The sequence below is a fragment of the Chryseolinea serpens genome, assembly GCF_900129725.1.
GTDB classification, from domain to species: domain Bacteria; phylum Bacteroidota; class Bacteroidia; order Cytophagales; family Cyclobacteriaceae; genus Chryseolinea; species Chryseolinea serpens.
Genome location: NZ_FQWQ01000004.1, coordinates 1 through 57,671, shown reverse-complemented (window position 1 = coordinate 57,671; position 57,671 = coordinate 1). Strand labels below are relative to the sequence as shown.

Below are 57,671 nucleotides of genomic sequence, written 5' to 3'. Positions count from 1 at the left end.
GGAATGGAGCTCAATGAAACCCGCGCGATTTGTATCGCACCACCATTGGCAAGCCCGTTTCCATCGTTGGTCAACGTCCCCCCAATCGTCAGGGTCTGATTTGTTGCGCCTGAAAAATTATCCAGGGCGCAGACAGAACACACGGTGACATTGCCATTCACAACCACATTTTGTGCAATATTTCCGTTACCATACCATCCGAAAGCTCCCCCTTGAATGTCCAGGTTACCGTTGATCGTAATGGTCTTGGCAACGGTGACTGCCGGAGCGAGGGGATAATTGCCCGACCAGGTCGGACACAACCACGAGTCAGCATTGGCACCGGTTTCCGTGCAATTACCATAGATCAACACGTCGTTGTTCGGGAAAATAATATTAGAACCGCCCAGGGGCGAGAACAGCAGGTTACCATAGGTCGTCACACCGTTGGCCATCCAATACGTCGTTCCGTAGCCGGGGTTTGTACTGTACAGTTCGGTCGTTCCTAAATTGGTATTGAAGCTGGTGAAGTCGCCGGCCGGATTGGCGAACGTACTCCCCGACGCCTGTGCGCAAGTAATTTTAATCCTACCGTTGCCCAACGAACTGTTCATGACGATACCCAGGTTACTGGACGGGTTATAACGAACATCAAGCACAGAACCCGCATCGATGTAGAGCGTGGCGCAACTGTGCGGATCGGTATTCGGATTGGTCAGGTAGTTTGCCGGTGTTCCAAAACTAATGGTGTGCCCGGCGCCGATGTGCACCACATCGGTTGCTCCCGGCGTGCCGATGTTCACAAAGGTGGCACGTGTCGGATCGCTCGTCCAGCTTGCCGCGGCACCCCACGCGCCTGTGGCATAACTATAAAATACTTTGGGGGTTCCGAACGGATTGGTCGGGGTATCGTCGCCGGCCGTGTAATCGCCGTCGATGAATGAAACATCTTTTAAAAATGTTCCCGTAGTAGGCTGGCCGATAATTTTGTTGGTAATGTCCAGGTCGCTGATTGTTCCCTTTGTCCAGGAGGTGGTGTTCACATCATAGCGCGCGGCAACATAGCCGTTTTCCGTAATGTTCGCGCCCGTAACAACATCATTCACTGAATAGGTGTAACCGTGAGTGACCTTCGCTGTGCCGAGGGTAAAGCCCGAAGACTTCACGCGCCAAAAATAGGTCAGGCTTCTTCCCGTAGTGGTTTCGTTGGGATGTGCATAGCCGACCGGAATAACTGTAATCGATCCATAGGCCGTGGGTGCTGCGTTAAGGCCGATCGAAGCAGGTGTATACTTCGGAACACCTACGTGGCCTGTCGATGCTGCGCCGATAGGGAAAACAAAAGCCGCGGGCGAAGCATATACCTTTGTAATGCCGCCGTCACCTGCATTTCCTGCCGATTGTGCGTAGCGCAAAGTACCTGCATTGGCAACGGTCGCCGAAGCATTGAATTTCAAATTGTACGTGCTGATGTTAAACAGGTTATCGCGCGAAAAGGTCAGCACGCCGTTGATCGTGATATTGTTTGCCAGCGAGATCGGAGCTGTCGCGGCATTGGTGCTGTTCAATTCGAGGTTTTGGAAGATCCCGTTACCGTCGATGGTTTGCGTGGAGGTCGATCCGTTCAAGGAGATCTTTCCTGCGCCTGCATGCACCCCGGAGTTATAAACATTACCGGCGACAGCGATGGTGTTACCGTTGTCGTTTAAGGTGCCCAGTGTAAGATTCAGGTTGCCTCCAATGTTGATGGCCGTCTGCGAACCCGCAAAATTTACGGCAACACCGGCGGTCTTCGTAAGCGTCAGGTTGTTCAAGGCGAGTGGCACGGCTGTATTTACGGCGATGGTTTGCGCGCCCGATCCGTTCAAAATGGTTGTGTTGGCCGATGTGCCCGTCGCAACATACGTTGCACCGTTGGCAATGGTGAAGTTCCCTCCGATCGTAAGATTTTGTGCGTTGGCATCGAAACTTCCCGACTGAATGTTCACCTTCGACAACACCGTAAGCGGATAGCTTGCAGCCAGTTGGACAATCGTGGAGCTACTAGGTCGCTTAATCACCAGATTACCCAATGCAGCCGTGGAAGATATTACATGGTTAGTTTCGTCGGCCAGGCCGGTTCCGGCGGTAGGAATAATAGTAAGGGTACCACCGGTCACACTAATGTTCGACGAAGATGATTTTACATCGAAAATATTCGGCGCTGTGGCCGGAGGTGTTGCATCGCAAACATCATAGATCCAGATGTCGCCCCCTGACATATTGAAAATGTTTGCCGGATTGTTGATGTTAAAAGTTCCAAAGCCGGTTGTCGTTCCACTGGTGGCCCTGACCGTATTGATGGTGGTGGCTACCGTGTCGACCAAATTGGCGACGGTCGCATACGACAATGGCACACGTTTCAATCGGCCTCGGAGGGCGAAAAAGCCACCGGACATTTGAAACGACGCCGTCGATGAAGCGGCGTTCAGGAATTGCTTGGCATCCACATCGCCACCATTGATCACGATCTGACCGGAGCCACCATTGGTGACAATACCCCCCGATTCGCGCGTGGACAAATAGCCATCCGAAATCTGGAGCTTGCCATAGACATAGAGGGCGCTATTGCCGCCTTGCAAAACACCGTTCACCAGACCGGTACCGCCGGCTACGCCATAGGCCGTATTCACCTCCCGGTAGTCGTCGGCAGTGCCCAGCACAACCACGTCGGGTCCGTTAATATACAGGCCGCCATTTGCTGGAATAAAATAATCAGAAGTTGTCGGCAGCGTTCCGGAGGTGTTTCCCTCCGTGAGCGAAGGAATGATCGTTGAACCCTGCAAAACCAGCGTTCCGTTGCGAATCCACAACGCCTTCTTGATGTTTGGATTGGTCGGCGTCGCACCCGCCGAGGCATCCGCCACAGCGTTGTTTGCACCGTACAACTTGAAGTTACCGTACGCCGATGAGTTGACGGTCAGTGAATAGGTCTGGTCGTTGCCTTTGTCAAGCACCAGGTTATAGAAGATCGTGCTGTTGTTACAGGTCAATACTTTGCTCGTCGAGCCTTGGAAGTAAACGGTGGCAAATCCTGATGTAGCGCCCGCTGCCGTAGGCGGAAAAGCGTCGTAAACCGGATAAGCGATGTTGGAGAACTTTACCGTTCCATTGTTTGTGAAATTTCCGTTGATGACAACGCGGTGTGACTGCGTGTCATAGTACTCAATAAACGGACCGGCCACCGAGGTGGTGATGGTCGTTGGGTTGGTCGTGGTGTTGGTCACACCGGTGCCCACGGTAATCGCCGCGCCGCTATTCACTGTAACGTCACCATTGATGGTCAATTGACGCCGGGTCGACGTGTTGTCGTTGATCTGGAAGGTGCCGCTCTTCACCAACAAGTTTCCGTTCAACGTCAAATTCATCAATTGCGTCGCCGTCCGGCCTGGGCAATTAATGGTCAAATTGTTATACGTCGTTTGACCAGCCGGTAAGGCAAAAGAAGCAGCATTATAATATTCGACCGTTCCTCCACCGGCATTGACAAGCGTATTCGACGCAACGGTCGGGAAATTGACCGAAGCCAGACGCAACGTGCCTTGTCCGCTAAGGGTGGACAGCCCACTGGCAAAACTGAACGTCGACATATCTACGGACCCGCCGCCATCGATCTGAAGGTTCATCAGTTGCACAGCAATGTTGCTGCTCAATGAAACCGTGCGGCCGGTCAATATCACAACATTGTCGCTGTACCCCGGCACGGTGCTTCCGGTCTGCAAGGTTCCGCTGGGATCGGATGTCCAGGTCGAAGGCGTGTTCCAATCACCGGTTTGGTACGAGTAAAAGGTCGATGTGTTACCCATCGTCCAATAACCGCCGTTGGTTGCCGTGGTATTGTTGGTAATGGTAAAGGAGTTTGCACCAAAAGAAGATGTTCCCGACAACGGAGGGCGTTGAAAAATGGTGTACGGCGCAGGCGCATAAGAAATGATCTGCGAGGCGCCGTTGAGTTGTGCGGGGTCATATTGAAAAGTAGCGGTAATAGTTTTGTTGCCTGCACTGGTAACAAAATCCCAGTAGGCATTGATATAGCCCGGGTTGAGCGCCGTAGGCACCACACGCACGCTATAGGTACCGCCCGCCGTGATGGAGCTTAGCGTCATCGGCGTATAATAGCCGGCGGAGCCGATGGGACTTAGCGTCTGGGTGGATGCCACGTTTCTTGTTAAATATCCCGTACCGTCGGTCGCGATCATGTTCGCGGTCGAAAATGGCGTTCCGCCAATGGCTGCATTGTTCGTCAGGGTCAGATTATAATTTCCAATTTCCAGTACACCGGACGTCAACGTCAGTAAGCCCGTCGCGGCCAGCGTCACGGAGCTCCCCAGGTTCACTGTATTATTTGTTCCGGTCTTGTTGATCGTTAAGCTCAAGAGGTTGCCACCGACAATGGGGGGCAGGCTCATCACAGGCGTGTTGCTTCCGTTGATGACGAGGGTTGATGTTGCGCTGCCGACGAATGTTCCCGATCCTGGCGTAAGCGTGCCGTTCAAGGTAAGCTGTCTTCCATTGAGCTGGAAGCTGTCGTTGACGTTGTTCCCGAAAACCAGGCTGTTGCTGATCGTGCAATCCGTATTCGCCAGCCTTACAAATCGGTTTGAGCCGGTAGACGTTCCGTTGTTCAATATCACATTGAACAAGGGATAACGGCCACCGCCGTCGATGGTAAAACCGATTCCAGCAATACCATTGCCGTTGCTGGACCCATCGCCAAAATTGATGGTGCTACCACTGAAATTGTATGCTAAACCCGCTGTAGGTGTAATAAATAGTGAAGTTCCACCTGCACCAATCGCGGGCGGATCGCCGATGGTGACCGTGCCGCCTGTAAAGGTCACCGCGTTTGTAGCACTGGTAGATGCAAAGCTCAACACGGTAGTGCCGGCCACCATACTGTCAAAACCTGTAGGGTCTACCCTGACACTGCCGGACGTCATGTTAAACTGCGACGTAGACGAAAAGGCAATGCCCCCATACATGTTCAGGCTACCGCCATCTATCCACAAGTTACTGGTCGCGGCGTTGACCAACATTACATCATTGCCGCTTCCATAAGTAAACGTGCCCGCCGTGATGTGCAGCGTTCCCGTAACCGTCGGCACGCCAGGGGCGGCCGATGCTCCCGCCTGTACGCAAGAAACGCTTGCCCCCGCATTGTTGAGCCACAGACCGCCTAACCCTGCGCAAATTGTAGCCGCACCATAATAAGGTGTCAGCGTTGAAGCGCTCGACAACTTAAACGTTCCGCTCGTCAACGTGAGGTAGGTTCCGGCTGCCGTCGGCGACGACATGGTGATGGGCGCTTGAACGTCAAGTACGTTGGCGAGGGCGCCTTTTGTCAAGGTAATCTGATTAAATCCAATGGCACCCGTTCCGCCGGGCGAAGTTATCGTGTTACTGGACGCACCCGAAAAGGTAACGTTACAAACATTGCCTGGGAATGTCTGCACCATGTTGAATATGCCGTCTGCCTGCAAATTACCCGAGATGGATAACACATGCACCGCCGCAAAAGCGCCAACATTGATCGTGCTACCTAAATCAACCTGGACATTCCCCGCAACGTTCAGGGTCTTCACCTGCCCATTCGTATTGCCAATGGTAAACGTCGAGTTGTTGGTAACCAGCAAGTTTCCGGTAAGCGTCAGCGTATTGCCATTGCCGCCCCACACCGTTGCGCCGGTTCCGCTGTTATTCAGATTCCCGCTCACGGTCAACGCGTTTGCATTCGAAACCACAACGCCCGAACCGGTAATGTTCAGGTCGTTATTGACCGTGGTCGTATTCGCGAAGGTTTTCGTCCCTCCTCCTGACAGTTTCAAGATCCGGTAGTTCGTCGAGTTGAAAACAGTTTGCGTAGTGGCATTATTATACTCCACAATACTTCCAGAACCCGCCGTCGTATTAAACGTACCCGGCGTGCCGTTGGCTGCGCCCCCCAGGATCAACTGGTGCGCCAGGCTGACACCTGTCATCGTAATGGTTGTAGGAGAAACCAGGTTTCCCACAATCGTTACGATGCGGGCGCTCCCCGATCCAAAATCAAACGTGGTCGTGTTGGCCATCGTGAATGTTCCGTTGGCGGTGATGCCGCCAATGCCACTGAGCAATACAATCGTATTATTTGTGGCAATGCTTACGTTGTTGAAAGTGGGGTTGGTCGTGCCGTTCAGGTTTTGTGTTGTGGCGCCGTTAAAAGTGATCGTACCGGCTGTGGAGGTGAACGTATTGTTGGAAGTGATATCGCCTTTTACAACGATGTTCGATGTGGAGTTGTTGGTTACGGCCCCTCCGATGGTAATGCTGTTTAATGTATACGCGCCGTTACCGGTGAGGGATGTACCGTTCAAAGTCAGGTTACAAACCTGGGAGGCATTGTTCCATAGCGTCATGGTACCCGCGTTGGTCAGGGTTCCGCCGATGGTCAGCGAGTGGATGGTATTTGAATTGGTCAGGGCGATGGTGGACCCGCCATTAACCGTAACATAGGTGGTCACGTTTATGGTCTGGGCCGTGGTGCTGTTGCCCAGCGTCAAGGTTCTGTTGTTGGTAACGGTCAGCGAATTGATCGTAAACGCGCCGGCAGGCATGTTCATCGCCATGTTCGTGTTGATGACCACGTCTTCGGCGGGAAGGGGTACGTGTCCTAGTGTCCAGTTGCCGGGTACGTTCCACAAATTACCCGTTGAGGTATTTGTCTGGGCAGCACTTTTTGAAATAAGAACGAGAGAGAAAAGTAAAAAAATGGAGGTTTTAAGAATCGTAAAACTTCTGGCCATAGACGAGGTATTTAGTCCGATACCCTTCAGCAGTATTACCTCCTGGCTATCAGAGATTTTTTTGAGTGTAAAGTCTAGAGAAACAAAACTGATGCCGTGGCCACAACCTGTTGCCACAACACCACTTTAAAACCGTTTGCAGAGCACACACTTTCCCAACCTCATAAGTATCCGCAGATAATGAGTTTAGGGTCGATGTCAAAAATTGGGAAGGGTGGGCTACAACAGACTTATATCAAAGGTATAATAAAAGACTACCATATTTATCTACCCCCGGCCGAAAATTTAAAATAAAAACCGACTGTGTATTTTTATACACACAACATATCATCACTACGCTCTCAAATTGGTAAAGGTCGAAGCCCTATTTTTCTCGTTCTGGAACAGCCGGTAAGGCACGCCTAAGAGACCATGAATTCTTCCGGCGCGCGCCGGTTACCTGGTCACAAAAAGCAGGAAGTCATTCCCGGGATGTAAACTCAAATCCTTGCAAGCGATTGCACGATGCAGGCTTAATGGCCAACGGGATGCCTATCGTGCGGCCTTTGTCCTAAAGTTCGGCTCGGATCCGTTGCAAGCCCGCTGGCACCGGCCGAAATTCACCGAAACCTCCCTACCCGTCTCGTTCATCAGGGCCTGCAATCATGGCTCAAAACCCCCTCGTCATAAATCCCAACACCTTGCGGCCCGACACTGAAAAAGTCTGATAATGATCATCTTTTCGGCTGAGAAAGCCCTTAAAATCTCCTCCTTACCTGACTTACATTTACTTCACTTTATGGAATTTACAAACACCTTAAAAAATCAAGCGCGCGGCAAAAATTCTTCTCAGCACGAGACGATGCGAAAAGCGCTGCTCATCTGTGGCATTCTTTCTTCGCTGCTCTACGCCGCGATAACCATGGCTGTGCCCCTGCAATGGGAAGACTATGATTCCGCTTCTCAAACCGTGAGCGAGCTCTCGGCCGTCGGCGCGCCAACGCGAATGCTTTGGATCTTGGTGTCGTCGCCCTATACGTTTCTCGTGATTGCCTTTTCCTGGGGCGTTTGGAAGTCGGCCGGCGAAAACCGGCGCCTGCGCATTGCGGGGGGCTTGATGATTGCCTATGGAGCGTTGGGCGTCATTTGGCCGTTTGCCCCGATGCACCTTCGCGAGACACTGGCCGCTGGCGGCTCCACGGTCTCCGATACGGTTCATATTGCCCTGGGGGCTGTGACCGAACTCCTCTATTTGCTTGCCCTGGGGTTTGCCGCGGTGGCTTTTGGACGGCCGTTCCGTGTTTACTCTGTTGTGACATTTGTTGTTCTGCTTATCTTCGGCACCCTTACTTTCCTGGATGCACCCCATATCGCAACAAATCAGCCTACGCCGTTCATTGGTGTCTGGGAGCGAATCAACATTGGTGTATTCCTGGTCTGGATGATCGTGCTGGCTTTGATCTTACTGCAAAAAGAAAAGCAACAAACCCGAGGCAAGCGAGTGAAATAAGCGTCCACGGAGACGACGGAGTTACTCTATCACTACTTCAAGTTCTTCCTCTGCCCGCTTCATAAGTTGAATGATCAGTGCGTCCCCGGTCTTATTGCGAGTCCAGGTGACCGGTGTTTTCGCCATAGGTTTTTTGCCCTCTTCGGGTATGGCCTTTCCCCGATAAAAAACTTTCGGCTGGTTTAGTATGCCGTTCCATGTGATGGAATAGATTCTCGCCGCACTACTACTACCGGCGTAGTGGCCTTCCACGGCGCCTATTCTCACGGCAGTCTTGCCGCTTGTCTTGTTTCGTTCGCACGTGACCACGGTCCTGGCTACTTCGCCTTGTTGATATTTTGTCGATACCCCGTCGTCTTCATACAGCGTAAACGACGACAGTGTGTCGGTCGGGAAAATTTCGAAGGTGATTTGATCGGGCACGGCGGGGTCGATCCATTCGGTTGCTTGTCGTGTCGGGATGATGGCACCGCTTCGGATGAAGAGGGGCAGCGTGTGGATGTCGTCGACGTTATAGGTGATGACGCCGCCGTTGCGGAAAACTTCGTGGGTGTTGTAGTCGATCCAGTCGTAGCCTTGTGGAAGATAGATCTCCATGGTCTTGAAGTCGCCGTAGACGGGCGCCACCAGTAATTCATTTCCCAACATGTATTGATAGGGCCACGCATCCGACGAACAAATGTAGTCGTTCGGGAAGGCCAGCAACATCGGGCGCACGATGGGCATGCCGGTTTGATAGGTTATGTGCGCGTACGAATAAATGTACGGCAGCAACCGGTAGCGCAGTTGCAGATATTTCCGGATGCTTGCTTCGGCCGTCTGGGTTTGCGTTTTCTCTATCTTCTTCACGGCTGTGATCGTGTCTCTCCCGGTGATGCGGATCTTGTTCGTGAAGTCGAACACGTCGATGTCGCCCGACCAGGGTTTTGGATTGTGCGAGCGCGCCACTGCGCTCAGCGCGGTGAACTGATTCCACCGTGCCTGGGCGCGCCAACTCGCGGCCACGCCATCCGAACTCAAGTAGGTGTAGCCACTCAGGGGACCAAACGTGTTGTTGGTAGCCTTCAGTTGAAATCGCAATTCATTCCAGGACGACGAGGCATCTTCCGTCCAGTGAAAGGGATAGCGACGGGCACCGATCATGTTTTCGGTGGGGGCCACGCTGTAGCGGAAGTCCCAGGGGTTCAGGGCCACGGTTTTGCGACACCCCAGGAACATCACGCGTTTGCCCGGCTGATGTTGCCCGGTGAGGTTCCAGATGTAGCTGTCGGTGATGTCGTTGATGCGCGTGTCCTGCCATGTGCCCACAATGCCCATGTCCAGCTTTTGTTTGTAGGCGCTGTTCCATATCGCTTCATCATACACCGTTTCGGTCCAGCCCTGATGCTTCCGGTTTTTGAAATCCGGTGCGCTGTGATGGATCAGCATCACAGCGATGTGAAGGTCTTTCAGCTTACGGATCATCTCTTCCGGCGTGAAGGGTGTTGTGTAGTTCGGGGCCCAGGCCAGCGATTTGCCCCAGGTGGTTTCCTTCCGGCCATCGCAGCCGTCGCCCCATTCAAAATCGATGATCAAATTGTCGAGGGGAATATTCTTTTCCCGGAACTGTCGCGCCACGTCCAGCAGCTGTTGTTGCGTTCCGTCGCAGGCAAGGTGCTGGGTTTGGAAAAACCCGTAGCCCTTGCGGGGCAGTAAGGGCTCGGGGCCAACAAGCGTGTTGTACTGTGCATAAATTTCTTCGTAGGATGGGCCGAAGATGAAATACAGATCTTCCAAGGCATCCTCTTCTAAATAAATATCGGTATAGCGTTGTGTGGCTGGATGGTAGAACCAATGCGCAAACCGACTGTTTTTATTGGCTTCGTTCAGTGCGCTGGCATTGTCAAAAAAAGTGTAGCCATCTTTGAACATACCGTAGGCGGGTCCGTCGGACGGATAAATTTTCCTTTTCCCATCAACGGACCACACGGTCCACGACAAGCCGCGTTTGGCAATCTGCAGGATGATCTTGCCGGTTTTGATGCGGAAGGTGTTGCCGTCTTCCGATGTTGTATATGGCACTGCATTCCATGGCGTCGTCTTCCCAATCGCAAACGGGATGTCATACTGCGTTGGGAACTTCGCTCCTTCCAGATGCGAAATGCGCACGCGGAACATCGTGGGTGAATACAGGGAGACTTCCAGGCTATCCTGAAACACTACTTTGGTAGAATAGAAATTCGCTTGCGATGTTGTTTGACCCAGTATGATGGTTACATGGACCCAGGCCCATATTGTTGCGAGCATTACCTTGTACGAACGGGTGGCTATTTTTTTACGATTCATGGTACTACGATAAGTCATTCGACAGAAACACCTTTCAAAACAAACGCATAGCGATATTCGGCTGGCTTTATTCTGTAAGCATCATGGACGGGAGCGCCCCACGAGTTGTCTCCACCCACGCCCATTTGCAACAGGTCGATGTTCCAGGTCACAAAGTTGCGCTGCACCACGTCATCGCTATGCTTCGACACGTTGGGCACAAGTCCCGAGGCCGACTGGCCCTTGCCTGCCTTGAAATCACGTTCATCCTGGCTGAAGGGCCACGCCGATGACGAAAGCAATTGATCGCCGGCCACCAACTTCAACCCCGTCCCGTCGAAGTTGGTCAGGGTCATCCAACGCACGTCGGTTTTGTTTCCGGTTTCCTGGGGTCTTGGATACAAATAAACCTGGTCCCACAACATTCCCATGTACACGCCCACGGCCGCCCCGGTTTTCCGATCGGCATATGATTCGTGCGGCCCCCTGCCATACCAGGCCATATATTGAAATTCCTGTGGCAATGTGAATTGCATACCCAATCGTGGCAAGTCGGGCAATGCTTTTGATCCCGGGAGAAAATGATACTCCACTTGCACCTCCGCGAGCGGCCGAACCGTGTAGCGCACTTCAACGGTCGACTCCACTGTGGGTAGATAAAATTTCGACAACACGATCACCTCGTCCGCAGTTTCCTTTTCGATCCGGCAGCTGGAGAGCTTTGCATTGTTCCCGACGTCCTTCCACACCGCAGCCCAAACTTGCATGTTGTTTCCCAGGTCATTGTCCGTCGGTGCGCGCCAGAATTGGGGATAGAGCGGAGTTCTCAATAACTTTTTGTTTTTGAAGGTGAAGTCGGATAACGTTCCGCTGCTCAAATTGAACGTAACAGAAAAGTCCGCGCCCGAAACGGCTACGTCCGTCTTCGTCTTCACGGTCTTTAGTTTCGCGACCAAGGGCAGTGGCGATGCCACGCGTCTTTCGTTCATAACAAACTGCTCCCATGCGACTTCAAATCCAACCGGCAAAAACGGCACGTCCGAATTTATGTGCGCGCTAAGTTTGAGAATATATTCCACCGTATTCGATGGAGCGTATGGCGACCATGAAATTTTGATACGTGTGCCGGCACCAGGCAATGCCTCAACCTTGTTCAGCCACCCTTTCGAGATCACCACGCCATCGGCCATCAGTTGCCACTGAAAACTCAACTTGTTAAGGTCTGAAAAAACATACTTGTTCCGGATCTCAAATTCCCCTTCCGCGGCGTTCACGGCCTGGAAAGAAACCGGTTGGTACACTTTCTTCACTTCATAGTAATGGGGGATCGGTTCGCGCAGGCCGCTCACCAATCCTTTATTGATGAAGGCACCGTCGGTAGGAAGGTCGGGATGGTAGTCATGACCGTAGGCCATGTACTTCACGCCCTTGCTGTTGGTGTATTGCAGGCCTTGGTCGGACCACTCCCAGATGAAGCCACCTTGCAACACAGGATACCTTTCGATTTCATTCCAATAATCCTGCAGGTTCCCGCCGGAGTTTCCCATCACATGCGCATATTCACACATGATGAGTGGGCGCGTAGGGTTCGATTTTGCATACTCCACAATCTGTGGTATGCGGGCATACATCGGCGAGAAAATATCGGTGTACGAATGCAGCTTCGCCGGCTCATATGCCACGGGACGCGTATTATCGTGGTGATGGAGCCAATGATAGGTGCTGTCGAACACCGGGCCGTCGCCCGATTCGTTGCCCAGCGACCAGATGATGATCGAGGGATGATTCTTGTCGCGCTCAAACATGTTGCGCGTCCGGTCCAGGTGTGCCGGGAGCCAGCTCATTTCGTTGCCCAATTTGGTACTGTCCTCCGACGCCAGTGGCTGGCTCTCGATGTTTGCTTCGTCGATCACATAGAATCCATATTGGTCCATGAGATCGTACCACACGGGACTGTTGGGATAATGACAACCGCGGACTGCATTGATATTGGCCGCCTTCATAAGCTCAATATCGCGGAGCATAATTTCCTTTGTGATATAGTGCCCCTGCGTGGCATGCGCCTCGTGACGATTCACGCCTTTGACCTTGATGGCTTTGCCGTTGACCAACAATTGCGCATTCTTTATCTGCACCGTCCTAAAACCGATTTTGTCGGAAACCACTTCCACAATCTTCTTGTCGGCGCCTTTTAACACCATCACGATCGTATAGAGCTCGGGGGTCTCCGCGGTCCACTTTCGTGGATGGGGAATGGTTTGGGGAAGGGAGATCGACAAGGGCTTGCCCGGAACGATTTGCAGGGATTGCTCTGTATTCTAAACCGTTTTTAAATTGTCTTTATCGTCGAGCAAAGAAACTTCAACAACGCCTTTGAAAGTTTTTGTGGTCAGGTTTCTGAGTTGCATGTTCAGCAGCAGCTTGCCATGTTGATAAGCTTCATCCAGGCCCGCCTTCACAAAGAAATCAGACACTTTTATTTTCGGTGTAGCATACAGATAGACATCACGCTCGATGCCCGAAACTTTCAGCATGTCCTGGGCTTCCAGGTAGCTGCCGTCGCTCCAGCGAAAAACCTGGAGCGCCACGGTATTTGTTCCGGTCTTCAGATATCGGGTGATGTCGAATTCCGCAGGCGTCTTCGAATCCTCGGAGTAGCCCACTTGCATTCCGTTGATCCAGACGTACACCGCAGAGTTCACAGCCCCTAAGTGAAGAAACACTTCCCTCCCCTGCCATGCGTCGCGAAGCTCGAACGTTCTTCGATACGAGCCCACGGGGTTGTAGTCTTGTGGAGCGTCGGGCCAATGCGTATCGAAGGGATATTTTTCATCGAGATAGATCGGATGGTCGTAGCCTTCCACTTCCCAATTGGCAGGAACTTTAATGTTGTCCCAGGCGGTCACGTCAAATGCCTCTTTGTAAAACCCCTCGGGCCGGTCGGCGGGTCGTTTTGCAAAATTGAATTTCCACAATCCATTTAACGACTGATACCAGGAAGATTTCTCCTTTTCATCCCCTACCGCTTGCGCCACATTGTCGTAAGAAAAAAACGTGGCGTGGGGTTCCTCTTTGTTTATTCTGAATACGGTGTGATCCTGCCACGGATCGCGCTGTGCAAACGCCGGGGAGAATGAAGCAAAACAAATCGTGCACAGTATGATCTGCGCCACGCGTACGTAAAATTTTGTCATGATTTCGTTTAAGGATTATTGAACACGCATAACATCTTCCCGAAGCACGCTGGCAATGGCATCGAGTAGAAAATCGGCGTTGGCAGAAGAAAATACAAGGGGCGGCTTAATTTTCAGAACGTTGTTGAAAGGGCCGTCGGTGCTCATCAAAATACCTTTGTCGCGCATGCGGTTGGCGAAATACGCTGCCTGTTCCGTCGCCGGCATTTTGGTCACACGATCCTTCACCAACTCAAAACCGATGAACAACCCCGGGCCGCGCACATCGCCCACGACGGGGAACTGGTCCATCAGGTTTCGAAGTCCCGCCTTGAGATAATTTCCGACGGTCTTTGCATTTTGTTGAAGCCCTTCTTCCCGGATCACCTTTAACACTTCCAACCCAATGGCACACGACACCGGGTTGCCTCCAAAGGTGTTGAAATATTCCATTCCGTTTTTGAACGCGTTGGCAATGGCCTGTGTCGTCACCACCACGGCGAGCGGATGGCCGTTGCCAATGGGCTTGCCGATGGTCACAATGTCGGGAACAACATCGTGCTGCTGGAAGGCCCAGAAATGATCACCGGCTCTGCCACAACCGGTCTGCACTTCGTCGGCCAGGCAAACGCCGCCGGCGTCGCGCACATGCTGATAGGCTTGTTTCAAAAAGTTTTCCGGAAGCTCTACTTGTCCACCACAACTGATGACGGATTCAAAAATGAAGGCGGCGGGATTCCGCCCTTGTGCTTGCATGTTCGCTATGGCTTGCTTCACATGGCCGGCATATTTGCTCCCCGCGTGTGGATCGTTGGCCCGGTACAGACCGCGATACACATCGGGAATGGGCACGACGTGAACATGGGGTGCCGCGCCCTTTCCTCCCGCGCCGTCAAATTTATACGAGCTGATCTCGATGCAGCCTCCGGTGTTGCCATGATAGCCGACTTCGGAAACGATCATATCTTTTTGCCCCGTGTAGTTCCGGGCGAGTCGCATCCCCAATTCGTTGGCTTCGCTGCCGGAGTTCACAATGAAGGCCACGTCGAGCTGGGGTGGCATGGTCTCCAGCATGGCTTCCACAAACTTCACGATGTTGTCGTGCAGGTAGCGCGTGTTGGTGTTGAGCACGGCCATTTGTCGCTGGCCGGCGCGCACCACGCGGGGATGTTCGTGTCCCACATGGGCCACGTTGTTCACCGTGTCCAGGTAGCGTCGACCTGTGTCGTCCAGCAAGTGCACGCCGCTGCCGCTCACCATCTTGATCGGCTCACGGTAGGAAATGCTCATGTTCTTGCCGAGGTGTTCTTTGCGGTAGTCTACAATAGCTTGCGCACCCAGCCTCGCCGGAACATCCGACGCTTTGCCCGTGAGCAGGAGCCACGGATCGGGACAAATACTTTTCCAAAGGGATCGTTGAGGTGCATAGGCCACGCCAGGAAAGTCGCCCTGCTTCCCTAGCATGTCGAGCACGATTTGAAAGTGCAGGTGCGTGGGCCAGTTCCCATTTTCGTGACGGCCCCCGACGTGACCGATCACATCGCCTCTGCGGACTACTTTTCCGACCGTCATCGTCGTCAACGAGTCTGTTGACAGGTGTCCGTATAGCGTGTAGAACACGAGATCATCGGCCACACTGTGCTCCAGTATGATCGTGGGACCATAGTCGCGATCCGCTGCGTTGTTGGCAAAGCTATGAACCGTTCCGTCGCACACGGCAAAGACTTCAGCGGGTTGCTGGGTGAAGAAATCCATGCCCATATGCACGGTCCGCCATGTTTGGGAATCATTTCCAGTTGTGGCAAAGGCATCGGTCGTGTAGAATGCGCGGGCTTCATCGTAGCGGCCAATGGCCAGCGATGCGTCCGCGTCGCCCATTAAGGTGCGGACTTGTTTGTCGAGCAGATCGCTGTCGTGCAGGTTTTGCGAATTGCCCACGTCCAGGCTGCCAACACCCAGGTCGAGCCACAGCACCTTCTTTCCGTTCTTCACCGGGAAGTTCATCGCCTTGTAGTGCGAGGATGCCCAGTGAACAAACTTCTCATGCTTTGTGCAGGCCTCCTTGTGACAGACATCCCTGAAAGCATAGTGCGCCAACTCCGGTGAGATGGCGCGGAGTTTTTCAAGCAGGTCCCACGCAGGTTTGTCGCTGATTTGCAGGTACCCATTATCAGGATGCTCCACACGATTCAATGCAGCGCACGTCACGCTGATGAGCAATCGCGCCGCCACCAGCGGAAAGATGACCGAAAGTTCTTCGTCCGTCAGCGGATAGACATCGTTGAAACCTTTCACGACATGACACGCCGTCTCCAGCGGATCGTTCTTGCCCATCGCGGCATAGGCAATGGCAATGGCCAGTTCATTCACCGTGTGGGTATACACCACGTCACCAAAGTCGATGACACCCGGCACCCGCGGATTCGAAGGATCGTTGCTCACCAGCACGTTATAGTCATTGGCGTCGTTGTAGTTCACGCTCATGCGCAACGCCGGCAGCATCGGCACCACGCGCTGTTCGAATAGCGTGTAGAAATAGTGAACCCATTCCCCGCGCTCGCCCGTGGCGAGATGGAGATGCGGTTTGATCCACGCGGCCTGCGACGGATCCCACTTCATGAAGCGGTGCGCTTCGGCATGATCGAAGTCAGACAACGCCTGGCAAAGCTTTCCACACATTGCACCCAGTTGTTCAAGCAAAGCGGCGCTATGGGGAACCACGGTTGCCCACGGTCGTCCGTCCACCCATGTCAGCAGCCTGGTCATGCGGGGTTGGGATGAGCCATCGGCCATTTCAACGATGTCGTTTCCGTTGATGGCCTTCACCACCGCCGAAACTTGCAGGCCCACATCTTTGAGGGCGAGATGGTGCATCACGGCGTTCTGCAGTTCAAGGCATCCGCGTTTCTCCCGGGCATTGGCGATCTTCAAAATGAAAGACCGGCCGTCGGGCGCCTGGAGAAAAAAATTAAAATCGAGCTCACCAGGCAAAGGCCGGACTTCGGTTTGTATCCCAAAATTTTTCAGCACAAAGGCGGCAATCTCGTGGGTGGAGTAGGTTTTCATGGTCGTTTATCGTGGATGTTCGCATGCGATTATAAAAAAGTCACCCTCTTGCGAGGGTGATCACTTCTACCAATCTACCGGATAAGGGAACCGGCTTACCATTTATCGTTTTGAACCAGGTTTTTGTTTAAAGAAATCTCGGAAGCCGGTATGGGGCTGATCTCATGTTTGCCCTCCACAAAGTTGCCGGCGAATACTTTTCCGTGGGTGGTGAGTGTCGTTTTCATACTCTCCGTTGCCGTGCTGCCTTTGCTCCACCGGTACAAATCCATCCAGCGAATGCCATACTCCATCGACAATTCACAGGGGCGCTCGTGGTGGCGGATCTGTGTGCGGAGCGTCTCCTTGGTGAAGGTGTTGTCAAGGGGTTTAGCGTTCGCGCGGGCTCTCACGGTGTTGATCGCATCGATGGCATCGGCGGTATTGCCGTTTTCATTGAGGGCTTCGGCGTACATCAACAACACATCGGCATAGCGAATGAGCGACACGTTGGTGCCCACATAGTCGCCTTGCTTGTCGGTCCACGCATTGTACTTCTTAAAGTATTGCGGAAACGTGAGCGAGCCTTTCACATCGGCATAAGGAATCGGGTCGGTTTCGGTGGGGCGCCGGATGGTGGAATTGGGATCATCAAAGAAAAGTGACTCATATACGCGGTCGCTGTAGGCATTGCCCGCGGTGAGATCCGTTTTCATTTCGTCCAGGATCCAGTCCGACGCAGAGAACAACTCCCAGCCATCCAACGCCGCCGGAGTGATCTCCCAATTGATGGGTTGACGTTTGTCCACACCGCCGTTGCGATCGCCGGAGAATTGAATTTCGAACACCGACTCCACTCCGTTTTCTCCCACACCATTGAAATTGTCGGCATAGTTTGGCAGCAGGCTGTAGGGTCCTTGCTCTACCACTTCCTTAAATTTAGCAGCGGCGTCACTCCATTTCTCCTGGAACAAATAGGCTTTCCCCAGCAGCGCTTTCGCCGACCATTTGGTGGCGCGACCGGTCCACGCTTCGGCTTGTGTGGCGGGCACGGTGGCTTCGGCCTCTTTCAGGTCGGATTCAATCAGCGCCCAGATCTCGCTGGTCGCTGCCTGTGATGGAATGAGTTTTTCGAAATCCGTTTCGAACACCGTCACCATCGGAACCTTCTCAAAACTGCACACCAGGTAGAAATAGTTGAGGGCGCGCAGGAACTTCGCTTCGCCGATGTAGGCTTTCTTCAGTTCATCGGTGAGTCCGGGCACGTTTGGTGTGTTTTGGATCACCTGGTTTGCGCGGGCAATGCCGGCATAGCGGGTGAGCCAGTTGTTTGATGCGGTGGTCTCGTCGGCTGTGTTGGTGAACGACGCGAGTTTGCCGGCGTAGCCAGAGCTGGCGTTGTTGCTGACCTCGTCTGTGCGGATCACCATGCCGAGAAATACTTCTTCAAAAAACGTCCATTTGCTTCCGTCCCAACTGGCCAACGCCGAGTAGGCGGCGGTGAGCCCTTGCTGCACGTGTTGTTCGGTTTGCCAGAACGAATCGTTTGTCAAATTTCCTTTGTTGGGAACTTCCAGGTAGTCGCTGCACGACGAAGCCATGAACAGGATCGCCAGCATCGCGAGAGTATATTTTGTTTTCATAGTCTGCTGTAGTTTTGAATTAAAGACCGATGGTGATGCCTGCCACAAGCGAGCGTGAGATAGGATAAAATCCCTTGTCCACACCGCGCGAGAATTTTCCCGTGTTGGAAAGGCCCGGATCAAAGCCTGTATAGTTTGTGATGGTGAACAAATTATAGCCACCCGCAAAAACACGCAGCCTGGTGAGACCGATGCTCTCCGCCAGTTGTACCGGAAGCGTGTAGCCGATCTGAAGATTTCTCAACCGAACATACGAGGCGTTCTCCAGGAAATAGTTAGACGCTGTAGTATAGTTGCTGTTGGGGTCGGTGTAGTTCAACCGGGGAATATCACTCGAGGTGTTGGAGGGTGTCCACGAATTCAACAGATCGGGTGATGCATTCAGGCGATACATTTCCATTTTGAAGGCGTTGTACATTTTGTTGCCCGCCGTGCCGTTGAACATGAGGGTGAAATCAAAATTCTTCCAGCTTGCATTGAAGGTCAACCCAAACGATGCTTTGGGCAACCCGCTTCCAAAGGAGCGTTTGTCTTTGTCATTGATCACGCCGTCGTTGTTGATGTCAACAAATTTGAAATCGCCGGGAGCGGCGTTGGGTTGCAGCAGTTCGCCATCTTTGCCTTTATAGGCATCAACCTCTTGCTGGGTCTGAAAAATGCCGGCCACTTCCTTCAGGTAGAACTCTCCCACCTGCGTGCCCACGGCCGTGCGTGTGGTGGCATAGTTGTTATACTCGACATAGCCATCGATAAACTCTTGTCCTTCATAGCCCAGCCGGGTGACCTTGTTTTTGGATGTGCCCACGTTGCCGCTGATGCTGTACTTGAAAGCGCCTGCCTCGTTTCTGTAGGTGGCGGTCACTTCAAGACCTTTGTTCTCCAGGTTCCCCGCGTTGGTTGTGGGTGCTTTCTGAATGCCGGCCGATCCTGGGGGACGGCGTTCCACCAGCATGCCTTCTGTTTTCGATTGATAGTAGTCGATGGTAAACGTCAATTTGTTCTCCACCAATCCCAAATCCAAACCGATGTTGCTGGTAGTGGTTTGCTCCCACTTGATATCGGGCGTGCCAATGCCCAACGCCGATGCACCCGTGGCCACGGTTTGGGGCCGCGATGTGCCGAACGGATAGTTCACGGCGCTGGGATAGTCGGGATCGCTGCTCCCCACCGTGATCAACGATTGATACTTGTAGTCACCAATGCTCTGGTTACCCACCACGCCATAGCTGAAGCGGGGTTTCAGCTCGCTGATGAAATCGATATTGAAAAACCGTTCGCGATGAATGGCCCATCCGCCCGAAACCGCATAGAATGTTCCCCAACGGTTTGCGGGACCAAAACGCGTCGAGCCGTCTTTGCGCACACTGCCTTCCAGAAAATACTTGTTGGCATAGCTGTAGGAGGCGCGACCAAAGAACGACAGCAATCTGTTCTCGACAATTCCGCCATAAGCATTCCGCGTACCAATGCCCGCATCCAGCGCAGGCACCAGCGACGAGGGCTGTTCCAGGTTGGATCCCCCCACGGAGCGTGTGGCGTACCGTTCGCTCGACTGTCCCAACAGCACGGCGATGCTGTGATCATTAAATTCTTTTTTGATGTTCAGCAGGTTGTTGAAGATGGAGGAGTTTGTTCTGCCACGTTCCTGCCACGTGCGCGGCGTCTCCACGGTAGCACCCGGTCCAAAGTTGTAGGCCGGCAAGAAGGTGTCGTTGTAGGTGTTCTCGGAGTTCACCCCCAGTTTAAATTGGTAAGTGAGCCAGGGCAAGAGCTTCAGGTCGGCACCCCAATTCAATTGTATATAGTCGTCCTGGTTCTTGTTGTTCTGCAAGGTCTGCGAGCCGACGGGATTGCCCGCACCCACAACACCCAGCAGAGGATCCTGTCCGGCAAAGCCGTTGGGGCTGGTGGGGTCATAAATTTCTTTGTGCGGAAGGGCGGTGTAGAGCGACATGATCGGAGAAAAGTCGGCGTTGCCCTGGCCCAGCGCTTCGGAAAAATTCTTCAGATCTTTGCGGACAAACGAAACGCCGAGATTGAACTTCAAATGATCGTGCAACAGATTTTTAAAATCCAGGTTCAGCCGGGAGTTGTAGCGATTCAACCCGGTGTTGATCACCGTGCCATTGTTTGAATAATAGCCGCCGGCAAAACTATAGGTCACATCGTCGGTGCCGCCGGCGATGCTCAGGTCGTGCTTTTGTTCGAATCCGGTTTTGAAATAGGCATCGGCCCACCGCGTATCGGCAAACTGGGAATTGTCCATCGCCCAGGTGGGGGGTGTCAGCCCTGCATTGTTGTAGGCATTTTGCATGATGGCATTCTTCTGTGCCTTGTTGACGGCCTCCACGCCATTGAGATTGACATCGTTGGCCGCTACAAAAGAGTTGATGGTGATCTGTGGCTTGCCCGACTTGCCGCGTTTCGTGGTGATGAGAATAACCCCGTTCGATCCGCGCGCACCATAGATGGTGGCGGCCGATGCATCCTTCAACACCGAGATACTTTCGATCTCCGCGGGGTTGAGGTATGAAGGTTCGCTGGGAATGCCATCGATGACATAGAGTGGCGAACTTCCATTGATGGTGCCCAGTCCTCGGATCTGCACGACCGGCGCAGCGCCCGGAGCCCCCGTGGCGTTGGCAACACTCACGCCGGCCACTTGTCCTTGCAGCGCGTTGAGTGCATCACCCGTGGGCACTTTAATGAAGTTATCCATGTTGGTCGAGGCCACAGCGCCGGTGAGGTGACTCTTCTGTTGTGTGCCAAACCCGACAACCACCACCTCCTGTAACGCCGTGACATCGGCTTCCAGCTTAATACCCAACGTGGTTTGCCCAGGCGACAAGGCGACTTCTTGTGTTTTGTAGCCAATGAAGGACACAATCAACGCATTGTCTTCGTCTTTCAGCATGATCGAAAAAGCGCCGTTGGCATCGGTTGTCGTGCCATTGGTGGTGCCTTTAATGACTAGATTCACGCCCGGCATGGCTTCTCCGGAAATAGCGTCCGCAACGGTTCCGGTCACTTTGCGACCCTGGCCATAAACGGTGATCAGCGTACTCGAAATGAGCAAATGCAGCAACAGCATTTTTCTCCAAAATTGTAAACCTGTCTTCATACTCGTATGGGGTTAATAGATGTTTGGTGAGGTCCGATTCCCCGCAAAGGGATAGACGAAAGTATCCCATAGGTCAGCCAAAACTGAAATTTTAGACCTCTACATGAACTCTACAAAGGACACGATAGTCCCGAAAGCGGCCCATTTCATTTGAAAATCAACTTTCCTGAACGCACCACTCAACCCACACCAGCGACACACATGCATCGCAAACCGCAAAAAATGAAAACGGGTTTGAACCCTGGGTCTTTTATACAAGACATCGTTTGCAGCGTCTCTATATTATAGAGTCTCGCCCGGCACCTCGCTTTTCCAACCCCGTTTATCAACACGCTCACGGTCGGATCAAAACGGTTAATTGCACAACGGTAGAGTTGTTGTAGAGGTGAGACACGGACGGTATTCCTGAGGCCGACCCTATATTGCTCAATATCTATACAGGGCAATGGAATCATCAGGAGAAGGTTTAAACCGGGCCATCGGCATCAAGAGCCTCGCGGCCAGCGTTGTTAATTTGACCGTGGGCGCGGGCATCTTTGCGTTGCCGGCCCTGGTGGCCGAGAAACTGGGGTATGCCAGCACGGTGGCCTACTTGATTTGCGGCGCGCTCATCTTCATGATCATGATGTGTTTCGCTGAAGTGGGAAGCCAGACGTCGACCAGTGGCGGGATCTATAAATATGTGGAGAGTGCGTTTGGTCCCTACGTGGGTTTTCTGACCAGCAACTTATATTGGTTCGGGTTTGGGATGATCAGTGACGCCGCCATTGCTAACGCGCTGTTTGAAATGATTGTGCTCTATGTTCCCGAAATGGATACCCTCTTTGGCCGGCTGCTCTTTTTTCTACTGGTGTTTGGTGGGCTGGCGTGGATCAATGTGCGCGGTGTGAAGTATGGCGCTAAAGTGATCTCGGCCCTCACGCTGGCCAAGCTCTTGCCCATTGCCTTGCTGCTGTTCTTTGGCTGGCCGAAGATCGATGCCGGAAATCTGAAGCTGTGGGATAACTTCGAATTCAATCATTTGGGAGAAGCCTGCCTCATCCTGTTCTTCGCCTTTGTGGGTGGAGAAGCGGCGTTGACCACGGGAGGTGAAATCAAGAACCCCAAACGTTCGGTGCCGCTGGGGTTGCTTTCGGGAATTGCCATCGTCATTCTTATTTATCTTGGGATCCAGGTTCTAGCACAAGGCATCTTAGGGGCCGACCTTTCGCTTTACAAGGAAGCGCCGCTTGTGAAGGTCGCGACCGTTATTTTTGGAAGTGTAGGTCCCACGCTTATTGTGGTGGCCACCGCCATGGCTATCCTTGGCGCGATCAGCGGCGACATCCTGGCGATGCCGCGATTCTTGTTCGCCTCTTCAAAAGACAAACTCATTCCAGACATCCTGTCGGCTATTCACCCACGGTTCCGGACGCCTTATATCTCCATCATCGCCTATTCCTTTCTGGCCTTTGTTCTTTCATTGTCCGGCAGCTTCAAAGGGTTGGCCATTCTTTCCAGCTCGGCCAACCTCATCACTTATTTTGCTGTGGTACTTTCCCTTTGGAAGCTCAAGAAAAATGAGCGGTTGGCCACAGGTGAGTCGGGCATCCGGGTGCCGGTCTATGTCATCCCTTTCATCCTGATCACCATGCTGTGGCTGCTTTCACATCTCTCGGCGAATGAGTATGCCGCGCTCTTTATCTTTTTATTGCTTTGCTCTTTGTATTTTTTTAGAAAGCCCTTGACGTTATGGCTGAAGAAAATCATGGTTGTGGAAAAAAGCAGTTGATGTCTTATCTCATGCGATGCAGCGCGCTGGCCTTGCGGGTGCCCTCCACATGTTAAATATTCTTACCTTAGCAGCCGATGAAGCGCCCTCTATTTCTCTGCATCCTCGCCTTGTCTCTTCACTCCCTCGCGGGCCACGCCCAATCGCTTCAACACCCTTGGGACGATGCTGCCAGCCTGGCATCGATGACCGTTGAGAAACGTATTGAAGCCTACCTGGCCGCGGCTGACTTTTATAAAGATTCATTACTTCTCTCCGCCACTTACGGCAACCAGGCGTTACAGCTTTCGCTGGAAAACAAAAATCTCTTGCTGGAGGCACGGTCGAAACAAACGCTGGCCATGATCTATCTCGAACAGGACCTCTACGACAAAGCGCTGGTCTTTGCCTACGAAGCTCTGGCCGACTACCAGAAGCTCCACGACGAACAAGGACAATTGCTTGCCAACGGGGTGCTGGGCTGGGTGTATTATGATGCCGGTCAAACCGAGAAGGCCCTCGACTTCCACCAAAGGCTTTTAGCGGCGTATCGAAAAAAAGGAAGCAAGGAGGATGTGGTATGGACTACCAATGCCATTGGTCTTGACTACAGTCAACTAAAAAACTATAGCCTCGCGCTGAAATATTTCAAAGAGTCGTTAACCCTCAGCCGCACACTGAACCAGCCGGAACGCATCTCGGCAAGTCTCAACAACATCGGGATGATGCAAACCGCCCAGGGTCTTTATCGCGAAGGCCTCACATCGCTGAAGGAAGGCTACCGGCTTTCCATACAACTGGGCAACGTGCTGAAGCAGGGCGAAAATCTCAACCAGTTGGGGAACACGTACTATCAAATGCACAAGCTCGACAGCGCCGAGTATTATTTAACGAAAGCCCGGACCATCATCACCACCTCCAAAGCCAACGCACGAAAGGAGAAGCTGATCGACAACTATGAGTTCAGCACCAAGGTATACCTGGCCAAAAACGATTATCAGAACGCTTTTCAGTTTCTCTCGCAATACATGAAGCTGAAAGATGAAGTGATCTCCCTGGAAAAAAGCAACAACCTCACCAACGCCCTGATGGTGCATCAAACGCAACAGAAGGAACAGGAAATAAAACTACTGGAAAGTGAAAACAAATTAAAAGTCTTGCAGCGCGACGCCTTAGCCGGTGCCATTTTGCTGATCACCATCATTGGCGTGTTGTTGTACAACAAACAGGTGACCACCCAAAAGAAAGAACGGCTGATCCTCGAAGCGCAACAAGCGCTCACGCAAAAGGAACTTGCCCGCGCATCGCTGGAGAAAGAAGCGTTTGAAAAGGAGTACTTGTTGTCGGAAGCCCAAAAGCAATTGGCTCAAAACGACCTGGAGCGCGCCAACCTGGAAAAAGAAGCCTTACAGGCAAACCTGGATTTCAAAAATTCAGAGTTCACCAATGCGGCTATCCATTTGTCGCAACGCAACGAACTGATCCGCTCCTTCCTCGACGAATTGAAACAGCTGAACCTGCGCTCTCCCTCTGAATCGTCGACCCGGATCACGAAGATCATCGATCATTTCTCGCAGGTACAAGGCACCAACAAAGACGCGGAGGCCTTTCACCTGAACATGGAAGCTGAATACAAGGACTTCCTCTTCAAGCTGACCAATCGCTTTCCCGACCTGACCGACAACGAAAAACGATTGTGCGGTCAGATCAGGCTAAATCTTTCCATCAAAGACATCGCCTCCATCAATAACATCTCCGTGAAATCGGTGGAGATGGCGCGCTATCGTCTTCGGAAGAAACTCAACATGGAACATGAGGAAAACCTGGGGGGCTTTTTGAATAATCTATAATACTGATCCTTCGGTTGTCACGCCCTCCATTTCCAAGTCAAACGTAATGCCTTGCGCCATCGGCAGGTTGGTGGCGTAGTTGATGGTGTTGGTTTGGCGACGCATGTAGACTTTCCAGGCATCGCTTCCACTCTCACGCCCGCCACCGGTTTCCTTTTCACCGCCAAAAGCACCCCCGATTTCGGCACCCGACGTGCCGGCGTTCACGTTGGCAATACCACAGTCGCTTCCCGCCGATGACAAGAACAACTCCGCCTCACGCAAATCGAGTGTCATCATGGCTGATGACAGTCCCTGTGGCACGTCGTTTTGCATATGGATCGCTTCCTCCACGGTCTTGTATTTCATGATGTAAAGGATGGGCGCAAAGGTTTCATGCTGCACCACGGCATAGTGATTCCGCACTTCGGCAATGCAGGGTCTCACGTAGCAACCACTTTCATAGCCCACTCCCTCCAGCACGCCACCTTCCACCAGGAATGTGCCTCCCTCACGCTTGCATTGATCGATTGCCGCCAGGTAATCTCCGACTGCAGCTTTGTCGATCAATGGTCCCAGATGATTGCTCTTATCCAATGGATCGCCGATGCGAAGTTGTCCATAGGCCTTCACCAACTTTTGTTTCATCGATTCGTAGATCGCTTCGTGCACGATGAGGCGGCGTGTCGTCGTGCAGCGCTGACCGGCCGTGCCCACAGCCCCAAACACCGAGGCCATCAAGGCCATGTTCAGATCCGCTTTTTCTGAGATGATCATGGCGTTGTTTCCACCCAACTCCAGCAAGCTTCGTCCCATGCGCTTTGCCACGGCTACGCCCACGGCCCGTCCCATAGCAGTGGAACCTGTCGCGGAGATCAATGGGATGCGGCGATCTTCGCTCAACCACCCTCCCACGTCCCTCCCACCCATCACCAGGCAGCTCACACCTTCCGGCACGTTGTTTTCTTTAAACACCCCGGCCACGATCGATTGACAAGCGACCGCACACATCGGCGTTTTTTCCGAAGGCTTCCACACACATACATCGCCACACACCCACGCCAGCATGCTATTCCAACTCCACACCGCCACGGGGAAGTTGAACGCGGAGATGACCCCGACCACACCCAAGGGATGATATTGTTCATATAAGCGATGCAAAGGCCGCTCACTAGGCATCGTCAAGCCATAGAGCTGGCGTGATAGTCCCACGGCAAAATCACAAATGTCTATGATCTCCTGCACCTCACCCAGTCCTTCCTGCAGGCTCTTGCCCATTTCGTACGATACCAGTTTTCCAAGTTCGGTTTTGTTTGCCCGGAACGCATCACCCAATTGCCGCACAATTTCTCCGCGCCGTGGCGCCGGCCACTGTCTCCATTCCTGGAAGGCCGTCGTCGCTTTTTCGATCACCTTCTCGTAGGTGTCTTTGTCTGTCGCGGTAACGGTTCCGATATAGTTTCCATCCACCGGAGAATACGAAGCGATAGACGCTCCTTTGCTCTCCAGCCACTGCGTTCCGGTTGACACGCCGCGATCGTGATCTTTAAAATCGAACGCACGCTGCCCTTCCATGGACTTTGTCATGTTTGTCTTGAATTAAAAAATGAAATAAAAACTTAGCTGAGCTTGGTCGTTTGAGAGGAGTAGGTGCTCTCAAAGATCCGGTTTGCATTTTGAGCCTCGAAGCCCTCGCGCCGATGTTGGCGACCGATCTCCTGAGGCGGCAGGCTGCGAAACTGGGGAAGCACTCGCCGTTCGGCGAATTCAACATACGATCCGGAGATGGTGTGTTTCTCGCCGTTGGCAAACTCCGCTTCAATCATCTTGGCTACCGTTGAGCTTTGCAACAATAAACCGTCGGGGCTCTCTTTATATTTTCCACCCGAATCATTGAGTACAAAACCATTGCGCTCCAGGAAGGCATTAAATTCCTGGATGGTATTGTAGCCCGCCTTCAGGGAATGAACACTGATGGTGAAGTGGTTGAGGTAGTATTTGTTGTACATTACCCAAGCGGCATACTCACTCTCCTTGTGCAACGCGAGATAATCCTGCAGCGTAGGGATGCTCCAGAAGTGACTGTGCAAGAACGCATCCACCTTTCCCGCATCGTTCAGGTCGAGGCTGTCCACCGGGTCGCTGTTCAACGTACCGGTATATTTATGGATCAGTTCCTGTGAAGCCGGCGACAAATCGCCGACACGCAATTCGCTGACAAAAATGCGCGGGAATTTTTCCGCGGGTGGCGCATACCAATAGGCGTTCAATTTCTTCTCCGGAAAAAAGTAATAGTCTCGCTTCGTGTAGCCCAGGTGAAGGAACACCTTCTCCAACGACTGAATGCCCAGGTGAGGCACACCCAAGCTGCGAAACGCGATGTGATCGTTTTCAATTTCCTGGTCGTTTTGGATCACACCCTCCTTCTTCATGGCGGCCATCACAGCCGACACATCCGGCACCCTTTCTTTATAGCGGCTCATCAGTCCCTTTAGGACGCCCTCCAATAGTTCGTTCATACTGTGATGCTTTTTGTTTTACAGGACAAATATATCATAGCCTTTCAAAAACATCGGCATTTTAAACCTCTACATGGCCTCTACAAGGTTAAATTCAGGCAATACTTTACTAAAGACGAAGGATAAGGCTTTATTCTTTCCCTACCTGATAATGGGTATCGTCTTTACTTCAAACCTAATTTGGCCCTCTTCCACTTAATTAATCGTGAAATACTCAGTATATTAATAACTCCAAATAACAATACCTCCATGGCAAGGTGATCGGGGGTGGCCTTGCGTTCTGTGATCTAGGACTGGATAGTAGCCGGGAACGTCTTTGTAAAATTTAAACTACACTCCAACTGCAGTATCATTACCTACAAAGGTGTTCAACGCATTTATAACAACACTAAAAACATTAATTTATGGTGGAACTATTCCGTTACATTGAACAGGCGTTTCCTGCACCGCAAAATGAAGACGATGCAATAGACATCAGCAACAACTCTGATTTGCAAAATACCCTCCGCGATTTGCATGCTTCGCCGGATGCTGGTGAGCGAATGAAACAAGTAGCCGAAGATTTTTTGGAAGGCCGTTTTCCTGCTTCGGGTGAATTTCCTGTCCAGCTTGCCAGTCAGTACAGGAGCTTTTACCGCCAGGTCAAATCGGGGAAAGACCTTAATACCAAAAAAGCAAAAGGGCTTGTTGAAACCATTTTTGATAAGAGCCCGCGTAAGCTGGTTCAATCGGAGGGATTCCAGGGAGACCAGCAATTGCTGAATGACGTCATTGCAGCGTTCAAATTGTTTTCGGACTTTGATCGTGCGGATGCCGCCGACCTGGTAGCCCAGCGTCAGGCCATCGCCTTGGTTGAATTCTTGTCCAGCGCTGACGATGGTGACTCTGCCCCTCTAAGAAAGCTGCTCTTGCGGCCTGTTCTCGTGTCTGAATCTTTATTGCCACCCAAAAAGCCAAGGAAAGATACACCGCCTGTGCCGCCGGACAACAACCCGGCAGAAACCATTAAAAGTCTCTACCAGGAGATCCAGAATCTTGAAAGAAGTCGCAATTCATTGGCCACATTGCCAGCGCAGGACATTGAATTCAGGGACGGCGCAACCGTTCGGAGGGCCGGAAACGAACCGCACCCCGGCACACACGCAGAAACAATTTCGGCACGCTATGCCGTTGCACCGGATTTGCTTTCCAGGATCACCATCAGCGAAAGAGCCTTCGGGAATTTGCACAGCGATGTTCGATCTGCTCTTACAAAATTGAATATTCAGGCCGCGGAGACCGATATACCGGTTGCCGTCAACTTTATCGATAAAAGGATCCAGGAATTGTCTGCCCAAATACAACCGGTCCTTTTCCCACAGCCGGCGAAATTGTACCGGGTTGGTGTCAACCTTTTTGCAGCACAACCTTTGGCATTCAACAAGGTCACCGAACTGCAACCCCTGACTGAGCTTAGCGCGGCCGTGACGAAGCCCTTGGGCATCGGCAACCTGCAAGTTGTGAAGCAGGAATTGATAAAATACGAACCCAGCGAAATTTCGCATATCGAAAACATCCTGGAAGGAGAAAAGTACGGGCGGCAAACCAAGCGAACGGAATCTACCGAAGTCACCACGATCCAGGAAAAGGAGTCCATCAGCTTTGAAGAAAGGGACCTGCAGTCTACCGAACGCAACGAGATGGTTACCGAGAGTCAGAATGAAATCAGCAAACAAACCACCTCCACCAAGGAACAAACGACCACAACGGACTATGGGAAGCTGGTGGAGAACAACAAATCGAATTATGCCCGCAGCGTAACCGATAAAGCGGTGACCAGTCTGACGCAAAAAGTAAAAGAAGTGCGGATACAGGTGGAGAAAAAAATTTACACCGAAAAAACTTCCCATGAATTTGACAATTCAAAAGGCAACCGAAAAGTCAGAGGCATTTATCAATGGGTCGACAAGTGGTACAAGACCCGGATCCTGAATTACGGTAAGCGGTTGCTGTACGATGTCACGATTCCGGAACCGGCAGCCTTTCTGCTTGATACACTCAAAAAAGCTGAACAGCCGGAGAGCCTCAACCTGGTGAAGCCGGAAAAACCTGCGATCCTTACCACGTCAAATGCCGGTGGAATTATCGCCATTGGCGGAACCGGTTCGTTGCGCTACAAGGCCCTGGAGCCACAAGACCTGACCAATAGCAATTACATGAGCCTTGTCGCGCTGTATGGTGTTGCCGGCGCCGTAGAACCGCCGCCATTGCCCTTTGCCACGACGATGGCCTGGCCTTCTGCGGGACCGGGAAACATGGTGTTCAAATCCGAAAAGATCACCATTCCTCCCGGCTATAAAGCCATCAAAGGATATTTTCAAAGTACCAACTGGAGAGACGAGACCGGCGCTATTTTCCAAAACAACGACGGTGCCGAAATCAACATCGGCGAAGGTTATCATTTCGCGATGAACGTCTTGAGCCAAAGCTTTAAAATGAACAACGAAACCGGCGACATTCCCATCACCTTCAACGCCGGTGGCATGAAAGGTCATAACGTAGCCGTTGGAATCATAAGCCAGAACGATACGGCCCTTGCCAAATGGCAACTGAAAACCTTTGCTGCCATTATGGAAGGCTATCGAAAACAATTAGCCGAATATGAAGACAGGCTGAACAAACTGCAGGCAGCGATCCGTGCACAGTTGATGGCGGCGCAGAATTATGCGCACAACCCTTCTATCGAAAGAGAGGAGTTAAAAAAAGCATTTATTTTTCTCATCCTCAGCGAGCAATACGGAAAAGCCTTTGTCCCTTCGCCCGATCCGCTAAAGATCCCTCCCGATCCCAAATACAACAACAAATGGGGCGCCATGGTCAGTTTCTTTGAACGGGCTTTCGAATGGGAAAACATGATGTATGTGTATTATCCCTATTTCTGGAGCCAACCGGCAAGATGGGGGGAATTGATTTTGATCCAGGACATCAATCCAAAGTTTGAAGAATTTTTAAAGGCCGGGGCGGCCAGAGTGGTTGTGCCTGTTCGACCGGGATTTGAAGCGCCAGTGGCGCATTTTCAGGAAACCGGTGAAGTGTGGATGGGAAAGGCCATGCCCGATATGTTCAGTGAACAATATGTGTCGATCATCAACGAAATCAATGAACGAAACTTTGCACCAGGCGAAGAAAAATGTATGGTCGAATGGGATGTGAAATTGCCAACGACATTGGTCATGCTGAAGGAAGATGAAGTCTTACCGGAATGGAAGCCTGTTGGAAATTGCGTGCCGGACGAATAACGGAACGGCTATTCTTCTGTGCATGCCGTGTTTCTGTTTCATAAATGTCTGCCATGGGTGATGATCATCAACAAAACGACGAAACCTTGTCTGAGCTCCAGAAAGAAATGGAGAAACGGAAGTACTGGTTTTATGAATGTCAGTTGCGCCGCCTGAACATGAGTTCCTTCCGCGATATCCTGGCCAACTCCACCGACGCCCTGCTAAATCTGATCACCGACCCCAACCGCCAGACCGAAAAAGTGTATCTCGATAGCCAGCAACCGGTGTGGACGGATGAAGAGAAGCAGCAAAGGGATCTGTTTCACCAATTGTTCATCGGAAATCTGGGGGATTGGCTTGACCACAAAAAACCGGAAAAGCTAGCGGGCAAACTGGCCGGGATGAAAGAAAGGCTGGAGCAGAGTAAATTTGGCTCTGCCTCTGAAGACCTGGGGGAGTTAAACCAGTATGGTCGAAAAGAACAGTCGAAAGACGATAACAACTTACCGCATATCTTATCCCGCACCGCCATCACGGCACAAAGGCCCTGGTTAATTCCAGAGGTATTTCATTATCCCAATGTTGAAATTAAAACGGTAGAAGACTGGGTAACGAATGCAGAGCAATTCGTCAGCAATTATGAGGCGGAATTGATGCAATACCTTGGTGAAAGTCCCAGTGCCAAACCTGCATTCAGTGATGAGAAAATCACTTCCTACCGGGAGGAAATGCAACAACACATCGTTCAGGCCACGCAGCTCCCCAGACCCAAGGGGATCACCATTTTCTATTTGGAGAAACTTGGCGCGGCACCGTGGGTGTACAAAATACAGATCGCTACGGTTGACGTGCAAATGAAAGAACTCTGGAAGTATCCTCATTCAGAAAATGCAAAACGCTGGGGCTATGCATTCGATGCCTCGGAAATTTACCTGAATTGGGAGAACTCCGACATGGGCCTTTGCACATTGATGCGCGCGCTGTATTTGTATGGCAATTTGCCGGCAGAATGGCAAGATCATGCGTTGTTCACCTGGAGGGAAAGAGCCATAGCTGGAAAAACATATGAGGAGTTTGTGGCCGGCAAAATAACGCAGGCCGGCGACAATGCAGATTTGGTAAAACGGATACAAACCGCTTCGAGCCATTTGAAAGTTTTACTGGAATTGAACGCCCAAAACCCCTGCAGCGCCGACATCCGCTATTCGCTGGTGGCAGAGTCCATTTACAAATATGCTATCCTGGCGTATAAGTTCTGGCTTGATGAAGAGTTCAAGGCAAAGGGGGCAAAAAGACTGAATGACGCAAAAGGTGATTTGGGCAAGGAAAAGGACGGCGAAAAGGAATACTGGTCGGAGAATCACTACATCATGTTTGCTTCTTCCGAATACCTGGCCGGGCAGTTGTGGCCACAAGACACATTTCAGCCGGCCAGGGATTTTCTGGAGGACTCAGAGAAGGACAAAGGAAAATTAACGGGGACGCAAAGGAAAGAACGCGGCAGGGCAAGGGTGATGAACTGGCTGAACAACAAGTTGATGTTTGGCTGGGCTGAATATAATTCTTCGGGCTATTATCGCGAACACTTGTGGGCGCTGCTGAACCTGGCCGATTTTGCGCTGGACAAAGACATCCGGCAAAAAGCTACGATGGTCATTGACCTGATGTTTTTCGATGTGATGCGCTTCCATCACAAAGGTGCCATTGGAGCCTGCGGTGGACGTTCTCAATTCAAATCCAAAAACAACGGTTGGGAAGGTGCATTGAGCGATGTCATAGAAATCATGCTGGGTTCTAAAGGGGTGTTTACCGATGCTTCGTCACAAATCGGTTTTGCCTTTGCCAGTTCTACCTACAAGGTCCCGGAAGTTTTGTTGGAAATTGGGGAAAACCCACCCGCTACTGCATTTACAGACAGGTCAAGGGTTTCTATATCTTTCGAAGAAGCGGCAAAATATGGTTTTCAGACCTCCAAAAAATCAGACCAAAAAGACTCACTGGATGAGGCCTACAGGCCAAAAAGAGAAAAACATTACGGGCCTGTTCTAAAAGTATTCGATGAAATAACCCGGACACATCGGGATTATTCCCGGAAAGAAGACGACACTATTTTTTGGTGGGGCTTGTCAGCGTATTATAACAAACAGATTGTGCGCAATACGTTTGATTGCGTTGAAAAATTTAGCCTGGACAAGACAGGAGTTTTTGCCGGATTTCTTCCGTTTGTGGTTGATTTTTTATTGCCCTTTCTGTCGAGGGTCGGCACCGGTGCATTGGGTGGCCTGGCCTTGGCCAATACCTATTTCGGGTGGGCGCCCGGCGTTGTCCTTGGAGTTTTTTCAAGCGAGATCCTGGGTATTCATTTGGAAGAAAGTTCATCGGATGATCTGTCCATTTTTTTGGATGGCTCCACGCGAAGCAGGACAAATATTCATACCTACAAAAGCCGTGACATCATGTTGTCTACCGTCCAGAATTTCAGGCCGGGGCAACTGAATTTTCAAACACAGGTCGTACAGGCGACGGTCAGCGCCGAAATAAATGTCTTTATCACAGCATTCTTTGAAGGATTGGATATTTCCGATTTGCTGGCAGGAGCAGGTGGAGGGTTGTCGGGAGCTCCTCTCGGCATGTCTGCATTGGGAGCGGTGGGAGGCATCATCGCTAACGAGGCCCTTGCAAAAGGAGAAAATCCTCTTGGCAAAGGCGCCGACGTGGACGGACCTTCTTATTGGACAGGGCATTGGGCATTGCCCATGGTTGTTCAGCATGAAAATGCGGCGATACTGGCATTCGATTCTCACTGGATCCAGCGAAGGATGGCCGAATGCGGCTCGCATGCCTGGTTTCCAAAAAATGCATTCGAGCTTACCGAAGAAAAAAGAACGTCGGCGTATGACAATGATAATTTCTTTCTGGCCGACATCGATGACATTGGAGCGAAAGGGTTTTGGATGTTTGGCAAATTAACGCATCGCACAAACCCCCAAACCGGCACCAAGGAAGAGGCCTATATCGGTGTTTTTTCCAATCAGCCCCCGGAATGGCTGAACAAGGACTCGGATTTTTATGAAGACAAGCTGGAAGACCAGAAAATTAAGTCACTCAAGGTTGACTTTTTCGCCAATCGCGACTGGTATGTGGATGAAAAAAACATCTGGATCATCCAGGTCGGAAGCAACCAGGATTTCTCGAGTTTTGACAATTTTAAGGATCGGGTAAGCAAGGCGAAGATCAAAATAGACGACAACGGCGACATGGAGTGCACCTATCATGTTCCCGATGGTGCCGGGAATTCCAGAACACTAAAACTGGACTACGGTGACGGGGGAAAATTCAAACTCAATGGCAATGGCTATAAGACAGATTTTTATCCAAGATTCGAAAACCCTTTTATCCGCAGGGGCCTTGCCGAATGGGGACAACGGGAATGGGTGATTGAATATCGCGGGCAATCGCTTCTTCACGATTTTAAAGACTGGAACAATGTGGTACGCCAGGAGCAGGTGTCCTCTAACGAAGATCAGTTGAACCGCATAAAAGCATTGGTCATATATCTCAGAAGTGGCGATGAAGAAATGGAGATGTCCAGTGTGGCAAAAGCAACCGTGCGCATCTCCTGCGGAACGGCAACCACCGATGAAGTTATTGCAGCGGGCGAAACAGAAGAGGACAGCGACCATGATGCAGAATGGATTTTTTTCGACCAGGAAATGATCCTGTCACCCGACATGACGATCGACATAGCGCATACCGGAAAAGACAAGCCGGAATGGAAAATGTCTTACACCCTGAAGGCCCTGCTCGGCGATCATGCACTTTGGGATTGTGCCGTGTCGTTTCCTTACTATCACTTTAAAGATCAGATAAGAAGCACCGGCCCTGTTCCGTTTTCCGTTACGCAAAACAAATGGAGCACCTGGCTGGTGCTGGACGAGCGAAGTTTTGAATTTTACCATATCGCTGAACAAGCGGGCTATGATAAGTACTACTACAGTTACGTTGATGTATTCGCCGTGGATAGAGATTCCCGGCTATGGTATCTGCGGCTGAATGCCTGCCCAAGAGATGATGCGCAATGGGCGCAGGTTGCTGATGACGTGAAAGCACCCGGATCGTCAACAGGTTTTCCCTGGTGCAGCGTTTCGCTTCGCCCCGACAACCTTTATTTGTTTCTGATAAAAAAGGATGAATTGTGGATGTTGGCGAAGGAAGCCGGCAATCCATCCTTTGCGCCATGGGCAAAGCTTCCCGTTGAAACGGCGTCCCACACCACCCTTTTCGGATTTCCTGCGCCGGATGCAACAAGGATCAACGTCAGTCTTTCTATATCATCAAAACTAAAAGGGATGGCCTCAGCCGAATTTCCCTTTGGCGTGGACCTTTATATCACGGCTACCGACGGCAACCTATATTCCGTGCACAACTGGTTTCCGTTTACCGATAACTTATGGCGGCGCATCGAGGTGGCTTCAACCTTTCATTTCGGGACACCATCGTTGTTTGAAGTTTGGGGCAACGCACTTTTCGCTGTGGATAATAAACAACAGCTTTGGGCCGGCGAGATAGACAACAGCATCCGGAACATTAGTCCTGACTGGCAGCAGCTCGGTCCTGACAACCTCAAAGTATCCCGTTTTGCGTTGGCATCATTGGCCAATGGTTGCCTTCTCCTGGTTTTGGCTGGTGATGGACAAATATGGGCTTCCTTCTTCACCAACTTTGGCGCGTCTTTGCCGTGGGAAAGAGTAGGACAGCCAGGCAACTTCACCGTATCGCCACTGGGTAATATCTCCTGCGCTTCCGCGTCTCCGGATCGGGCAGACATCTTTACGACGGGCAATGATGGAAAAATATACACGACGTTTTGGACCCGTAACACCGGCTGGGAAAAAAGCTGGACTGTTGCAGAAAAAACGGGTGACATCTTTAAAACCTCGCCCGAGGGGAAAATAATTTCCAGGGCTAGAGTGAAGGGACAAATTGAGGTCTTCACTGTTTTCAACAAGGTGCTCTGGAAATCCTGGGCCGCGGTTTCTTCATAGCACTGGAAGCGTATATTTTGCGCCTTTACTGTGAATTCAGACACCACTCCAACACAGCCGTAGCGCTGTGAAATTTATTTTCAGCCTGGTCGAAGGCGATGCTTTTGCTTCCGTCGATCACGGCACTCTCCACTTCTTCGCCGCGATGGGCCGGAAGGTCATGCATAAAGATCGCGTTGGGGTATTTATCCATCAGCTTTTGTGAGACGGTAAAGGGCGAAAACGCGTCGCGCCATTTGGGATCGGGCTTAGACGTTCCCGTCGTCTGCCAACGGGTGGTATAGATGACCTCCACTTCCTCCGGCAATTTGCTCGTGTCGTGGTGCTCGGAAACTGTCGCGCCGGTCCGCCGGGCTGTTTGCCGGGCCGAGGCCATGGCCTCTTCAGGCACACCATAGCCTTGGGGCGTATATAGATAAAGACTCGTTTTAGCAAAACGAGGCAACGCCAGCGCCAGGGCGGAAGCGGTGTTGTTGCCCTCGCCAACGTAGAGCACGCGAATGCCGGAAAGGCTATTGAAATGTTGCACGATCGTGGTGAGATCGGCCAGGGCTTGCGTAGGATGTTCGTCCATGCTCATGGCATTGATCACGGCCATGCGGTTTTGGGCGGCAAAGGCTTCCATTTCCGCAGGAGCGCCGGCCGTGCGGGCCACAAACCCGTCGAGCATGCGCGACAAGACCAACGTAGTGTCGTTGATGGATTCGCCGGTATTTTCCTGCAGATCGTTGGGGCCAAATGAAATGATCTGCGCACCCATGCGCAGGGCCGCAGAAGAAAACGCCGTTCGCGTACGCGTCGACGTTTTGCGGAAATAAATGCCGATCACTTTGTTCTTTAAAAGACCATCGGGCGTGGCTTGCCGGTTGGAAAATGCCAGGCCGCGGGAGACCATGACCCGAATGTCCTCGTCGGCAATGTTTCGCAGCGAGATGAGGTGTCGCGGTGTATTCGTTTTCATAAATCGATTGGCTTAGGTTGAAATATCAGAGATTGACTTCTTCGAATGCATATTGACCGGTCGTGATCCCGTCGTGGATGGGGAAATCGGCCGCCACGTGAACTTTATACCCGGCATACAGGTCGAGGGGTTCCAGGTACCAGCAATAGTTTTCAATGTATGCGCAACCGTTTCCCATGAGGCGCACATCCTTCAATGGAATGGAAAGGCCTTTACCATCCGCCTTCATGACGGCTTCCTTTTTTGTCCACAAGGTGTAAAATTCATCCAGCACATTATCGGCTTGCGCCAGGCGCTGCATTTCGGCGGCATCGAAAAATAATTCAAAGTCGCTGGGCGTCACCACACGCATGGCCTCAATGTCCACCCCCACCCTACCGGTCATGCTGATGGCACAGACCACCACGTCGCCAGAGTGCGAGATATTGAAATCGACGCCATGGCCGAAATAGGGCCGGCTAAATTTCGAATACGCCAGGTCGCTGAGGTCGAGGTGATCGAGGTCATAAATTTTGAGCCCTCGCAACAACAGCAGTTTTCCCAGCAAGGAAGCCTGCGCATCCTTCCAGTTTTGAAACCGGCCGATTTTGTCACGAAGACATGGCGGCAACATTCTCAGGTGCTGTTCATAGCTCCTGGTGTTCAGCCTTTCTTCGAACCGGGTGTGTAGAACATGGATCACGGTATTAGCTTTTCGGTGTACACGAATTTTCCATAAGGTTTTTCTTCAGGGACCACAGGGGTTCATCAGGATTTCGAACCATGTAGCGACAGGTGTCCAGAAATGATTGCGCTAGAAATTCGATCGTCGAGGGCAGAAAGAATTCGGTTTTGTAGTTAAAGAAAATACGAAAGCAGTTTTCAAACTCGTTCACGGTGCAATCCACATCGGCCGTTACGATCGTATCGCCCGTGAGGTGGCGGGGCGGGTCTATGTCGTCGCGGTCGCGGGTATGTTTGATGTAGTTGACGAAGAAAGTGCCCAGCGAGTCGAGCGATATGTCGAGCTCGCGAAAGATGTAGTCTATCGGATAGTGTTTATAGGGCATCACTTTCAAAAACGTTTGTTGGTTCACCGCGACTTGCCGGGCCACGCTGTGCTCCTCCCGAAGGGTGTAGCGCACGAGCATGTAGTTCATCAGCCACCCTACAATGCGCTGCAGCTTATAGTGGTCGCGGGTGCTGGCGGAAACGGCCAGGATGATGTCGGTCCGGCCCGTCAGGGCGTGTACCATCAGGCTCAGGGCGGTGGTCACCAGGTTGTTCATGGTGGTGCTCAGCGTCACTGACAAGGCTTTAAAATCCTGAAACAAATCTTCGTCGAGGCAAAAACTATAGCCGCTTCCTTTGGTGGGCAAGGGCCGGTTGCAATAGCCATTCAACGCCCGGGCAAGGGGTTGATAGTCCTTCACGCCATCGGCGCGCAAACCCGCTTCGATCATGGCAGCATAAGCGTGTTCCACCCTGGGAGCGGCGTCTTTGTAGAACGTCTTCAACATCGCGCGTGGCAGGTCCTGCCAGAGGGAGTCGATCCAGAATTTACGGATGCCGCTTTTATCTTCGGCATCAAACAATTTGTGTTGCCAGGCGGCATAGTCCCTGGCTTGAAAAAGCTGCGGCGGCAAAACCGGGGAGGTGTCCTGGGCCAGGGCGGAATAGAACGAATAGAAATCCTCCCGCAGCACGTAGAGCGAATAAATATCGCATACAACGTGATTGATGGCCAGGAACACCCAACTTACGGTGTCCTCTACCCTGACCACCACGGCTTTAAAAAGGGGGCCGCGATAAAAATCAAACCGCGTTTTCCAGCACGCATGACCCAGCCGGTCCTTCGCCTCCATCTTGTCGGTTTCATGCCGTACATCGAAATAGGTAATGGGAAGTCCACACTCCGCCGTGGTGAGAATGCGCTGACGCACTTCGCCGTTTTCGCATTGAAAGACGGTACGCAAGCTCTCGTGCCGCGCCATCAGACCGGCTACGGCTTGTTCGAAGGCATTGACATTTATGTTTTCAAGGATGAAGGATTCATTTATGTTGAACGACTGAACTTCCTTTACGAGCAGTTCCTGGCTTTGAAACTGACTGAAGTAGTGAAAATACAGCACCTTGCCCACCTGGTTCTGATAGGCACCGTTGAAGTCGGTGTCGGGCGTCATGGTCTGCCCACTCATGGACAGGGAGGCGTCGTGATTATCCACAGCATTTGATTTTAAGGTTTGTTTCATTGGCATTTCAACCTACAGCAGGCCCAGGGTTTTCATTCTTCCTTCATAACGCGCGAGCATAAAGGCAAAGATCTGCGCGGCCGTGTACTCGCTGCAATAGCGCAGGTCACGCAAGAAGAGGTCCACATCAGCGTCACGCGCGGTAACGACATCAATGTGGGTATCGGTACCATCACTGCCTGTCAGTTTAATACAGTCCACCAAGGTGCCGCCCCACCAGGCAAATTCATTTTCAATAATGCCCTGGTCGTAGCGCCCGCAGTAGGCCACCAGGATCGGCAGGTGCCGACGCTCGATACGCCCACTTTCCAGCATACCATGATAAACACCCGAGGCGCAATGCAACAGACCCGTGCAAGGTCCGAACACACACTTGACTTGCGGATGAGCCAGCATACTAATGGACTGTCGAAGCCCCTCTTTCTTCACGAAAATGATCTTGTCAAACAGCTGCCGGTCACTCAGAAAGCTTTTGTAGAATTGTTCCTTTCCAACATCGTCCTTGTCGAACACCAGGAACCGAACGTCGCGCAGTGCACCCAGGAGTTGGATCAACTTAAAGTATTGCAGGGTATTGAGCATTTTCACCTGTTTGGTGGAGCTGTCCAGCAAGACCACCAGGTTTTCGTTTTTGCGCAGCCCCCGGGCGGCCAGGTTATTCTGTGCTTCCGTCAGTTCATCGCTGGAAAGATATATTTCATTGGCCTGCGGTGCGGCCCGATGGTCTGCTTCCGTAAGCCGGACGGGAAGATTATCAAAGAGCCTGGTCTTCACCTCGCTGGTTGACTCGGAGATCGCAAAGAGACAGGTATGCAGATTTTCCAAGTCGTCCAGGTGCTGGACCGCCTGCAAAATTTCACGTTCGTCCTCCGCACCATAGAGCACGAGATCGTAAGCTGCCAGGTCGGATTGGCCAGCCGACTTAATTTCGCAAGCGTCTATGAGGGGATGATTCCTGATGACCTCCGTTATCTGTGGATATTTGGACTGAATATGAATGGTAACATTCTTAAAATAATTCTTCAGCACTCTTACCTGTCGAAGGTGTGTGAGGCAGTCGCCGATAAAAAATGAATTGGGATCATAAATGATCAGAAGCTTGCGTACCCGGGAGCTTTGCCAGCCGGCATTGTTCTCGCGTATCTTGGCAAGGAACTGATCTTCAATGTCAATAGCGGTATTGATCATGGGAGTGGTTTTTGGTACGGAAAAAGGAATGCACCGGCTACAAAAATCCGGTTACAGGCGTCGCAGGGAGTCGTTTCAGGTTTCGACAAGCACCTGATCAGGTTCCTGCAACTGTTCCAGGTGGCCTGCAATGGCGCTCACCCGAACCAGGGAAAACAGTTCGGCGATGGGTATCGTGTGATGAAAAGTTTCGCGGATACCCCATTGCAGCGCGATCATACCCAGGGAGTCTATTCCCAGTTCGTCGAGTGCGCTCTCAGCATGCACCATTCCTGCCAGTGACGGTTTGATCTTCAACAGCAAGTCTACGATGGCTTGTTCGTGTGCACTGCGCGAAGGTCGCGGTGATGCAACCGCCAACGTTCTGTCGGTGTTCGCTTGCCGCGCGCGGGTCAGCGTTTCCTGGAAGCCCAACGCGCGGGGCTGATCTGCTTCGGCGATAAAGTTCTCCGGCAACAGGAGTTGATAAGGATTTGCCACCATGAAATCCAGAATGGATAGGGTGCTGCGCAACAGGAGGCGCACAAATTCCTCGTCGATGTTAGCCGGGGCAAATGTCCATGACACCAGCATTTGCGCTCCGCCGGTCAGGTCGATACAAAAATCGCACAGCGTGTTTTCTTCGAGGTAGTTAACGATGCCGGTCTCCGGTTCCGACACACCATCGGAAGACGTATCCAGTCCTCTGATCTTGCTGAAATCAATGAAATTATACTTGGTATCAAAGAAGGGATTTTGGATACCACTGGGTTCGTCCACCCTATTTTTGATGTCGAGCAGCGAAATGCGCTCAAATCGTTTTTGCTCTGTGAATTTGCGGCTCACGCGTTTCAAAAAATCGATGACGCGTTCGGGCCCACTCAAGGCAAGCCGGACCGGAACCGTATTAAGAAAACACCCCAATAGTTTGTCGCCATCTTCCTGCGCCGGTCGGGTGTTGGTGACGTGGCCCACCAGGATGTCGCGTTCGAGCGTGAGGGTATGCAGCGCATACACGTAGGCAGCAAACCCCAGATCGTGCAGTGTCACGTCGTGCTGGACGCTAAACGCCTGAAGCTTCACCAGGTAAGCCTTATCTCGCGCGATCTTCAGCACCTTGGAGGTTTGCGGCCTGACGGGCTGTTCGGGTTGTGGAAAGACAAACCGCCGGTAGCCGTTCAGTTCGGCAAGCCAGTAGGGTGTGAGGGATTCTTCCCGCTTGCTGATCAATTCGGAGAGGATCTGATCCTTGTAGTGGCAACGAAGCAACGCGGGGCGGAACGTTTCGTCGGCCATGATCTTCATGTAGGTCTCATACACCTCGCCCATGAAGGCTTGCACACTCCACCCGTCAATAACGGCGTGATGAAACTGCAGCATGATGACGTATTGCTCCGCGCCCGTCTGGAATAGATGGAATTGGAGAGTTGGAATGAGCAGGTCCAGGGGCCTGGTCCTGCATTCAACCCTGACCCGCTCAATGAAAGTATACTGGTCCGACACCTCGAGTGCTTCGAGGTTGTGATGATGGAAAGGCAGCGCAAAGGTTTTATAGATGATGTGCGAATGGGTCTGAAGATCAAAGCCTGTCCGGAATGTGGCGTGCTTTTCGATCATTTGTTCTACCACATGCCGGAATCGCTCCAGGTCAAGATTGACGAGACGCTCGCTGTAAACGACTTGTTCCAGGTATTGCGGCGCTTCGGGAAACGCAACGGTGTAATAGGTCATGGCTTTCTCCATTTCGCTCATGGGATAGATGGCCTCCACCTCACGCATGTCCACCCGGGATGCGACGCGCGCAGTGTGTTCCGATTCATATTTTGCCAGGAAGTCCAGCATATTCTTTTCCAGCTCCAGGCGAGCGATGCGCTTGGCGTTGCTGCGTGCCGTAGCTTCTATTTCGCTTTCGATTTTAACACCCAGATCTTCCACCACCGGAAATTCCCAAAAGATTCCCAACGGCAACTCCAGCCCCAGGCGCTCATTGAGCAGCGTCACCACCTGGATGGCGCTCATGGAGTCGAGCCCGATGCGAAAGACGCTGTCTTTGATGCTCACGTCTTTCAGGTTAAGGGTTTCCATGAGCGCTTCCGCCAGCACTTTTTCCACGGTATTGCGTGGAGCCTGATAGGGCACATCGGCTGTTTGCCGGAGGTCGAGTAATTGCTTGCGGTCGGTCTTGCCGTTGGCGTTGAGCGGCATCTCCTTCAACCACACAAAGCCCGACGGCACCATGTATGCCGGCAGTCTAACGCCCAGGTGCTCGGCGAGCTGATGGGCTTCGAGTGGCAGGGGGGCAACGTAGTAGGCACACAAATATTTGCTGCCATTCTCCTCGCGACACACCACCACCGCATCGCGAACACCGGCCACCTGCAGCAGTTGGTGTTCAATCTCACCCAGCTCGATGCGATAGCCACGGATCTTCACCTGGTTGTCGATGCGACCGAGAAACTCCACGTTTCCATCGGGTAGCCATCGCGCCAGGTCACCTGTCCTGTAAATTCTTTCGGCGGGTACATGTGGATGTTCTATAAAGCGCTGTGCGGTCAACTCTGGTTTGTGCAGGTAGCCCAGCGCCAGCTGGTCACCCGCCAGGCAGAGTTCGCCAACGGAGCCTATCGGCTGCGCTTCCAGGAATTTGTCGAGAACATACAACCGCGTATTGTCTATCGGCTTGCCGATGGGAATGATCGCCGGTGCAGCTTGTCGCGGGCATTCAAAGACGGTTACGTCAACCGTGGCTTCCGTGGGTCCGTACAAGTTGATGAGTCTCGGTCCCTCCGGGCGAAAAAGCATGTTGAACGCCGTCACGATGTCACGGCTCAGGGCTTCGCCGCTGGCGAATACGGCACGCAGGCTTTTCAATTGCGCGGTGGTCTCGGGCGTGGTAAAAAAATTCAGAAAGGCCCGCAACATGGGCGGAACAAAATGCAGTACACTCACGCGATGAGCAAAAATGACCGTAGCCATGGCCGCCGGGTCTTTTTCCTGACCCGGTGTCAGCAACACCACCGATGCGCCTTGTAACGCCCACCAGAAAATTTCCCATACCGAAACATCAAAGGCCATCGACGTCTTGTGCAAGATGACATCGCCGGCGTTGAGCGGATAACATTTTTGCATCCAGTTCAACCGGTTTACCAGCGCCCGGTTCTGAATCATCACCCCCTTGGGCTGACCGGTCGATCCCGACGTATAGATCACGTACGCCAGGCTGTCGGCCTGCGACGCGATGGACAAGTTGGTGTCGTCATCCTGGTAGGCCTCTTCACGATCCAGGATCAACACTTTGCCGTGGCCGTTGAACCGGCCCTCGTCTTTGCTGAGGGCGAGCACAACGCCAGCGTTCGCCTCCGTCACGACGTAGTCGATTCTTTCCTGCGGATATTCGCGCGGCACCGGCAAGTATGCACAGCCCGCCTTCAAAATGGCGTAAATGCCAATAAACATTTCAAGGGATCGCTCCGCAACGATGGGAATAATTTTTTGTTCTCCGCCGGTAATCTCCAGCAGCGTGCGCGCCAGCTGGTTGGAGCGGCTGTTCAGTTGTCCATACGTGAGCACGCTCTCTCCCATTTGTATGGCCTTCGCGTTGGGGTGCTGCGCCACCTGTTGCTCAAAGAGCTCGATGACGGTGACGTCTGTATTATAGGGTGAGGCCGTGTCATTAAAATGCATCAACCGTTGTTGTTCGCCCCAGGAGATGAAGGTATGCTTGTGGAGCGGCGCGTCGGGGCTGGCTACTATAAAGTCGAGGATGGAAAGCACGTAATTCAGTAACTGCTGTACGGCATTTTCATCTACCATGGCGGGCCTAAAAGTCCAGGTAGCCACCATCCTATCCTCTTTTGTGAACGTCACCTCAAAATTACAATGGGTGTCGGATACCTGAAAATTACCGGGTGCAACGGCCGTGTCGTGGCCAGGCATGCCGCCCTCGTCTCTGAATGAAAAGCAAGTCGTATAAAACGGATTGCCTGCTTCTTTCTCCACGTCCATCAGGGTCTTCAAGGCGTCGAGTTTCAAAGCCTCATAAGACGCTTGTTGGTTTCTCAGGGCGCGAATCTGCTGTACCAGTGTCAACCCCGACGAAACTCCTTCCATATTTATTCGAAAGGGGACTTCTGGCAACAAAGCGGATCCGGCATCCCCGCGGGTGAGCCCGACCAGCAGGTCGCCATCGTAGGAAAGCATGTATAGCGCATACAGGTACGCCGCAAAACATACCTCCTCCGGCGTAACATCCTGGTGATGACAAAATGCTCTGAAGCTCGCTACATACGGGCGGTTTCGTTTTTCCCAAAGTTCGTGTCGATCACGTTCGTTGCTGGCATTTCGAGGTGCCGGAAAAACAATTTGTTTATAATCCTGTAGTGCGTTCTTCCAGTAGCCTTCCGTCGCCTCGCGATCGGCCACACGACGATGTGGCTCATCGGCCAATGCCGGTCTGCGGTGCATGTGCTTCACCGGGTGCTGCAGATCATTTTGAAATTCGTGTAGCTGGACCATCAACGTTTCCATCAATTCTTGTACGGTGGATTCTGTGAAAAGCACGGCATTGTAGTGCACGCTAAACAGCAGGCCGTCGGTGTTCCGATCGAAGCAAAAGAAAAGATTGGCAAAGGGTTGCAACTCCGGCAGCCGGAAGGTTTGGATATTTTGCAGGACCACCATCACATCAAAAAGAGGATTGCCTTGCGCTCCTCCCCCCCATTCTTCCAGCAGCACTTCAAAGGGAAAACGCTGATGCCGGATATCGGTCTGGTACGATTGAGCGAACACCCGCAATTGATCGTGCAGCGTCGCCTCGTCGTCAACGGTGGTGCGAATAGCCATCAAGTTCGTATCGGTAGGGGTAGCCGCCGGACCGTCGACCCAGGTCAGCGTTCCCACCGCCACATCGCGTCGTTGTGTGCGGTGCGCCAACAGCAGGCTTATGGCAAACATCAGTACGGTGTGCAGGCCAGGGTCCGAATGCTTTGCCAGATCGTGCAGCCGCTGAGCCGTGTCGCGGGGCAACATCATTTGGCGCGTATGAAAATCAGCCGGCAGCGGCGAATTGAAATCGGGTGGAAAGGCAGCTTTCGTCAAGTTGTGCAACCGACTGTTCCAATATTCGCGCTCGCGCGAAAGGTTCTTAGAAATGATCTTGAGTTTTCCTAAACTCTGTTCAGAAAGAGCATACATTTTCGTAGAGATTTAATAGGGTTCAGGTAATGCGTATTTGAAAGATGTCGCTAGCGCACGACGGAGACGTCGGGATAGGCCGTCAAAGCGGGTTCAAAGTCCATCTGGGTTTGCTGCAGCGTTTGCCGGATGATGTGGAGCATGCGGGGCATCTGGTGGTGCAGGAAGAAATGATCGCCTCTCAACACATGAAGGCTACAGCATTTGTCCGTATGCTTTCGCCATCCCATCATGGCTTCGTCCGAAAAATCTTCGTCGGAGCCGAAGAACACCGTAATATCGGTATCGAGCGCCTCGATGGGGCGTTCGCTAAAAGCGGTTTGTGCCAGCATGAAATCATTGCGCAGCAGGGGATAGAACGTTTCCATAAGCTCGGGATACTCAAAGAATTGTGCCGGTGTTCCACCCAGCTGCAGCAAGGCTTCCTTGAAAGCATCGTCGGGAAGTAAGTGCAGGTTACTTTGTTCACAGGGCATGTGGGGTGCGGCTCGCCCTGAAAAAAAATTATGTATCGGCAGCCGTTCGCCGTTTCTGCGGAGGGCCAGGGTTAGCTCGTAGGCGATCATGCTCCCCATGCTGTGTCCAAAGAAAGCAAATTCATCGTCCTGAACTTGCGCCGTTACACAACGGTACATGTCGGCAACGAGCGCATGTACGTCCTTATAGAGCGGCTCGTTGATGCGACGCCCTCGCCCCGCCAACTCCACGGGAATAAGTTCGATATTGCCCGCGGCCGCTTGCCACCGGTGATAGATCATGGCTGACCCTCCCGCATAGGGAAAGCAAAAAAGTTTCTTTCGGCTCATGGTTCGTTCGTTACAATGAAAATCCTGTGTTGAATTCAACGCGCCAAGGCAGGGCAGACAGTTGCCTGGTTTCGTTTTGCAGGCATGCAAAACGTGGAAATTGCTGAAGCGTTTTCCACACTTCCTCCGGGCCTTCCTCGTCGAGCGAAACATAAAAGATCGCCGCGGTGAGTCGTGTCAATAAATTCTCATAAGGCAAGGACCATTCCAGTACGAGCCCGCGTTGTTGCAGGGCGGCCAGGGCCGCCTTCACTTCGTTGATTTCCGATACGTTTCCGATTTCCATTTGACCGTGGGGTTTGATGTTCATAACTTCCTAACCATACTTGGACTGGGCCGATGACACCGTCATCAAACCATTGCATCCTGAAGCGATGCTTCATTTTTGACCATCGTGATCTTTCCGCGTTCCAGCTTAATGACCTTGTCGGCCACATCAAAGTACTGGTCGTCGTGCGTGATGGCGATCACGATCTTTCCGCTGGCCCGCATTTCGGGAATGAGGGTTCGGTAGAAAAACTTCCTGTATTCCGGATCCTGGTCGGCGGCCCATTCGTCAAAAAGATAGATGGGCTTATCTTCCAGGTAGCATTGCAGAAGGGCAATTCTTTTGCGCTGTCCCCCCGAAAGCTTTATCGTGCTGTATACATTGTTGCTTAGCCCGGTTTTATCGTCGAGGTGCAGTTGTTTCAGGTAATGGTCCACTTCCTTGGTATCCGGCCTGGTGTTCATGGCGTAAATTTTCTCGAAGAGGTGAAGCGGGTTGAACACGGTACTGTAGTATTCGCCCAGGGTGGTGTGATCTACTTCAACCCCATCGATCCGGATCTTTCCGGTGCTGGCGGGATAGAGACCCGTGATCACCTTGGCCATGGTGGTTTTACCGCTGCCGTTACCACCGATAACAAAAATCACGTCGCCGGCGGCGGCTTCAAAGCTCAACGGGCCAATACCAAAGGTGGTGTCTCCGCCATCGGCGTGCGTATAACGATACGTAATATTGTCCACTTCGATGCGTTGCAATCGGGTCGGCACGGATTCGATGGCGTCGTTGAGGTTCGGTGTGGCTGGAATTTCTTTCAGAAAATTCTGGATGCGCCCCCAAGACACTTTGATGTTGATAAAATCGGGCACCGAACCCAGAATGCCGTTGATGGGGCCGATGAGATATAACAGAATAATAACAAAGCTCAGCAGCTTCTGCGGTTCCAACGTGGGAAATGCGGTGGGCATGACAAAGGCGACGGCCCCCAGCACCAGGATGAGAATGGACTCGCCAATGAGAAACGCATTGACAAAGCGAACCTGACCATCGATGCGGGCCGTGCGGAATTTTCCATTGATGGCCTTCACTTCTTCGTGAAACTCGCGTTTCTTCGCGCGATGAATGCTCAGCTCCTTAAAGCCGTCGATCAGGTCGTTGAGCAGCGACATGTAGCCATTGTGCGTGGTGCGCGCCTCTTCGTAGAGCGTGTCGGCACGCTTGCCCACGAAATAGTACAACACGACCAGTGAAGCAATGACACACACCGTTACGCCGGTGGCCCAGAAAGAGAGAACGGCCAGGTAAAAGAACGAACCAAAAACGGTGATGATGCTGGTGATGAGTTTGATGCCCACCCCTGCCGCTTCACCCAGGGTGCTGGTATCGCCGTTGAGGGTCGCATAAATTTTCCCGCGGTCGATCTTTTCGAATTTCTCATACGTCGTAGAGAAGATCTTGTTCATGAGTTGAAGCCGGAGATCATAAACGATCTCGTTGGTGATTTCCAGCAGCCTGTTTTCAATGATCTTGCGCCCGCCGATGTAGGCAATGAAGGTGATCGCGAAATAAAGAAGCATGTCGGCCGAGGGCAGGTCACCCTTCACGACCGAGGTGATCAGCACGATGATGATCATGTTTGAAACACCCGATATCAAACTAACGATCACCAGGAAGGGGAGTACACTCCAATAGACCCTGCCCACGAAATCGAAGAAGAGCGAAAAAAGAAAGGCCATGTAGGTGATCGCCAATGCCGCCAGTGCTGCAAACACCAGGCTCTTCAAACTCCAGGGGAGCCACACGATCATGGTGTCCCAATTCAGATCCGAAAATGCCCGGGGAAACGAATAGAGGCCATAGGACAGCAAGGCAAAGAAGGCCGATACCGCCAACAGGCTCACCACTTTTCGAAGGGTAAGGCCGGTCATGACCGGTTTCTCCTTCACTATTTTCCGAACGGCCACAACGATCAGGGCTATCGCGAGAATGCTGTAAAGCCCAAGGACGATGGTGAGAATGGTGAAGGGCTTGTCATAACCATTGTCGGCATTAAAATCTTTTAGCACCTCCTGGCCGCTCAGCGCCTTCAGTATATCGCTGCCCAATGAAAAAGTATACGGGCTGTCGGCATTGGCGAGCACCGCCACGGCCGTTTTTTGGCCCGGCACAAAGCCCATGAATGCCGTGAAGTTTGGATTCTGGCCCAGGTGATAAAACTTGGGTTCTCCATAGGGTGAAACATTCCAGCCAAACGCATAAAGCGTAAGGTTATCGCGATCGGGGGGCAGCGACAGATCGGGTTGGTGCGATTTGAGGATCAACGCATGTCCGTCCATCGGTCCGCCCTCCACCTGCCAGGTCATCCAGCGCGCCACGTCGGCGGCATTGGATTCAATATAGCCGGCGGGGTAGTTGCCCCGAAATACGGGTGGGCTATACGGAAACTCCTGAAAGAACCCCGCTTTATAGCCTGTCGCCTTTGTATTTTGGCCGGGGGCCGGACCTACGGTGGTGTGGGTCAGCCCCAGAGGAAGAAAAACAGCCTCGCGCATAAATTCATCAAACGGCTTCCGCGCGACGGTCTCGATGACGAGACCCAGCACGTCATAGTTCATGCTGGCATATTCATATCGCGTGCCTGGACGCGCCGCAAGCGTGAGGCCCTTTATTTTTTTCACGGCGTCAGCAAGCGCAGCGGGCGATGCATCGGCGGGAATCATGGAGAGTGTGTGCCAGGGAATGCCGCTGGTGTGGTGCACCAATTGTCGCAGCGTGATCTGGACCGGTTGTTTGTTATAGAACGTCACAAACCAGGGTAAGTATTGGGACACGGGCGCGTCGAGGTCAACCTTCTTTTCGGCTTCCAATCGAAGCAACCCCAGCGCCGTAAACGCTTTGCTGCAAGAGGCCAACTCAAACTGCGTGGTCGAATCGACAGGCGTACGCCCTTCTTTGTCGCTATACCCAAAATTTCTGATCTCCGTTTTTCCGTCTTTCATCACTACCAGGCTCAAGCCCGGGATACCTCCGTTGTGCATAGCCTTTTGAACGCGGGCTTCGATGTGCTGCCAGGCGGTGTCGGACAACATCAGAGGGGCATCGCGAAACCCTGCTACCACCTGGGTAACAACAAGGCTCAGAACTATTAAGACGACAATTCGCATAGGATTGGTTGGTTAAATAAGAAGTTCCGCGGACACGCTACAGCGCAGCCGCGACAAGGATGAATGAAATAAATTGATAATTACTCCGGCCATACGGCGTACAGCCTTAAAAAAGATACAGCGACTTGATTTCGCCGATCTCAAACCTGGAACACAACACGGCGAGGAGGCCGTCAGGCCATGGCGACAAGGATGGTGCGTTTGCCGGTGAAGGGATTTCTACCGTGTGAATACATCATGTTGTCGAGCAACAGCAGATCACCCTTTTGCCACCGGAAAACAATCTTATACTTCTCGTAAGCGTCGTTGAATTGCTGGATGGTGTCGTCTTCAATAACGGAGCCATCGCCGTAAAAGGTTGTGAACGGCAGATTGTCCTCGCCGAGAAATTCGATCACCGTGGGATCAAAGAGCGACTGGTGACCAAAATACATGTGGTTGAACCAAACTTTTTCTCCCGTAGTATGATGGGGCCTAAAGGCGGGCAGCGTCCAACGGGTGCGCAGGTGATCGTCGCTGATCCACTCAAATTGCACGTTGTTTTCGATCAGGAACTTTTCCACTTCCTGCCGGTCTTCGGTTTGGTAGATGGTTCGCCAGCCCAGGCCGATACCGGGAATGGTGTTGCGCACGTAGCGCACACCCAGGTTTTCAAATTTAGTTCTCGCCTTCGCGTCGATGCTGGCAATGATCTTTCGCTCGTCTGCGATGGGCGTCTCACCGCCGGTTTCGGATGGAAGCAGGCAGAAAAAACCAAGAAAATTATTGAACGAACCTGCATACGAATTCTCGGTATGCATGTTTATGTGCTGATCCGGTGGATGCGAGGTCGAAGTATATATTTTCGAGATCACTTCATCGCGTGGCGATGTCCTGTTTTTGTAGGTCAGGATATCCGGAAAAAATTGTCGGAAAGTCTTCTCAAAGGCCTCGGCACTGTCGATGGGAAAACCTCTGAGCAACACCGCACCCTGTTCCTGCAGGAGCGAATAAATTTTCTGACGGTTTTCCTGCAGCCAGGCCGCCGAGGCTTGGGGGCTGCCGTTGCATTGCACGGTGAACGGAGCCTGGCCAGTAGTTTCCTGAAACTGTATTTCGATTCGGTCTTCGGAAACGTCGACCAGGTTGTTAAGCTGTAGTGTATTCATGGGAAGGTTGTTTTATTTTTTGCGGCATATTGAAAGCATGGGTCACCGGGGAATCGCTTTTCCCGAGCCACCGGCTCTGATGTCGAGTTTAGTCGTGAGTGTTGGCGAATAGTAAACGTTGCCACTTCCACCGAGGGCGGCATGAAGCCGCTTGATGTCCTTTGCCTCGCAGGTTCCCGAGCCCGACAGTTCGACGAACGCTTCTTCGGCCACCATATCATTCAGGTAAATATTTCCGGAACCACCCGTATGCAGCTTCAGCAGGTTGGCCTTGCCTTTAAACTCCAGATGTCCTGAGCCCGATGTTTCGGCTTGAATTTCCTTGGCGGTTACCGCCATGGAGATGTTGCCCGATCCAAAGGTCTTTACGGTCAATTTGTCCAGGGTGAAGTTGCCCGATGTACTCAGGCCGGTGGACCCGTTCAGGACGACCGACGCAAGTTCGGGCATGCTCACGTAGACGTCGAGTCCAGTTCGATTGTTGATGGACGTATTTTTGCGGATCGAGAGCTCCAGCACGCGGCCAGAAACGTTCGTGACCACGAGCGGAATAAGGTTGTCATCGGCTTCCACCCTCACTTCATAGGGTCCCTGTGTCACAAACACGTTGAGGCTGGCCGACGCTTCAATACGATTGAAGTTGGTCAGTTCACGTTTTTCCGAGGCGCGGTTTCCGGAGCCGACAAACTTAGACTGTTGCGAGTAAGCGGCTGTCACAGCAATGATGTTGGGAAACAGGATGAGGAACAATCTGTTTCGAACCAAACGTTTAATAAAATAGGTGATCATGTGGGTTGTCATTAAGATTTAAAAAATATCTAGATCCACGTGGATATCCGTTTCCTGCTCGGCAAGCTTGGGGTCGTTCAGAAGCAAACTCAGTTTCTGGCTGGGCTGCCCAAAGATGGCATCGGCGAGGCTTGCGAAAAGCCGCACAAATTCCTGAATAGTGGCTTCCGTGAATAACCTGGTGCTGTAGTTAAAATTAAAGGCCAGGCTGTCGGATGACTCGATGCAAAAGAGCGACAGGTCAAACTTTGAATTTTTCTCGGCGTAATCGTAGCTCCGGACACTAAGCTCCTGGTCAGACACCTGGGCCACAAATCCCGAATCCTGGCGGTTGTGCCAGAGAAAGGCGACATCGAACACCGGGTTTCGATGTGGCTCTTGTGCGTCGGTGTAGGTTACCATTTTCACGAGATCGTTAAACGGATAGTCCTGGTGTTTCATCGCGCTGGCCAAATAGCGCCTCACGCCATCCGAAAAATCATCAAAGGACAGGTCCTCCTGCACGTCATAGCGATACACCAGCGTATTGATGAAAAAGCCTACCACGCTTTCCAGATCAACATGCGTTCTTCCGGAAACAACGGAGCCCAGGGTGACGTCCGATTGACCGCAGATCTTTGAAAGGAAGGCTGTGTACACCGCCAGCACGGTGGCATAGTTGGAGACTTGACGCACCTTGCTGTAGGCCATAAGGGCTTGCGTTGTTTCGGGCGAAAGCTCAAAAACGACCACGTCGCCGGCATTTGAAGGTTGCTCCGGGCGTTTAAAATCGGTGGGCAGATTTAGTCGCTGCACGGGTGCAGCAAACTGCTTCCGCCAGAAAGAGGCCCCGGCTTCGAGCGCTTCGGCGTTACGCTTCGCGGCCCATTCGGAATAGTCGGTATACTGAAACTTTTGCGGCTTCAGGGAAAGCCCTTTGTAGAGGGCGATGAGTTCCGTAAACAAAATAACGTTCGACAACTCGTCTGAAATAATGTGGTGAATGTCGAGCATGAGGAAAAAGTCTTGCGGGGACCGACGCATCAATTGTACACGCATGAGTGGTGCCTGCCGGAGGTCGAAAGGCTTTACAAAAGCATCGCTTGCCGACGCCTCATCCCTGTCTTGCGTGACGTCGGCCTGCGTCACGGAAACCGCAAGGGTATCCGCTGGATGAATCCGCTGATGCGGCCGGCCTTGCACCAACTCAAAAGAAGTTCTCAGACTTTCATGACGTGCCACCAGCGTGCGAAAGGCCGTCTCCAGGCGCTCTGCCGAAACCGGGCCGCTCAAATAAAAGAAGTCCGGCAAATTATACCCTACGCTATGCGGGTCGGATTGCTGCAGAAAATAAAGGCGCTTCTGCATGGGCGACATCTCATAAAATTCTTTTGCTTCCGCCTTCGGGATGCCATCGGCTACTTCTTTTTTTCGGCCGATGAGCGCGGCCAGCGCGGCGATGGTGTTGTTGGCAAACAATTCGGTGAGGCTGAGCCGAACACCGGTCTTTTTGTAGATCCCCGACGCCAGCTTCATCATCTTGAGCGAATGCAGCCCGATATCGTGGAGGTTGGTGTCCCTCTCGATCACATCAACCTCGAGCAATTCGTAGAGCACTTCCTGCACGACCTTCTCCGTCGTCGTAAAGCTTGTCGGATTTTCCGGGGACGTTTCGCGTGAATGAATCAGCAATGCTGCCAGCTGACGGCGGTCGGCTTTGCCGGTGCCATTCAGCGGGATCTCCCGGGTTTCCACAAACCGCGTAGGCATCATGTAGAACGGCAGCAACGTTTTGCAAAACTCGCGTATGGATTTTAGCGCCGCGTCGGCCGGGCTGGCTTCAGCATTCAGCTTCACCACGGCGCCAATCGCCGGCTCAGACGAAGTATCGGTATAGAGTAATGCATAGGCCGACTGTGCGAGGGGGTGCTTGTTCAGGCAACTTTCAATCTCGTCCAGTTCAATGCGATAGCCTCTTATCTTCACCTGGCTATCGGTTCTCCCCTTGTAGTCGATGTTGCCATCGGGCAGCCATCGCCCCATGTCGCCCGTGCGATACATGCGTTCTCCGGGATAGAAAGGATCCGCCACAAATTTCGCCCGGGTAGCCTCGGGGTTGATGTAGCCGGGGCCAATGCCCTTGCCCGCGATGCAGATCTCGCCCTCCCATCCGATGGGCTGCAGTTGCATGTCCGCATCGAGAATGTAGATCCGCTCGTTGAACAAAGGCTTGCCGATGGGGATCATATCGTAGTCCCGCAGATCCTTTTGCATAAAGGTATAGCAGGTGGATTCTACGCTCGCCTCCGTGGGGCCATACAGGTTTGATATGCGCACAGGGCCGGTAGCGACTTTCTCAAAGAACCGCTGCGCCAGCGCCTTTTCCAAAACCTCGCCACCGATCATAAAATGTTTCACGGACGTCGGCAGGGCGATCCCGGCATCGACCAGCAGCTTGAGGTGTGTGGGGGTTCCATCCGAAATATCGATCTGGTGTTTGTGATAGAATTCCACCAGCTTTTCGCCATCGCGGCGGGTCACGTCGTCTACCACGTATAGGGTATGCCCCAATAACAACGTCCCAAACAATTGCTGGATGGATGCGTCAAAGGCAAAGGGTGAAACCATCGCGAGACGAAGGCACTCGCCGTATGTGCCATAGACCAGATCATTCAATCCCAATATCAGGTTGACAAGGCCCGACTGTATTACCTGCACACCTTTTGGGCGTCCGGTAGAGCCGGAAGTATAAATAATATAAATGCGATCAGTCGCTTCCGGGCAATGTTCATACCGCAATGGCATGGCCAGCGATGAAATCAACTCCTGGCTTTCCACGATGGCAAGGTCTCCGACATTTACATCCGGCGCGATGCCGTCTGTTATCAGCAGCCGGCAGCCACTGTCCGCTATGAAAAACTGAATCCGTTCCGCGGGGTTACTCGCATCGATGGGAAGATATGCCGCGCCCGCCCGAATGATGCCGAGGATAATGACCACCACGTCGGCCGAACTATTCATGCAGACACCCACAACGTCGCCAGCCTTCACGCCAGCATCCTGCAGGCGCGCGGTCACTCTCGTAGCGAGCTCATCCAAGGCCAGAAAGGTATAAGTACGTTTATCGTCGGCCACGGCGATGCGATGGGGGTGTTGTTCCACTTGCCGGCGGAATAACTCCTGCACCGTGACGGGCGGAAATGGGCGATGGGTGTTGTTGAACTGTTCCAGTATTGTTTTTTTCTCCTCATCCGTGATGACGTGCAGCGCGGAGAGTGCGACGCTGGGATTTGCCACAACCTGTTGAAAGAGTTGCACTAAATGATCGCCCAGGCGTTTTATATAGTTCGCCGAATAGCGGGTGGCATCATAGTGAAGCGTGCACCCCAGGGCAGCCTCCGCCGCCGAAAATGCAAACACCAGGCCGGGGGTGTACGGATCGAAATAATGCTTTTCATGAAAAGCATCCAGCATCACGCCTGTATCAAAGAGCGGCATCAGGGGCGACGATTCGTCGATGGACAGGTCTTTCAGTAATACGCGCGAAGAATAATTTTGATGTTCCAGGGCTTCGTTATAAACGGAGAGCACCTTCACGACATGGGCCTTGAACGACTGTTCCGGGTCCAATGCCGTGCGCAGAAAGAGTTGGTGGTTAATGAGGTTTCGCTTATCGGCTTGCTTCAGGATGGGCACTCCCACCGTAATGTCTGTCAGGTTCGCATATTTACCGAGCAGGACCTTGACGCCGGTAAGCAACAACACAAACAGGCGAAGGTCAGATTGGTTGCTGATGAGACGCATTTTGGCGGTCACTTCGGCTGGAAGCTGAATCGCGTATGAATTTTCACCGGACGCAATCCGGATCTCTCCGCCATCGGAGGGAAAAACGGCCTTGCGGGTGAACGATTCAAATTTTCGGTTCCAATACTCGCGCTCTTTCTTTTGAAGATGTGCCGAGGTGACCTCTGCGCCGGTAGGCGTGAATGCATTCATAGGAGATATTTTTGCAAACGGTTACACACTAAAATTCAAATTCATCCGCCAAAGCCTCCGTGGCGTCGATGTGTTCGATGTGCTCAAGTTGATCCTTGAGTTCAATATCCTGGAGACACCGGTGTTGATCTTGTACCAGGACGGTCAACATGTGTACATAGTGCGAGGCGATGCGGCCGGCGAGATCGGGATGAATGGCTCCGCTGCGATAATCCAACGTAAAGCCTATTGTATTTTTTCCTTCTGAACCAATAATATCCAGCAGGTACGGTGTTGTCGTGGGCGACAATTCCTGGGTATGCGCAAGCACACCCTGTTCCTCCAAAGACTGATCGTTGTCCAGCGGTTCAAAGTTAAAACCCACGGCAATGAGATCGCGAACGTTTATCCGGAACCTGTCGTTCAGCATTTCGAACAAGCGTTCAATTTCATAGTTGCTGTTTTCAAAGGCCTCCATGGCATTTTGATTTACGTCCACCAGGTATTCGCCTGTCGTTTTGTCGCCTGCTGCAAAATTTCGGATCATGAGCAGGTTGACAAAATTCCCAACCACCTGTTGAAGATCATCGTGTATTCTGCCCGATGCCGGCACCGCCACCACGATATCGTCGCTGCCGCTTAACTTTGACAGCATCAGGGTGTAGGCGGCGAAGCAAACGGAGAACAGGGTGGCGTTATGTTGCAAGGTCAGTTGTTTTAACCCGGCGTATAGAACGGGATCGATCTCGAAATAGTGAACCCCCCTTTCAAAATGGGCGGTGGCCGAAGGATCAGAGAGCGGGAGATTCAGCTTTTCAGGTTTCTGTTCATATCGCGCCGACCAATATTGTTCCTGTTGCCCGATCCTTTTTTTGACGATGGGACTGCTTTGCCAGACGGCGTAGTCTTTATATTGCACCCGCAAGGGTGGCAAGGCGATGTCCTGATACAAGGCTAAGAATTCCTTTTCCAGCAGGGTGTTTGAAATTCCGTCGGTGATAATATGATGAATGTCGATGAGCAGGAGTGCGCCATCGTCTGTCCGGATCAACGCTAACCGCAACAGCGGACCCGTTTCCAAATCAAAAGGTTGTGTAAAGCCTCGAACGACGGCTGCGACAACGTCACTGTCTTTCGATGCGGCGATGACATGCTCCTGAAATTCCAGCGGCATGTCATCGCGGATCAACTGAACAAAATTGCCGTCGCGGGTTGTGAAAATTGTCCTGAGACTTTCATGACGGGCAATCAATTTCTCAAAAACCGATTTTACTTTCTCCGTATCGACCGCAGCCCCGAAGGCAAAGGATTGAGGAATATTGTAGACGATCGTACCCGGATGTTTTTGCTGAAACAAATAGATGGTGAGTTGCGTTTGGGTGAGCGGATAAAATGCCTCGGGCGCTACGACCGGTATGTGGTGGAATTGTTCCTTCTCAATTTCCTCCAGCAGCGCGCGGCTGCCGCGGATGGTGTTGTTTCGAACCAGGGCCGGTAGTTTTATGGTGACGCTGAAGGCCTTCTGCATTTTGGTGATCACCTTCATCAAGCTGAGGGAATGACCGCCGAGGGCGAAGAAACTTTTTGTGACGCTGATCTGCGAAGCGTCCAGCTTGAGCACTTCCGCCCAGATGGCCACCAGCTTTTCTTCCACTTCGTTCTCCGGGGCCACGCGATCCTGCTCCGACACGCCCTGCACCGGGTCCGGCAACGCCTTCACATCGATCTTCCCGTTGCCCGTCACCGGGAACGACGCCAGCGACACGTAGTGCACCGGAACCATGTAGTCCGGCAGACGGCCCTGCAACGCGCTCCGAAGACCTTCGGCCGTATGCGCTTCTTCGCTCACATAATAGGCGCACAACGAGGGGTCGCCTTCCGGGTCGTGAACCCGCACCAGCACCGACTTCATGCCGCGCTCTTGCAACAGCTGATGCTCGATCTCTCCCGGTTCGATCCGGTAGCCCCGAACTTTCACCTGCTCGTCTGAACGGCCCAGGTATTCCAGCAGGCCA

26 protein-coding genes (1 of these 26 running past the window's edge) are annotated in these 57,671 nt (G+C 52.3%); 5 read left to right on the top strand and 21 right to left on the bottom strand.

Annotated features, from left to right (window positions below; all coding sequences use genetic code 11):
* A protein-coding gene (locus tag BUB30_RS24835; protein ID WP_073139797.1) for a hypothetical protein crosses the window boundary here: on the bottom strand, positions 1 to 6,698 show its 5' portion. The gene continues 5,920 nt to the left of window position 1, outside the view; the window shows 6,698 of its 12,618 coding nt (coding positions 1–6,698); its start codon is at positions 6,696 to 6,698; its stop codon lies beyond the left edge, outside the window.
* An 811-nt stretch (positions 6,699 to 7,509) separates the two neighbouring features.
* On the opposite strand from BUB30_RS24835, the gene BUB30_RS24830 reads away from it, so the two are divergent.
* On the top strand, positions 7,510 to 8,289 hold the full coding sequence (locus BUB30_RS24830) for a DUF998 domain-containing protein (RefSeq protein WP_084138384.1): 780 nt from the start codon (positions 7,510 to 7,512) through the stop codon (positions 8,287 to 8,289).
* 21 nt (positions 8,290 to 8,310) lie between these two features.
* Here the strand turns inward: BUB30_RS24830 and BUB30_RS24825 are convergent, their stop codons facing one another.
* The 6 genes from BUB30_RS24825 to BUB30_RS24805 all read right to left on the bottom strand — a co-directional run bounded on the left by BUB30_RS24825 (position 8,311) and on the right by BUB30_RS24805 (position 21,575).
* Complete coding sequence (locus BUB30_RS24825; RefSeq protein ID WP_178377192.1) at positions 8,311 to 10,614, bottom strand: TIM-barrel domain-containing protein; 2,304 nt, start codon at positions 10,612 to 10,614, stop codon at positions 8,311 to 8,313.
* A 14-nt stretch (positions 10,615 to 10,628) separates the two neighbouring features.
* On the bottom strand, positions 10,629 to 12,872 hold the full coding sequence (locus BUB30_RS24820; protein WP_084138383.1) for a glycoside hydrolase family 2 TIM barrel-domain containing protein: 2,244 nt from the start codon (positions 12,870 to 12,872) through the stop codon (positions 10,629 to 10,631).
* Between the two features lie 39 nt (positions 12,873 to 12,911).
* A complete protein-coding gene (locus BUB30_RS34680; protein ID WP_084138382.1) occupies positions 12,912 to 13,787 on the bottom strand; it encodes a sugar-binding domain-containing protein in 876 nt (291 codons plus the stop codon).
* Positions 13,788 to 13,802: 15 nt separating this feature from the next.
* Entirely contained in the window at positions 13,803 to 16,832 is a 3,030-nt protein-coding gene (locus BUB30_RS24815) for an aminotransferase class III-fold pyridoxal phosphate-dependent enzyme (RefSeq protein WP_073139788.1), read from the bottom strand.
* A 95-nt stretch (positions 16,833 to 16,927) separates the two neighbouring features.
* Entirely contained in the window at positions 16,928 to 18,454 is a 1,527-nt protein-coding gene (locus tag BUB30_RS24810; RefSeq protein ID WP_073139785.1) for a RagB/SusD family nutrient uptake outer membrane protein, read from the bottom strand.
* A 19-nt stretch (positions 18,455 to 18,473) separates the two neighbouring features.
* Positions 18,474 to 21,575, bottom strand: a complete 3,102-nt coding sequence (locus tag BUB30_RS24805) for a SusC/RagA family TonB-linked outer membrane protein (protein WP_084138381.1) — start codon at positions 21,573 to 21,575, stop codon at positions 18,474 to 18,476.
* Between the two features lie 445 nt (positions 21,576 to 22,020).
* On the opposite strand from BUB30_RS24805, the gene BUB30_RS24800 reads away from it, so the two are divergent.
* Positions 22,021 to 23,346, top strand: a complete 1,326-nt coding sequence (locus tag BUB30_RS24800; protein ID WP_073139780.1) for an APC family permease — start codon at positions 22,021 to 22,023, stop codon at positions 23,344 to 23,346.
* A gap of 77 nt (positions 23,347 to 23,423) precedes the next feature.
* The gene (locus tag BUB30_RS24795; RefSeq protein ID WP_084138380.1) at positions 23,424 to 25,175 is read left to right on the top strand and encodes a tetratricopeptide repeat protein; all 1,752 of its coding nucleotides are present in this window, start codon (positions 23,424 to 23,426) and stop codon (positions 25,173 to 25,175) included.
* On the opposite strand, the gene amaB is transcribed toward BUB30_RS24795, so the two are convergent.
* Both amaB and BUB30_RS24785 read right to left on the bottom strand, forming a co-directional pair.
* The gene (gene amaB, locus BUB30_RS24790; RefSeq protein ID WP_245804169.1) at positions 25,170 to 26,741 is read right to left on the bottom strand and encodes an L-piperidine-6-carboxylate dehydrogenase; all 1,572 of its coding nucleotides are present in this window, start codon (positions 26,739 to 26,741) and stop codon (positions 25,170 to 25,172) included. The genes BUB30_RS24795 and amaB overlap by 6 nt on opposite strands.
* A 32-nt stretch (positions 26,742 to 26,773) precedes the next feature.
* Positions 26,774 to 27,673, bottom strand: coding sequence for a DUF1338 domain-containing protein (locus BUB30_RS24785; protein ID WP_073139769.1), 900 nt, complete (start codon positions 27,671 to 27,673; stop codon positions 26,774 to 26,776).
* A 404-nt stretch (positions 27,674 to 28,077) separates the two neighbouring features.
* On the opposite strand from BUB30_RS24785, the gene BUB30_RS24780 reads away from it, so the two are divergent.
* Positions 28,078 to 30,951 (top strand): hypothetical protein, encoded by a 2,874-nt coding sequence (locus BUB30_RS24780; RefSeq protein ID WP_073139766.1) that lies wholly within the window; start codon positions 28,078 to 28,080, stop codon positions 30,949 to 30,951.
* Positions 30,952 to 31,004: 53 nt separating this feature from the next.
* Positions 31,005 to 35,978 (top strand): PLL family lectin, encoded by a 4,974-nt coding sequence (locus tag BUB30_RS24775; protein ID WP_143165075.1) that lies wholly within the window; start codon positions 31,005 to 31,007, stop codon positions 35,976 to 35,978.
* A 25-nt stretch (positions 35,979 to 36,003) separates the two neighbouring features.
* On the opposite strand, the gene BUB30_RS24770 is transcribed toward BUB30_RS24775, so the two are convergent.
* The 12 genes from BUB30_RS24770 to BUB30_RS24715 all read right to left on the bottom strand — a co-directional run.
* Positions 36,004 to 36,939 carry an ornithine carbamoyltransferase gene (locus BUB30_RS24770; RefSeq protein WP_073139759.1) on the bottom strand — a complete coding sequence of 312 codons (936 nt, stop codon included), beginning with the start codon at positions 36,937 to 36,939 and terminating at the stop codon, positions 36,004 to 36,006.
* Between the two features lie 25 nt (positions 36,940 to 36,964).
* The gene (locus BUB30_RS24765; protein WP_073139757.1) at positions 36,965 to 37,621 is read right to left on the bottom strand and encodes a 4'-phosphopantetheinyl transferase family protein; all 657 of its coding nucleotides are present in this window, start codon (positions 37,619 to 37,621) and stop codon (positions 36,965 to 36,967) included.
* Between the two features lie 4 nt (positions 37,622 to 37,625).
* Positions 37,626 to 39,143 (bottom strand): condensation domain-containing protein, encoded by a 1,518-nt coding sequence (locus BUB30_RS24760; RefSeq protein ID WP_178377191.1) that lies wholly within the window; start codon positions 39,141 to 39,143, stop codon positions 37,626 to 37,628.
* A 39-nt stretch (positions 39,144 to 39,182) separates the two neighbouring features.
* Positions 39,183 to 40,358 (bottom strand): hypothetical protein, encoded by a 1,176-nt coding sequence (locus BUB30_RS24755; RefSeq protein ID WP_073139752.1) that lies wholly within the window; start codon positions 40,356 to 40,358, stop codon positions 39,183 to 39,185.
* A gap of 75 nt (positions 40,359 to 40,433) precedes the next feature.
* Positions 40,434 to 45,530, bottom strand: a complete 5,097-nt coding sequence (locus BUB30_RS24750; RefSeq protein WP_073139749.1) for a non-ribosomal peptide synthetase — start codon at positions 45,528 to 45,530, stop codon at positions 40,434 to 40,436.
* Between the two features lie 50 nt (positions 45,531 to 45,580).
* Positions 45,581 to 46,336, bottom strand: coding sequence for a thioesterase II family protein (locus tag BUB30_RS24745; protein ID WP_073139747.1), 756 nt, complete (start codon positions 46,334 to 46,336; stop codon positions 45,581 to 45,583).
* Positions 46,337 to 46,346: 10 nt separating this feature from the next.
* Complete coding sequence (locus BUB30_RS35285; protein WP_178377190.1) at positions 46,347 to 46,622, bottom strand: hypothetical protein; 276 nt, start codon at positions 46,620 to 46,622, stop codon at positions 46,347 to 46,349.
* Positions 46,623 to 46,687: 65 nt separating this feature from the next.
* Entirely contained in the window at positions 46,688 to 49,765 is a 3,078-nt protein-coding gene (locus tag BUB30_RS24735) for a cyclic peptide export ABC transporter (RefSeq protein WP_073139745.1), read from the bottom strand.
* A gap of 173 nt (positions 49,766 to 49,938) precedes the next feature.
* Positions 49,939 to 50,913: a TauD/TfdA family dioxygenase gene (locus BUB30_RS24730; protein WP_084138377.1), complete on the bottom strand. Its 975-nt coding sequence runs from the start codon at positions 50,911 to 50,913 to the stop codon at positions 49,939 to 49,941.
* A gap of 42 nt (positions 50,914 to 50,955) precedes the next feature.
* Complete coding sequence (locus tag BUB30_RS24725; RefSeq protein WP_084138376.1) at positions 50,956 to 51,714, bottom strand: head GIN domain-containing protein; 759 nt, start codon at positions 51,712 to 51,714, stop codon at positions 50,956 to 50,958.
* A 6-nt stretch (positions 51,715 to 51,720) separates the two neighbouring features.
* Positions 51,721 to 55,677, bottom strand: a complete 3,957-nt coding sequence (locus tag BUB30_RS24720; RefSeq protein ID WP_073139739.1) for a non-ribosomal peptide synthetase — start codon at positions 55,675 to 55,677, stop codon at positions 51,721 to 51,723.
* Between the two features lie 28 nt (positions 55,678 to 55,705).
* Positions 55,706 to 57,671, bottom strand: a 1,966-nt coding sequence (locus tag BUB30_RS24715; protein ID WP_245804168.1) for a condensation domain-containing protein, incomplete at its 5' end; no start/stop codon positions are given.

What these genes read in the sequence shown, in the direction of transcription:
- BUB30_RS24830 (WP_084138384.1), top strand. Translation starts at nt 7,510, where the DNA reads ATGATCATCTTTTCGGCTGAGAAAGCCCTTAAAATCTCCTCCTTACCT.
- BUB30_RS24825 (WP_178377192.1), bottom strand. Translation starts at nt 10,614, where the DNA reads ATGAATCGTAAAAAAATAGCCACCCGTTCGTACAAGGTAATGCTCGCA.
- BUB30_RS34680 (WP_084138382.1), bottom strand. Translation starts at nt 13,787, where the DNA reads ATGACAAAATTTTACGTACGCGTGGCGCAGATCATACTGTGCACGATT.
- BUB30_RS24815 (WP_073139788.1), bottom strand. Translation starts at nt 16,832, where the DNA reads ATGAAAACCTACTCCACCCACGAGATTGCCGCCTTTGTGCTGAAAAAT.
- BUB30_RS24810 (WP_073139785.1), bottom strand. Translation starts at nt 18,454, where the DNA reads ATGAAAACAAAATATACTCTCGCGATGCTGGCGATCCTGTTCATGGCT.
- BUB30_RS24805 (WP_084138381.1), bottom strand. Translation starts at nt 21,575, where the DNA reads ATGAAGACAGGTTTACAATTTTGGAGAAAAATGCTGTTGCTGCATTTG.
- BUB30_RS24800 (WP_073139780.1), top strand. Translation starts at nt 22,021, where the DNA reads ATGGAATCATCAGGAGAAGGTTTAAACCGGGCCATCGGCATCAAGAGC.
- BUB30_RS24795 (WP_084138380.1), top strand. Translation starts at nt 23,424, where the DNA reads ATGAAGCGCCCTCTATTTCTCTGCATCCTCGCCTTGTCTCTTCACTCC.
- amaB (WP_245804169.1), bottom strand. Translation starts at nt 26,741, where the DNA reads ATGACAAAGTCCATGGAAGGGCAGCGTGCGTTCGATTTTAAAGATCAC.
- BUB30_RS24785 (WP_073139769.1), bottom strand. Translation starts at nt 27,673, where the DNA reads ATGAACGAACTATTGGAGGGCGTCCTAAAGGGACTGATGAGCCGCTAT.
- BUB30_RS24780 (WP_073139766.1), top strand. Translation starts at nt 28,078, where the DNA reads ATGGTGGAACTATTCCGTTACATTGAACAGGCGTTTCCTGCACCGCAA.
- BUB30_RS24775 (WP_143165075.1), top strand. Translation starts at nt 31,005, where the DNA reads ATGGGTGATGATCATCAACAAAACGACGAAACCTTGTCTGAGCTCCAG.
- BUB30_RS24770 (WP_073139759.1), bottom strand. Translation starts at nt 36,939, where the DNA reads ATGAAAACGAATACACCGCGACACCTCATCTCGCTGCGAAACATTGCC.
- BUB30_RS24755 (WP_073139752.1), bottom strand. Translation starts at nt 40,358, where the DNA reads ATGATCAATACCGCTATTGACATTGAAGATCAGTTCCTTGCCAAGATA.
- BUB30_RS24750 (WP_073139749.1), bottom strand. Translation starts at nt 45,530, where the DNA reads ATGTATGCTCTTTCTGAACAGAGTTTAGGAAAACTCAAGATCATTTCT.
- BUB30_RS24745 (WP_073139747.1), bottom strand. Translation starts at nt 46,336, where the DNA reads ATGAGCCGAAAGAAACTTTTTTGCTTTCCCTATGCGGGAGGGTCAGCC.
- BUB30_RS35285 (WP_178377190.1), bottom strand. Translation starts at nt 46,622, where the DNA reads ATGGAAATCGGAAACGTATCGGAAATCAACGAAGTGAAGGCGGCCCTG.
- BUB30_RS24735 (WP_073139745.1), bottom strand. Translation starts at nt 49,765, where the DNA reads ATGCGAATTGTCGTCTTAATAGTTCTGAGCCTTGTTGTTACCCAGGTG.
- BUB30_RS24730 (WP_084138377.1), bottom strand. Translation starts at nt 50,913, where the DNA reads ATGAATACACTACAGCTTAACAACCTGGTCGACGTTTCCGAAGACCGA.
- BUB30_RS24725 (WP_084138376.1), bottom strand. Translation starts at nt 51,714, where the DNA reads ATGACAACCCACATGATCACCTATTTTATTAAACGTTTGGTTCGAAAC.
- BUB30_RS24720 (WP_073139739.1), bottom strand. Translation starts at nt 55,677, where the DNA reads ATGAATGCATTCACGCCTACCGGCGCAGAGGTCACCTCGGCACATCTT.